We start from the raw sequence: 56,986 nt of genomic DNA, 5'->3' as shown, positions 1-56,986 counted from the left end.
GATGACCGCGTACGCGGCCGAGCGCAGGTCGCGGTTTTCACGCACCGCCAGCGCAATGACCGCCTGCAGGCGCGGATCGACGAAGAAATCGCGCCAGCCCAGGTCGGACGCGGCAGTGCCGATCTGCCCAGGGCCAGTCTGGCCGGTACCGCTGGCGTGATAGGCCGCGCCCTGCGGCCAGGCTGCCGACACCGGCAGCGCCGGGCGCTTGTAGTCCGGAATCATGGTGCATCCGGGCAGGGCCGCCATCAGCAGCAGCGCCGCCCGGCGCGGATGGAGAACTCCCTTCATCGACTTATTTCTCCTGACCGGACGGAAGCGGGGCCCCGGACGGCGGCGCGTGCGGGTCCGTCCGGTCCTTGATCCGGGTCACCCGGAACAGCCGCAGCACCAGAACGAAGAACAGCGGCACGAAATAGATGGCCAGCAGCGTCGCCGACAGCATGCCGCCGACCACGGCGGTGCCGATGGCGACGCGCGCGCCCGACCCGGCCCCGGTCGAGATGGCCAGCGGAAACACGCCGCAGACGAAGGCGATGGACGTCATCAGGATGGGGCGCAGGCGTTCGCGCCCGGCCTTGACCACGGCCTCGAGCAGGTCGTCCCCGGCTTCGAAGAACGCCTTGGCGAATTCCACGATCAGGATGGCGTTCTTGACCGCCAGCCCCACGGTGGTCAGCAGCCCGACCTGGAAATAGACGTCGTTCGCCAGACCCCGCGTCAGGGTCGCCACCAGGGCGCCCAGCACGCCCAGCGGGATGACCAGCAGCACCGCGAAGGGAATCGCCCAGCTTTCGTACAGGGCTGCGAGGCAGAGCAGGATGACCGTCGCGGCCAGGGCATAGAGCGGCCCGGTGGACGAACCGGAGGCCATCTGCTCGAACGACAGGCCGGTCCATTCATAGCCGATGCCCGGCGGCAGCTTGGCCAGCGCTTCCTGAATGGCGGTGACGGCGGCGCCGGTGCTGTAGCCCGGCGCGGGCTGGCCCAGGATTTCGAACGCGTTCAGCCCGTTGTAATCCTCGACCTTCTGCGGGCCGACGATCCATTTGCCGGACGCGAAGGCGTTGAAGGGCACCAGCCCGTTCGTCACGTTACGCAGGTACCATTTATCCAGGTCGCCGGGCAGCATGCGGGCGTCGGGCTCGCCCTGGATGTAGACCTGCTTCACGCGGTCGTCGCGCATGAACTGGTTGACGTAGATCGAGGCCAGCGCGCCCTGGATGGTGATGTTGATCTCGGCATTGGTGATGCCCAGCGCGTTCGCCTTCTCGCGGTCGATATCCAGAAGGTACTGGGGCGCGTCCTCCATGCCGTTGGGGCGCACCGCCACCAGGCGCGGGTCCTTCGCGGCCGCCATCAGGATCTGGTTGCGGGCGGCCAGCAGCTTGTCATGCCCCAGATGCCCGCGATCCTCCAGTTCCAGGTCGAAGCCGGTCGCGTTGCCCAGTTCCAGCACCGCCGGCGGGTTGATGGCGAAGATCTGCGCCTCGGGGTCGCCCCAGAAATGCATCATCACCCGCATGGCCACGGCCGAGGACGTGCGCGCCGCCCCCGGGCGGACGTCCCAGTCCTTCAGCCGGATGAAGAACGCGCCGGCATTCTGGCCCTGCCCCGCGAAGTTGAAGCCGTTCATCGAGAAGACCGAGACGACGTTGTCGCCCTCGGATTTGAGGATGTAGTCGGTGACCTTGCGGTTGATCGCGGCCGTCTGCTCCTTGGTCGAGCCCGGTGGCGTCGTCACCTGGCCGAACACCAGCCCCTGGTCCTCGTCGGGCAGGAAGCCGCCGGGGATGCGGGTGAACAGGAACACCGTCAGGCCGGTGACCGCCACATACAGCACCAGCGACAGCACCGAGCGCTCCAGCATCCAGCGGATGCCGGACTGATAGCCGCGGTTCGTGCGCTCGAACGTGCGGTTGAACCAGCCGGCCGGCCCGTGCGTCTTCTCGTGCGTGCCGGGCTTGAGCATCGTGCCGCACAGCGCCGGCGTCATAATCATGGCGACCAGGACCGACAGCCACATGGCGGACACGATGGTGATCGAGAACTGGCGGTAGATCACGCCGGTGGACCCGCCGAAGGCCGCCATCGGCAGGAAGACCGAGGTCAGCACCAGCACGATGCCGACCAGTGCGCCCGAGATCTCGTCCATCGACACGCGCGCAGCTTCCTTGGGCGACAGCTTCTTTTCCGCCATCACGCGCTCGACGTTTTCCACCACGACGATGGCGTCGTCGACCAGCAGGCCGACGGCCAGCACCATGGCCAGCATGGTCAGGGTGTTGATGGTGAACCCCAGCGCCGCCAGCACTCCGAACGTGCCCAGCAGCACCACCGGCACGGCGATGGTCGGGATCAGCGTCGCGCGGAAGTTCTGCAGGAACACCAGCATCACCAGGAACACCAGGCCGATGGCCTCGAGCAGGGTGATGACGACTTCCTTGATCGACAGCACGATGAAGGGTTCGGTATCCAGCGGATAGACGACCTTCAGCCCCGGCGGGAAGAATTTCGACAGCTGGTCGATCTCGGCGCGCACGGCGGTTTCGGTCGTCAGCTGGTTCGCCCCGGGCGCCAGCTTCAGCGCCATGCCGACCGTGGGCTTGTTATTGTAGTACGAGCTGACGGTGTAGCTTTGCGGCCCCAGTTCGACCCGCGCCACGTCGCGGATGCGTACCTGCGAGCCGCCCTGCTGCACGCGCAGCAGGATGGCGCCGAATTCCTCGGGCGAGGTCAGGCGGGTCGGGCCGATGATGGTGGCGTCCAGGCGCGCGCCGGGCTTGGCGGGCAGGCCGCCGATCTCGCCGGACGAGACCTGGATGTTCTGGGCCACGATCGCCGCCTGCACATCATTGATGGTCAGGCCGTACTTGAACAGCTTGCCGGGGTCCAGCCAGATACGCATCGCGTATTCCGAGCCGAACAGCGTATGGTCGCCCACCCCCGAGACGCGGCTGATCGGGTCGGAGACGTTCGACGCCACGTAATCGGCGATGTCGAAGCCCGACATGGACCCGTCGGTCGAGATGAAGGCCAGGACCAGCATGAAGTTCTTGACCGCCTTGGTGACGGTCAGGCCCTGGGCCGTGACTTCGACCGGCAGGCGCGGCTGGGCGAGCTGCAGCTTGTTCTGCACCTGGACCTGCGCGATGTCGGGGTTGGTTCCCTGCTCGAACGTCAGGTCGATTTCCATCTGCCCGCTGGCATAGGACTGCGCCGAGACGTACTCGAGGTGGTCCAGCCCGTACATCTGCTGCAGGATGGGCCGCACGACGGTGTTGTTGACCGTTTCGGCCGACGCGCCGGGATAGGTGACGCTGATGGCGATCTGCGGCGGCGCGATGGAGGGGTACTGGGCGATCGGCAGGCGGAAGACCGAAACGGCGCCGACCAGCATGATGACCAGGCCGATGACCCATGCGAAGATGGGCCTGTCGATGAAGAAACGCGACATGGACGATTATCCCGCCTTCTGCCCCTGGGGGGCATCCGTTTGTGCGACCTCGCTGGGATTGACGGTGTCGCCGGGGTGAATTTTCTGCAGGCCGCTGACCACGACCTGCTCGCCGGGCTTCAGCCCCGCGGTCACGATCCAGTCGGTACCGACGGCCGGCCCCGTGGTGACGGGGCGGATCGACACCTTCTTGTCCGCGCCGACGACCATGACGACGGGGTCGCCGTGCGGGGTGCGCGTCACCGCCACCTGCGGCACGCGCAGGGCGGTGGGATCGACGCCTTCCTGCAATTCGGCGTGCACGTACATCCCCGGCAGCAGCAGGTGCTCGGGGTTGGGGAACACGGCGCGGACGACGACGGTCGCCGTCGTTTCGTCCACGTTGACCTCGGAGAATTCCAGGCGGCCCTGGGTTTCGTAGCTGCTGCCGTCCTCCAGCGTCAGGCTGACGGTCGCGGCGTCGGCGCCGGCGCGGCTCAGCCGGCCCTGCTTCAGCTCGCGCCGCAGTTCCAGCAGGCGCGTGGCGGGCAGGTTCACGTCGACATAGATCGGGTCGAGCCGGGTGACGACCGACAGGTTGGAGGTCTGGTTGACGGTCGCCAGCGCGCCCACCGTCATCAGCGACCGGCCGATGCGGCCGCTGATGGGCGACAGCACGCGCGTATAGGCCAGATTGACCGCCGCCCCGCTCATGGTGGCGCGGGCCAGGGCGATGTCGGCGTCGGCTTCCCGCGCGGTGGCCAGGGCGTCATCGTAATCCTGCCGGCTGACGGCGTGGGCGCGGGCCAGCGGGCCGTAGCGGTCCAGCCGGGCCTGGGCCGTGACCCGGGCGGCCTGGGCGCGCAGCAGTTGGGCATGCGCCGAATCATAGGTGGCCTGGTACGCGGACGGGTCGATCTGATAGAGCTGCTGGCCCGCGGTGACGTCCGAGCCTTCGACGAACAGCCGCTTCTGGATGACGCCGTTCACCTGGGGGCGGACCTGCGCGATCTCCACCGCCTCGGTCCGGCCCGGCAGGTCGGTGGTCAGCTCGACCGGGCTGGCGCGCAGGGTGATGACGCCCACCGCCTGCGGCGGCGGTGCGGGTGGGGCGGCCTTGCGGTCGCAGCCGGCCAGCGCCAGCGACGCGCCGGCGGCGAGAAGGACGGCACGGGAAGGACGAGGGTGCGTCATTGCGTATATCAACCCTGGAAAAGACGTGGTGCGGCACGAACTGGGGCACGGGAATTCGTGGGCCGGGCGGCCCCTGAACCGGACCCATGCATAAGCGGCATATGGAAACTGCGTGGTTTTCTTGATCGGAAACTATTTCGTTTCTAAAATCCGGTCAATGGCCCCCGAGGGGGTCCCCGCCGACCAGACCTGAATAGGAGAACCGGTAATGCCCGACACCAGGGCCACGATACCGGCCATGCCGCCCCTGCCCGCCGACGACGCCGTCGCGTGCCAGGAGAAGCGATGCCCGGGACGACCGCCCGTGCTGGAGGAAGGCGAACGGCGGGAACTGATCCTGCGGGCGGCCTGCAAGGTACTGCACGATCATGGCTACCATTCCGCGTCGATGGACAAGCTGGCGCACGTGTCCGGCATGTCCAAGAAAACGCTCTACCAGATGTTCCCGTCGAAGCACGATTTGTTTCGGAATCTGATTCGCGAGCGGCTGTTCGACGGAAAATACACCCCGCTCGTCGGCTGCTTCGCCACGCCGGAGGACGAACTGGTGGCGATCCTGATGTCGATCGCCACCAACGTGCTGCAACCCGACCGGATGTGCCTGATCCGCGCCATCGTGGGCGAAATCCGGGATTCGCGCGAGATCCGCAAGATCATGGACAGCATCGAGATCAGCGGCCACAGCAACCAGGTCGAGGCCTGGCTGTCCCGCCAGCAGGCCGCCGGCGGCTATGCGATCGACGATGTGGTGGAACTGGGCCGCGGCCTGTTCGGCATGACCATCGGCAAGATGATCCTGGCGGAACTGTTCCACTGCCGCGAACCGGCCACCCCGGCGGCGATCGAGGCCAATATCCGTCGCTGGGTGCGGTTCTTCCTGCGCGGCCTGTCGGGCGAGGGCGCTTGCGCGGGGCACCGGGCGGCGGCGCTTCCCGCGTGACGTCGGCCCGCCCGGCGTAGGCATCAATTTTTGAATCAATTTCGCGGGCCATCAGGCGGGACGTCGTCCTTGCCCCTACCCAAGGGCCTAGCCCTTTGGAAACCCGCGACTTTATAAAACCAATGGGAGGCAAGGGCCTCGACCTCCGCCGGGTTCGGGCGGGGCCCCACCTTCCAAGCGGGCTTCCGCCCGGCGGGAAAGCGGCTATCATCGAGGCGATGAGTGCAAGACACGTCCGGAAGGTCGCGATCCGGGCCGCCGGGGCGGCCGGCGACCGGGCCCCGGACCGCGAGAACACCGGATCGACCATGGAGACCGCGCGGTGACCGGCCGCCCAGCCCGATTCTGTTCCGGCGCCATCATGCGCCATGTGGTGGTCATGGCCGGGACCGGCGCCATCGGGCTGATGGCCGTCTTCGCGGTCGATCTGCTGAACCTGTTCTATATCTCGCGCCTGAACGACCCGGCGCTGACGGCGGCCATCGGCTTTACCGGGGCGGTCGGCTATGTCCAGATCGCCGTGTCGATCGGCATGTCGATCGGGCTGGGGGCCGTCACCGCCCGGCAGATCGGCTGCGGCCACCACGAGCGGGCGCGGCGGATCGCATCGTCCTTCCTGCTGGTGATGGTCGCCACGACCGCGCTCCTGGGCCTGGGCATGCTGCTGTTCTCGGACCCGATCCTGCATCTGTTCGGCGCGACCGGACGGGCGGCCGAACAGGCCGGGCGCTATATCCGCATCGTCTCGCCGGGCTTGTGGCTGATCGCGGTGGGCATGGGCTGTTCCAGCCTGCTGCGCGCCGTGGGCGATGCGCGGCGGTCGATGAACGTCACGCTGATCGGCGCGCTGGCCTCGGCGGCGCTGGACCCGCTGCTGATTTTCTGGCTGCATCTGGGGCTGGATGGGGCGGCGATCAGCACCATCCTGTCGCGCGGCTTCGTCGCGGCGCTGGGGTTTCACGCCGTCCGCCGGCACGACATGCTGGAATGGCCGGCCGCGCGCTACATCCTGCCCGACGCGCGCTTGGTCGGCGGGGTGGCGACGCCGGCCATCCTGACCAACCTGGCGACGCCGATCGGCGGGCTGTTCGTCACCCATGCCATGGCCACCTTCGGGCTGGCCGCCGTGGCGGGGCAGGCGACGATCGACCGGATCGTGCCGGTGGCCTTCGCCTTCGTCTTCGCGCTGACCGGATCGGTCGGCCCGATCATGTCGCAGAATCTCGGCGCCGGGCAGCTGGACCGCGTGCACCAGACGCTGGTCGCGTCGCTGAAGCTGGTGGCGCTGTGCGTCGCGATCACGTGGCTGATCCTGCTGCCGGCGCAGAATCTGGTGGTCGCGGGCTTTTCGGCACAGGGCACCACGGCGGCGCTGATCCGCCTGTTCTGCACCTGGACCATCGGCGGGTATGTCTTCATCGGCATGCTGTTCGTCGCCAACACGGCGTTCAACAACCTGGGCTTCCCGCTGTACTCCACCCTGTTCAACTGGGGCCGGGCGACCCTGGGCACGATCCCGTTCGTGTGGGTCGGCATGCGCTTCGGGCCGTGCGGCGTGCAGGTCGGCCAGGTGCTGGGCAGCGTCGTGGTCGGCAGCTGGGCGGTGCTGAGCGCCTTTTCGGTCGTGCGCCGGCTGAAGCCCGGACCGGTGATGCCGGGCCTGGCGACCGAACTGCCGGCCCGCACGGCCAAGGGCGCGATGGTGGAACTGGACGAGCTGGACGAGGAGCAGCAGATCGCCGACAATCTGGCGGACTGCCCCGGCGGCCGGACGACGACGCCCGCATAGGCGCGACGCAGGAAGGGACGCGGTGGAAAGCGATATGCAACTCGACCGGCGGCTCGGCCTCTGGTCCGTCGTGCTGTTCGGCCTGGCCTATATGGCGCCGATGATCGTCCTGGGCACCTTCGGCACGCTGGCGACCGCCAGCCGGGGCACGACGGCAATGTCCTACCTGGTCGCGGCGGCGGCGATTTTCCTGACGGCCCTCAGCTATTGCGTCATGTCCCGCGTCCATCCGGTCGCCGGATCGGCCTACAGCTACGCCCGGCGGGCCATCAGCCCCGGCATCGGCTTCCTGGTCGGGTGGGCGGTGCTGCTGGATTACATTTTCCTGCCGATGGTGATCTGGCTGATCGGGGCGGCCTATCTGACTTCGGCCTTTCCCGGCGTTCCGGGCTGGGTCTGGATCGTCGGCTTCATCGTGCTGACAAGTGCGATCAATGTCGCCGGCATCGCCTGCGCGAACCGGGTCAATATCGTCCTGATGCTGGTGCAACTAGCCGTGCTGGCGGCCTTCCTGGGGCTTGCGGCCCGCTATGTCCTGCTGCTGACCGGTCCGGGCGGGCTGCTGTCGGTCACGCCGTTCTTCGCGCCCGGCGTCCCGTTTTCGGCCTCGGTGGCCGGGGCCGCCATCGCCGCCTATTCCTTCCTGGGGTTCGACGCCGTGACGACCCTGACCGAGGAAACGCGCGATGCCCGGCGGACCATGCCGAAGGCGATCCTAATCATCGCACTGGGCAGCGGGCTGATCTTCGTCCTTTCAACCTATCTGACGCAACTGGCCCATCCCGGGGCGGCGTTCGCCTCGACCGACGCGGCGGCCGCCGAAATCGCCCGGGCCATCGGCGGCGACCTGTTCGTGACACTCTTCCTGGCGACACTGGTCGTCGCGCAATTCACCTCGGGCCTCGCCGCGCAGGCCAGCGTCGGCCGCCTGCTGTACGCCATGGGCCGCGACCGGATCCTGCCGCCGGCCGTCTTCGGCAGGCTGCATCCGCGCTGGCTGACGCCGGTGCCGAATCTGCTGCTGGTCGGCGGCATCGGGCTTGCGGCGCTGGCCATGGATGTCGCGACCTCGACCTCCTTCATCAATTTCGGCGCTTTCCTGGGGTTCACCGCCGTCAATCTCTCGGTGATCGCGCTGTATCTGAAAGGCGACAGGCGCATTCGCACGCTGGGGGCGCTGGCGGGTGTCGCCGTTCCGGCGCTGGGGGCGGTGTGCGATGTCGTGCTGCTCTGGCATCTCGACCGCCACGCGCGGATGCTGGGCCTGGCGTGGCTGGCGCTCGGGGTCGTCTATCTCGGCTGTCGCACGGGCGGCTTCCGGCGCGCGCCGCCTGATATGGAGTTCGCGGAATGAGGCACGCCCCGTCGTCATGACCCATCCACTGGACCTGACCGCGCGGGAGATCGCGCGCGGTATTCGCACCTCCGCGTTCAGCGCGGAATCCGTCGTCGCGGAATCGATCCGCCGCGCCCGGATCGTCGAGGGCGCGCTGAATCCCTTCACCCTGATCCGCGCGGCGCAGGCGATGGAGGCCGCACGCCGCGCCGACCAGGCGGTGGCGGACGGCGCGGCCACCGGGCCGCTGCACGGCGTGCCGTTCGTGGCCAAGGACCTGACCCCCACCGCCGGCGACCTGACGACGCTGGGGTCCTGGACGCGGCCGGACTGGGTGCCGGACGAAACCGCGCTGTGCATCCGTCGCCTGCAGGCAGCGGGCGCCATCCTGATCGGCAAGACGACGACGCCGGAATTCGCCTATGCCAGCTTTACCAGCAGCCCGCGCTGGGGCGTCACCCGCAACCCGTGGAACCCCGACCGCACCCCCGGCGGATCGTCGGGCGGGTCGGCGGTCGCCGTGGCGACAGGCGTGGCGCCGTTCGCCGAGGGCACCGACATGGGGGGCTCGGTCCGCATTCCCGCGGCCTTCTGCGGCGTCGTCGGGTTCAAGCCCAGCCTCGGCCGGATTCCGATGACCATCCTGCCCAGCCTGTTCGACAATATCTCCCATTTCGGCCCGCTGGCCCGCACCGTCGATGACGCCGTGACCTTCATGGAGGTGACGGCGGGTGGCAGCGACGAGGATATCTCCTCGCTGCCGATCGGCTTCGACGGCGCGGCGGCGCGGGCCGGCACGTTACGCGGCCGGCGCTTCGCGCTGTCGCTCGATCTGGGCTATTATGCGGTCCAGCCGCAGGTCGCGGCCCTGGTCCGGCAGGCCGCCGACGCCCTGCGCGAGGCGGGCGCGGTGGTCGACGAGGTGGCGATGGACTGGACGCGCGCCGTCAACGACCAGTGGTTCGACCTGTGGTGCGTGTTCATGTCGGCCTATTTCGGTGACGATCTGGCCGCCTGTCGTCCCCGCATGGACCCGGCGGTGGTTGCGATGATGACGCGCGGCCTGGCGATGGACGCCACGACCTACAAGCGGGTCGACCTGCTGCGTAGCGCCATGTGGCGGGACATGGCCCGGCTGTATACGCAGTACGATGCCCTGATCTGCCCCACCTGCGCCATCACCGCGCCCCCGGTGAGCGAAACCGACGACGATTATGTCGCCACCCTGCCCGACGGCCGCTTCGGGGGGCTGGACATGACCTGCCCCTTCAACCTGCTGCCGCAACTGCCTGCCCTGTCGGTGCCCATCGGATGCGCGGCGGACGGGCTGCCGGTCGGGTTGCAGATCGTCGGCCACCGTTTCGCCGACGAGCAGGTGCTGGCCTGGGGCGCCGCACTGGAGACGATACTGCCTGCGCCGCCCTGCCCGGTCGCCGGGGAGACATCGCGAACATGACAGTCTGGCCTTGGGCAGGAAGGGTGCTAGCGTGACCGACGCCGGCGCCGATCGGCCGGACCAGGAAGAAGAAGGAAATCGCAATGTTCAATCAGGGCGTTAAACTGTTCGCCGTTCTTGCGTGCGGGCTGGTGTCGATCCCGTCGCTTGCCTGCGCCGCCGATGTGGCCTCGGGCAACCTGACCGGTGCCGACGGCACGTCGAAAGGAACGGTTCAGGTGACGGCGGCGCCGCAAGGCGTGCTGCTTCGCATCCAGGCCAAGGGCCTGACGCCCGGCTGGCACGGCGTGCATTTCCACGAGAAGGGAAATTGCGCCACGCCCAAATTCACCAGCGCGGGCGGTCATGTCCACGCGGCGACGCCCGTCGTGCATGGCCTGCTGAACCCGAATGCGAATGACGCGGGCGACCTGCCCAATCTCTATGTCGGACCGGACGGCTCGGCGACGGTCGAGCTGTATTCGACGCTGGTCTCCCTCACCTCGAAGGGCAGCCATCCGCCCCTGCTGGACGCCGACGGCGCGGCCCTGGTGATCCACGCCCATCCCGACGATTATCAGACCCAGCCGATCGGCGGCGCGGGCGACCGGGTTGCCTGCGCCGTACTCCATTAGGAAACCCGAAGGACAGATCGGGCTTTGCCCGAACCCACCAAAGGGCCAAGCCCTTTGGAAACCCAGGACGTCATGAAACGAATGGGATGCAAGGGCCGAGGCCCTTGCCGGGTTCGGGCAGCGCCCTGAGGGTATAAGATGAACTCTCAGGCTTTTTGCAGGCCCGGTCGTCCACGTTCCACGGCAAAGCTTGCATAGGTGGAAATCTGGCCGTCGTGCTCCATGACCTTGTCGACCACTTTCAGGTCCGCATGCCAGACATCGCGCCCGACATCGCACAGCACGTAACCGCGCTTGTCCGTGGTCGCCTTGAGCTGCGGATTTTCGCGGCGGACGGACCGGCTGAACGCATCGTCGTCGCCCAGCCCGTCTGATCCGGACGAAATGGAGGTCGCCAGGAACTCGACCGAGACGGGTTTGGGGTGGTCGGGGTCGTACACCAGATCGCCTGCGAAATGACGGTGGGCATCGCCGGTCACGTTCACGACGTTGCCGGGGCAATGCTGTTCGATGAACTGCAGCAGGCGCTTGCGCGCGTAGAGATAACCGGACCACTGGTCCATGCTGTAGATCAGTTCGGAATGCGCCGACTTCCGATGGGCCAGATCCATCATCATGACCTGATGCGCCAGCATGTTCCACTGCGTGTCGGACCGGCCCAGCCCGTCAAACAGCCATTGTTCCTGCGGAGCACCCATCATGGTGCGTTCGGGCGACCAGACATCGGGCCCCTGCGGCGCGTCATGGTCGCCATAGAGCTGGTCGCTGCGGTACTGCCGCGTATCCAGAACGAAAATATTCATCAGGTCGCCGTACCGGAAATCACGATACATCTGCATATGGCTGCCATCCGGCAGGGAACGGATACGCAGCGGCATATGCTCGTAATAGGCCTGCATGGCGGACGTGCGGCGTTGACGAAAAACCTCGGGCGGTGTGCCGTCCTGGTCGGTATCGCCCGCCCAGTTGTTGTCGACCTCATGATCGTCGGAACTGACTAGCCAGGGGACGGCGGCATGGGCGGCCTGCAGGTCCGGATCCAGCTTGTACAGGGCATACCGGCGACGATATTCGTCCAGCGAGTAACATTCCGGGCCGACATGGCGACGGAGCGCCTTGAACGGACGGCCGTTCATCTTGTGAACGCCGTCGCCGCTGTCCTTACCCTCGTAAATATAGTCGCCATAATGGAAGACGAAATCGATCGGCTCGCTCGCGATGGCGCGCCAGGCGGTATAGTAGCCCTGTTCGTAATGCTGGCAGCCGGCCGCGGCGAAACGCAGGCGCCGCACCGACGCGCCCGGCAGCGGAAGCGTGCGGCTGCGCCCGATGGCGCTGTCATAACCGGCAATGCGGAAACGGTACCAGTACGGCCGGTCGGGTTGCAGCCCTTCGACCTCGACATGCACGCAATGCGCCAGTTCCGGATGTGCAATGGCCTGTCCGTTCCGGACGACGCGGGAGAAATGTTCGTCGTCTCCCACCTCCCAATCGACCAGAACCGGGCGCAGCGCCATGCCGCCGCCCTCTTGCAGGGGCGACGGCGCCAGCCGGGTCCACAGCACGAATCCATCGGGCGCCGGATCGCCCGACGCGATGCCCAACTGAAAAGGGGAGACATCGAAATGAGGTTTCTCATCGAGATTTCGCGGCGTTGCCGCCTGAAGATGTTTCAGCCGCGTGGACAGCAGCAGGCCCGCGCCCATTCCCGACAGCAGAGCTCTGCGCCTTAGAAACACCATCAAGAATTCCTCCCCAGAAGGCCGGTCGGCAGCCCGCCATGCATATCCATCAAGACAAACGAAATCCCGCCAGGCCCACACCGCCCCCTTTCTTTTCATAAAATTGTCACGGAACGGTCCCGGTAAATTCCGTAATGGACGGGCATCATTTTCCAGACATCGTTCTGAACCGGGAATGTAAGGCCCTTGGCGGAAGATTGGTTGCCTTGTCAGACGGAATGGCTTCGCCTCTATCGGCGGGTTCGCGCCCTCACGCGCCGGGACGACGCCGAGGATCACCTGCAAGCCGCTCTTCTGAACTATTTCGAGCGGCCCCAGGGCACCGTTGCGAGTCCGGAAGCCTATATCACCCGAAGCGCGCTCAATCTCTCCCTCAATGCCCGCAAACGCGAGCAGAACGGCTGCGTTGCGCCGGCGGACCGCAATGAGATGCTTGTGGAGGTACGGGACCCGGCCCCGTCGCAGGAAGAAGCCTATGCCGCGACCCAGCTCATGGCGCGCTTTCAGGAAGGCTGCGCGCAGCTGCCGGAAAAGACGCGGCAGGCCTTCCTGCTGAACCGCGTCGAGAAAATGAAATATCGCGACATCGCCGCCACGCTGGACATCAGCGAAAGCAGCGTTGAAAAACATATCGCCAAGGCGCTGGTCTTTCTTTCATCCTGGGTCAATCATTGAAATATCGCCCGAACACCTCCAACGTTCAGGAACGTGCCGCCGAGTGGATCGCGCGCCTGCATGCCGACGACTGCACGGACGGCGACAGGGACCGTTTTCTGCGCTGGCTTCACAGCGACCAGCGTCACGCAACCGTCTTCGAACATCTGACCGACCTGTGGGACATGGGCGGCGGGGTCGTCCTGCCGCACGCCGCCGTCGCACGCCCCAAAGAACGCGCGCACCGCTTCACCCGGCGGCATGCGCTGGCCTGCCTGGGCGCCGGTGGGCTGCTTCTGACGCCCCTGTCACGGTACGCGCATGCGAAGCGCGTTCTGGAAACCGGCGCCGGAGGGCTACGCAGCGTCACCCTTGCCGGGCGGACGCGATGCCAGCTCGACACCAATACCCGCCTCGTGCTGTCGGATGGCCGGCCTGCGGCCCTGGAGAAAGGACAGATTGTCCTGTCCACGGAAATCGCCGCCCATGTCTCCGCGCGAAACGTCGATCTGCGTCTTCGCGTCCATACGACGGCGGATATCCGCGTCGATCCGGGCTGCACGGACGTGACGGTCATTCGGGGCAGGGTCTTTCTGCACGACCCACGCCTTCCCCGGGACGGAACCTGGATCAACGCCGGCCAGCGCCTGCGGATCTTCCGCAACGGAAAGATGGACGTGGACAATCCCGACCTGGATGAACTCCTGTCCTGGCGAAGCGGGCGCCTGATCTTTCGCAACCGTTGCCTGCGCGACGTCATCGCGGAAATCAACCGCTACGCGTCGCGGCAAATCGTCCTGGCCGCGCCGGCCCTGGCGGAGCGGCGGCTGAGCGGCGTCTATTACGTGGCACAGGGCGACAGCTTCCTTCAGATGCTGCCCCGCCTTCTGCCCGTCAGGCTGGTGTCCCGGACGGAGGGTTTCGAAATCGTTCCAATGTGACGTTTTCATGAAACTCCGGTTCCGCGACGGAGGATTCCCGGTTTTCATCTGTCTTCCTGCCAAGACCACCCCGCACGCGACAGCAGGACACACGATTCATGACAGCCTACCGCCGGCCCATCCTTCGATCCGTTCTTCTTCTGACGGCAGGGGCCTCCATCCTTACGCCGCCGGCCCTGGGCGCGACGTCCGGCACCACCGCCGTGCATATTGCCCGGCAGCCGCTCGGTCAGGCGCTGGAGGCACTGGGACGCCAGACGGGGCAGAGCATCGTCTTCCCGCCCGAACTGGTCGCCCATCTTCAGGCCCCGGCGATCAACGGCACCATGACGCCCGACGAAGCCGCCCACCGGCTGCTGTCCGGCAGCGGCATGACGGTGGAGCCCATGCCGGGCGGCGGCCTGGTCGTGCACAAGGCCAGCGCCGCCCCTTTCAGGCGCACCGCGCGCAAAGTGCGCGCAAGCCGGGCCGATAGCATCGAGCAGATCGTCGCCACCGGCCATCACACCCGATCGGTCATGAGCATCAGCGGCGACCAGATGCAGGAGATGATGCCCGGCCAGAACCCCATGCAGGCGCTCGACCTGCTGCCCGGCGTGACCTTCACGAACGTCGATCCGTGGGGCAACAACGAACAGAATTCCAGCATTTTCGTGCATGGATTTTCCAATACCCAGCTGGGCTACACGCTGGACGGCGTTCCGCTGGGAGCGGGTGCGTACGGCAACTACAACGGTCTTTCCCCGCAGCGTGCGGCCATCAGCGAAGATATCGGGCGTACCTCGCTGTCATCGGGCGCCGGTGCGCTGGGAACGGCCTCGACCAGCAACCTGGGCGGGACGATCGAATTCACCACGCGCGATCCCAAGCAGAAGGCGGGGGCCACGATCCGTCAGACTTTTGGCGAGTACTCCACCTTCCGGACCTTCGCCCGTGTCGATACCGGCCGTTTCGGCAACGGAAATGCGGCCTATTTCGCGTTCGCCCGGCAGGATGCCCGCCCGTGGAACCTCGGCCCGGCCAATCGCCAGGGCGGTTATCAGGTCAATGGCAAGTTCGTCCACAAGGATGAAAACACGGCCGTCACCGCATATTTCGACTGGCAGAACAAGGCCGAGCCGAACACGCAGGGCCTGACCGCCCCCACCGATCTTTATGCCCGCGGCGCCTTCTATCCCGACCTCGATGCGGCGATGGCGAACTATCCCTCCGAGTCCTCGAAGGCGAAAGCGCCGGGCGCGCCGAACAACCTGTATTACTTTTCCGCCGCCCAGCGGACCGACTACCTGACTTACGTGAATATTTCCCACAAGTTCGCGCCGAACCTGACGTGGGACAACCAGCTGTATTTTCACTACGATGACGGCGCGGGGGTGGTCGCCACCTCGGTCCGCACGAATGCCATCCTGACCATTCTGGGCTCGTACCTCGATCCGACGGGCACGAAATACATCAAGAACGGCCAGTTCACCTACAGCGTCGCCGGTATCGACCCGAAGGTCTGGGACGCGACCGGCGGAACCGGCTATGCCGTCCGCACCACGGAATATGACGATTACCGTGGCGGCCTGATGAGCACCCTGCATTATCATATCGGCCACCATAATATCGAAATCGGCGGCTGGTATGAACGCAACAACAACAGCCAGGGCCGCTACTGGTACCCTCTGACCACCACGAATACGCTGACGCCGTACGAAACGCCGAAAAACCCGCTGTTCACGCAATGGAACAACGTGTTCTTCACCAATACGTTCGTCACCCACCTTCAGGATACCTGGCGGGTCACGCCCCATCTGATACTGACGGCGGGGTTCAAGTCGGAACTGGTCTATACCAACGGCACGCTGCCGGTCGCGGCATTACCGCAATCCCTTGCGGCCGCGGTGACGGGCGCCAAGACGCTGGTGGATACAAGCACCCATACTGTTCCGGGTGGCACGATCCCGTCCGTCGAGCCGTTCCTTCCCGCGTTCGGCGCGTTGTGGAGCTTCACGCCGCATGAACAGCTCTTCGCCAACATCCAGGAGAATATGAACTCCTTTGCCCAGACCGGGTACGGTTCGACCTCTCCGTGGGCCGTCACCACCCAGGATGCGTTCGAGGAATTCAGGCGGACAGGCAAGCCCGAGACGTCCTGGACCTACGAGACCGGCATCCGCACCAGCCATCCGCTGCGGGCCGGCCCGCTGACGGGCATCAGCGGACAGCTCGAATATTACCATGTGGATTTCTACAACCGTCTGGGCGCCATCAAGCCGCCGAACCAGGGCATTTCCGGCGTGGGCGGCACCGTCGCCAACCTGGGCAACGTCTCGACGGACGGCATGGACCTGTCCTTCACGCTCCGCTTCGGTCCGCATTTCTCCGTCTACGATACGGTCTCGTATATCAGCAGCATCTACGGCAACGACTTCATGGACGGCGCCACGCTGTATGCGACCAAGGGCAAGAAGGTGCCCGCCATTCCGGTCTGGTCCGACAAGTTTGTCGTCAGCTATAATCAGGGTGGTTTCAATGCCCAGTTGAATGGCAGCTACATGGGTGTGCGCCCCGGCACGCTGACCAACAGCGTCATGGTGCCGCCGCGCCTGCTGCTGGGCTTCAGCTCCGGCTACACGTTCCAGCATATTCCGCACATGGACAGCCTGAAGCTGCAATTCAACATCAGCAACCTGACGAATGCCCGCTCGTGGTCGTCCCTCACCCCCGGTGATGCCGACACCTATGTGGGATACCCCACCCCGCCGCGCATGTTCTTCGGAACGATCGGCGCGTCTTTCTGACGAACAGGCGCCCGGCCCCCTGGTGTGACACCCCGAGGTCGGGCGCCGCGCGCAAGATCAATGATGAACGTCGCCTGCCGTGTTATGCTGTGCCCTGCACAGCGGAGGCAGGCCCCATGTCCAGACTGACCGAGGAAGAACGCGCGGCGTTGCCGGACACGGATTTCGCGTTACCGGGGCGGCGTTACCCGATCCCGGACGCGGCGCACGCGCGCGATGCCCTGGCGCGGGCCAGCGCGATGCTGAACGAGGGGCATCTGAGCCCCGATGAGTATGAGACCGTCGTCCGCCGCGCCCGGGCGCGGCTGGGCGAAGAATAGGCCGGGCCTTCCCGCCAGAACCAGCTCGTTGATCCATGATCGGGTCCAGGGCCTCAGGCCCTGGTGGGTTCGGGCAAGGCCCGGCCTGCCTTGCGGGGCCCCGACGGAGAGGCGTTGGGGCTTTCGGGCAGCCGGAAGCGGTTGATGAGGGCCGCCAGTCTTTCCGTCTCGCCTGCCAGTTGGCGGGAGGCGGCGCGGGAGTGGTCGGCGGCGGCGGCGTTCTTCTGGGTCGTCTGGTCCATGGAACTGACTGCGGTATTGATTTCCGACAGGCGAGCGGATTGCTCCTGCGCCGCCACCAGGATGTGATTCAGGCTGTCGCTGATCCGGGCGATAAAGTCCGAAATATCCTCGAGCGTCTTTCCGGTATCGCTGACACATTTCGAACCCGTCCGGATCTCGGAACCGGTCTTGCGGACCAGGGTGCCGATGTCCTTCGCCGCCTCGGCGCAGCGCAGGGACAGGGCCCGCACCTCGCTGGCGACGACCGCGAAGCCCCGGCCGGCCTCGCCGGCCCTGGCGGCCTCGACAGCCGCGTTGAGCGCCAGGATATTGGTCTGGAACGCGATGCCGTCGATGGCTTCGACGATGGTGACGATCTGCCTGGAACTTTCCTCGATCCGCTGCATCGCCTGATGGGTCTGTTGCATGATTGCAGAAGAGGCGGTGGCGGAGCCGCGTGCCTGCAGGCCGATTTTCTGCGCGTCTCCGATCTGCGCGGCCGAACTGGCCACGCTTTGCGTCGTCTCATTGACCGCGGCGGCCGTTTGCTCCAGCGCGGCCGCCTGCTGTTCGGTGCGCCGGGCCAGGCTTTCCGCCCCGGAAGCGACGTCCGACGTTCCCGTGCGGATGACCCGGCCCGACCCGGCGATTTCCGATAGCGCATCGGCGAGCTGACGGACGGACTGGTTGAAATTCCGCCGCAGGGGCTCGAATTCCAAGGGCAGGCTGTCGCTCAGTTCAACGGACAGGTCGCCCTTCGCCAGCTTGCCCAGGCCCGCGTCCATCGTGCGGATGACCCGGTCGACGTTTCTGATCTTTGCTTCTTCCTCCTGCCTGGCCTTCTGTTCGAGCCGTTCGTGCCGGCGGCGGGTTTCCGCCGCTTCCGCCTCGGCATGCCGGGCCTTCAGCAGCGCGGCGCGGAAGCCTTCCAGGCCTTGGGCGACCATGCCGATCTCATCCCGCCGGTTCGTCCCCGAAATCCTGTCGTCATACCTGCCATGGCTGAGATCGGACACGGCGGCGAGCAGGTTCCGGAACGGCTTCCTAATCAGCTTCCCCGAGATGAGGTAGATGAGCAGCACCGACAGCATCATGAGGACGAAGCCCGACGTCACGAGCGCGACGACATTGTCGCGCACCGGGGTATTGAGGGCGGAGACCGGCACATCGACGACCAGGGTCCAGACATTGTCGAAGCCCGGTATCACGAAGGGGATCAGGATGCGCTCCTGCGTGCCGCCCTGGAAACCCCGGATGATCTGGACCTTGCGGGTGGAAACCGCCCGGGCAAGTTCGCCTGCCCCTTCCCCCTTGTAGGGCTGCATCAGCAGCGTCTCGTCCGGATTCGCGATCCAGAGCATATCCTCGGAGATCAGCGCGATGTTCCTGCTGCCGAATATGTGCGCGTTGCCCAGCAGGGTGACGATCCAGTCGAGCGGCGTGTCGATGCCGGTCACGCCGATCTTTTTGCCGTCGAAGACCACGGGATAGGCGAACGAGACCATTTCCACATGGTTGCTCTCCGCCACATAGGGGGCCGTCAGTATGCCGTTCCCCCTGGCCATCGGCAAAGTATACCAGGGATGGTCGTACTGTTCCTTGATGGCGTGATATTCGATGGATTTATCGGCCCTGCGGGTAAAATAGGGAAAGAATATCCCGTTCGCATTGCTGCCGATTGCGTGGGCGTCCCTGCGGCCGTCGAAACCCGAGGGCGTTTCCTCCATCCACATGCCAAAGCTGTCGGTGAAGCGCGTCTCGCTTTCATTGAGCAGGCTGAGGACTTCCGCCCGGTTGCCGGTCCCGGCCTTGTGGGAAGCCTCGAGCGAGCCGGCTGTGCTGCGGACTATCGCATTCTGTTGGGACATTCGCGTCACGATCTGGTCGACCAGGATCCGGCTCTGCGCGACGGCTTCCGAGAATACGCTTTTTTCGACCTGGGACTTCATCATCCATGCCGAAATCGTCACGGCCATCGCCTGGATGACGATGAAGGCGAGACCGCATATCAGGACAATTCGCGTGGGCAGGCTGTTCCAGGGACGATTCGAATGACCAAGCATCAGGAACTCTATCCTTATACTCTCATACAGCCTTCCAACGGGCAAATGTCATCGTTATTAACTCATATCGTTTCCAATGAAAAACAATTTACCGCGCGAAAAACCGCCGGAATGCTGCGGGAAGGTCGGGCGCTGCCCGAACCCGGCAAGGGCCTCGGCCCTTGCATCCCATTCGTTGCATGAAGTCCTGGGCTTCCAAAGAGCTTGGCCCTTTGGTGGGTCAAGGGCAACGCCCCATAGGCGCGAAGGTCGCATGTCGCAAGAATCTCAGGGCGCTGCCCTGAAACCCGCCAAAGGCCACAGGCCTTTGGAAACCAATCCGTTATCCATGATCGGGGTCCAGGGCCTCAGGCCCTGGTGGGTCGGGCAGAACCCGGAAATCAGCCGGCCTTGTCCAGCGCGGCCTCAAGCTGCGGCAGGACCTCGAACAGGTCGCCGACCAGCCCGTAATCGGCGACCTGGAAGATCGGGGCCTCGGGGTCCTTGTTGATCGCGACGATGACCTTGCTGTCCTTCATGCCGGCCAGATGCTGGATCGCACCGGAGATGCCGACGGCGATGTACAGCTCGGGCGCCACGATCTTGCCGGTCTGCCCGACCTGGTAGTCGTTGGGCACGAAACCCGCATCGACGGCCGCGCGCGACGCGCCGATGGCCGCCCCCAGCCGGTCGGCCAGCGGTTCGAGTCGCTTGAAATTCTCCTCGTTCTGCATGCCGCGCCCACCCGAGACGATGACGCGCGCGGAATCCAGTTCCGGCCGCTCGGATTTCGAGCGTTCGATGGACACGAATTCCGACACCGCCGGGGCTTCGGGCGCCGTCACATCGCGCACCGCGGCGCTGCCGCCCTCGGCCGGGGCCGGGTCGAAATTCGAGGCGCGGACCGTCAGCACCTTCTTCGCATCCGACGATCTGACCGTCGCCAGCGCGCTGCCGGCATAGATCGGGCGGACGAAGGTCTCGGCATCGACGACCGACACCACGTCGGGGATCGGCTGCACGTCCAGCAGGGCCGCCGCACGCGGCAGCACATTCTTGGCGGTGGCGCCCGACGCCGCGACGATATGGCTGTACTCCCCGGCCAGCGACGCGACCAGGGCGGCCAGCGGTTCGGCCAGGTCGTGGGCGCTGCCGGCGTCGGTCGCGCGCAGCACCTGCGCGATACCGGGGATCCGCGCGGCGGCGGCGGCAACGGCGGCGTCACCGGTGACCAGGGCGTGCACGTCGCCCAGGGCCAGGGCCGCCGTGACGGCGGAACGGGAGGCCTGCCTGATCGCGCCGGCCTCGTGGTCCAGCAGAACGAGTACGGTCATGGTCAGATCACCTTCGCTTCGTTACGCAGACGCGCCACCAGGTCGGCGGCGGACTCGACCTTGACGCCCGCCTTGCGCGCCGGCGGCTCGGCCACCGACACGATGGTCAGGCGCGGCGTCACATCCACCCCCAGATCGCCGGGGGCCACCGTTTCCATCGGCTTCTTGCGCGCCTTCATGATGTTGGGCAGCGAGGCATAGCGCGGCTCGTTCAGGCGCAGGTCGGCCGTCACGATCGCCGGCAGGGCCAGCGACACGGTTTCCAGCCCGCCGTCGATTTCGCGCGTCACCACGGCGCGGCCGTCGGCGATTTCGACCTTGCTGGCGAAGGTGCCCTGCGCCCAGCCCAGCAGGCCGGCCAGCATCTGGCCGGTCGCGTTCATGTCGTCGTCGATCGCCTGCTTGCCCAGGATCACCAGGTCCGGGCTTTCCTTCGCCACCAGCGCCTTCAGGACCTTGGCGACGCCCAGCGGTTCCACCGCCACGTCGGTCAGGACCAGGATGGCGCGGTCCGCCCCCATCGCCAGCGCGGTACGCAGCGTGTCCTGCGCCTGCTGCACGCCGATCGATACCGCCACGATCTCGGTCGCGATGCCCTTTTCCTTCAGGCGCACCGCTTCCTCGACCGCGATCTCGTCGAAGGGGTTCATCGACATCTTCACGCCGGCCGTCTCGACACCCGTGCCGTCCGCCTTCACGCGGGGCTTGATGTTGAAATCGATCACGCGTTTTACCGGGACAAGAACCTTCATTTGATGTCTTTGCCTGTTGCCTTCAGAGGGAGGGGATGTCCGTTCAGGACGCCCCCATACCGCATTTCACCGGAAAATCACATCCCGCCCGGATAGTTCGGGCCGCCCGCGCCCTCGGGCGTGACCCAGTCGATGTTCTGGGCCGGGTCCTTGATGTCGCAGGTCTTGCAGTGCACGCAGTTCTGCGCGTTGATCTGCAGGCGCGGCGCGGTGTCGGTATCGACGGCCTCGTACACCGCCGCGGGACAGTAGCGGCTTTCGGGCGAGCGGAACACGTCCCAGTTGACCGTCTTCCACAGGTCGGGGTTACGCACCTTCAGGTGGACCGGCTGGTCTTCCTCGTGGTTCGTGGCGGACAGGAAGACCGAGGACAGGCGGTCGAAGGTGATCTGGCCGTCCGGCTTGGGATAGGCGATCGGCGTCGAGACGGTGGCGGATTCCAGGACCTCGTTATCCGCGTGGCGGTGGTGCAGGGTCCACGGCGCGCGCCCGCGCAGCAGCATGGCGTCGATCCCGGAATAGAGCGCGCCGCCCTTCATGCCGAACCGCGCGAAGGCCGGGCGGATATTGCGGACCTCGCGCAGTTCCTGCCACAGCCACGACTGCCGCACGCGCCTGGTATAGGACGCGGGTTCGGCCTTGCCGGCCGCCATCGCCTCGGCCACCGCCTCGGCCGCCAGCATGCCGGATTTCATGGCGGTGTGGGTGCCCTTGATCTTGGGCACGTTCAGGAAGCCCGCCGCGTCGCCGACCAGTGCGCCGCCGGGGAAGGTCAGGCGCGGTACCGATTGCAGCCCGCCCTCGGACAGGGCGCGGGCGCCATAGGCGATGCGCCGGCCGCCCTCGAAGAACCCGCGGAAGGACGGATGCAGCTTCAGGCGCTGCATCTCGTCGAACGGCGACAGCCAGGTGTTGGGGTAGTCCAGGCCGACGACGAAGCCGTAGGACACCAGATTCTCGCCGAAATGGTACATCCACGCGCCGCCATAGGTCCGGTCGTCCAGCGGCCAGCCGAAGCTGTGCTGCACCAGGCCGGGGCGGTGCCGGTCCTTCGGGATTTCCCACAATTCCTTGATGCCCAGGCCGTAGGTCTGCGGGTCCACGCCCTTGCGGAGGTTGTACATCGCCATCGCCCGCTTGGTCAGCGAACCGCGGCAGCCTTCGGCGAACAGGGTGTAGCGGGCGCGCAGCTCCATGCCGGGCGCATAGTTCGCGCCGGGCTGGCCGTCACGGCCGATGCCCATGTCGCCGGTGGCCACACCCACCACGCGGCCGTCTTCCTCCAGGATTTCGGCGCCGGCGAAGCCGGGATAGATCTCGACGCCCAGTTCCTCGGCCTGGGCGGCCAGCCAGCGGCAGACATCGCCCAGGCTGACGATGTAGTTGCCGTGATTACGCATGTGCGGCATCACGCGGTCCAGCATCGGCACCGCGTAGCCCCGGCTTTCGGTGAGGTAGAGCATCGCCTCCTCGCTCACCGGGGTGTTCAGCGGCGCGCCGCGTTCCCGCCAGTCGGGCAGCAGTTCCGCCAGCGCCCTGGGTTCGATCACCGCGCCCGACAGGATATGGGCGCCGATCTCGCTCCCTTTCTCGATCAGGCACACCGTCGCGTCGGGCGCCAGTTGCCGCAGCCGGATGGCCGCCGCCAGGCCGGCCGGACCGCCGCCGACAATGACCACATCGAATTCCATCGTCTCGCGCGCGTGTTCGGTCATACCTCTCTCGGTCCTGCTGCGCCATGATCGGGGGGAGCCACGGCCTGGGTGGAAAATCCTGGATGCATTCCTAGAACCGAACCGGGCCGAAAAGCAAAAAAATGACCGTGGCGTGCCCGGCCGCCGGCCGGGAATCAGCCCGTCGGGCCGAAGGCCAGTTCATGGGTGGCGCACCATTCCGGGCCGACGAAATTGACGATCAGCGACCGGCGCAGGCCCCGGATGGGGCGGCGCACAAACCCGTGCCAGCTATCGGAAGCCGGCACGAACAGCAGGCCGGAATTGAATGCCCCGGACGCCCGGGCGACGGCGCGCCCATCGCCGGTCATCAGGTCGGTCCCCCAGTCGGCGGCATCGGCATCGGTCGACAGCGACACCAGAAGCGTCAGCTTCTTGGCCCCGATATCGGTATGGGGTTCCAGCCAGAACCCGTCCGTGTCCAGGCACAGTTCCAGCCGCAGCGCCGTCCCCGCCAGCCGCGCGCCGCACAGGCCCGCCAGCGCCTGCCGCGTCGCGGGGGCGTCGAACATGTCGGCCAGGACGGCCAGGCCAGGGACCCGCGCGCGTTGGGACGGGGTGACGAAGACCCGATCGGCATTCCGGGCCTCACGCCGGCCGCCGGTGTCGCCGCCCTGGGCCGCGCGGCCGGGGTCCCAGTCCAGCAGGGCCGCCACGCAGGCGGGCGGCAGCAGGTCGGCCAGCGTCCAGTGCGCGAACGGCCAGTCCCCGCCGCGCGCCGCAGCCAGCGACGCGGCGAGGCAGGCCCGCGCCGCCCCGGCCGGACTCACATCGCTCTGTTCAGATGGCGGCGGCATGCCGTGTCACGTCGGCGGGCGCGCGGTAGGCGTCGAACAGGGCGGCGACCGTACGCAGGAACGGCCGTCCGGCTTCGGTGACGCGGATCACCGGGCCGTCCAGCGTCACGAACCCGTCCGCCGCCAACTGTCCCAGCGCGGGCGCGGCGTCCGCGAAGCAATCGTCCGGCGCGGCGTGGCGACGGGCGATATCGGCCAGGTCGGCGCGCAGGTCGCACATCAGCGCCTCGATCACGTCGGCCCGCAGCCGGTCCTGGGCGGTGCGGCGCACGCCGCGCACGACCGGCAGGATGCGCTCGGGGTCGGCCAGCAGCCGGGCATAGGCGGCGGTGGTCGTCGCATTCTGGGTCAGGCCCGGCCCGAAGGCGGAAATCGCCGAGGCGCCGACGCCGACCAGCACCGACGCCGGATCGACGGTATAGCCCTGGAAATTGCGGCGCAGCGTTCCGGCCTCGGCGGCCAGGGCCATGCGGTCGGCCGGCCGCGCGTAATGGTCCAGCCCGATGGCCCGATAGCCCGCGCGGCGCAGCACCGCGTCGATCCGCGCGCGCTGGGCCAGGCGGTCGGCCGGGCCGGGCAGGGCGGGGGCGGGCAGCAGGGCCTGCCGCTTCTGCTTCCAGGGCACGTGGGCGTAGCCGAACACCGCCAGCCGGTCGGGGCGCAGGGCCGCGACCGAGGCGGCGGTGTCGCCGACACCCTGCTCGGTCTGGTGCGGCAGGCCGTAGATCAGGTCGATATTGACGGACCGGATACCGGCGTCGCGCACCCGCCGGATGCAGTCCGCGGTCTGTGCGTGGCTCTGGATCCGGCCGCAGGCGCGCTGCACCTCGGGGTCGAGGTCCTGCACGCCAAGGCTGACGCGATTGAAGCCCAGCGCCCCCAGCAGGGGCGGATAGTCGTCGGGCAGGTAGCGGGGGTCGAGTTCGATGGCGATTTCGGCGCTGTCCTCGACGCTGAACAGGCGGCGGATGGTCTGCATGACCTGCCGCAGGGTGCCGGGCGGCAATGTGGTGGGCGTGCCGCCGCCCCATTGCACATGCGACACCGGGCGCCCGGGGCCGAGCCGTTCGGCCACGCGCGACAGCTCGTCGATCAACAGCGCGCCGTAGGCAGCCCGCCCGTCGGGGTTACGCATCACGGCGGTGTTGCACCCGCAGAACAGGCACAGCGCATCGCAGAACGGCACATGCAGATACAGCGACAGCGCCGCCCCCGTCGGGACGGCGCGCAGCCAGGCATCGGCGTCCGCCGGGCCGATATCCCCGGTGAACTGCGCCGCCGTCGGGTAGCTGGTATAGCGCGGCAGGTTCCCCCCGTACCGGGACAGGAGGTCGGGAGAAACCACCGCGGTCACGGGATCAGAACCGGTATTCGATACCGGCGCCGACGACCGTCGGGTCGAGCGAATCATGCGCCCGGATGAACGGATGACCGGCGCCATCGACGCCGCCGCGATCGTTCGCCCAGGCATGCATACGCATGAACATCTGCTTGACGTCGAAGTTGAAGAACCAGTTGCCGACCAGCTGGTAGTCGAAGCCGGCATTGACCGACGGGCCGCCGGTGAAGCCGACATTCAGCTTCTGCACCAGGCCGCCGGCCGGAGAGACGTTGTGGAACCAGGCCATCGTGCCGCCAACGCCCACATAGGGGTTGAAGCGCTTGTGCGGACGGAAATGCCAGGCGAACGTCACGGTCGGCGGCAGGACCCAGGCGCTGCCGACATCGACATGGGCGGAGCCGCCCACGTCCTCGGCCGCGACCTCGTGCCGCGTGCTGGCGGCGATCAGGTCAACCGACAGGTTGTCGGTGAAGAAATATTCGAACGTCAGTTCCGGCATCACCTGGCGGGTGGTCTTGATCCGGCCCGGCACCGCCGCCCCGGCGACCCACAGCTTGCTGTCGCGGTCTTCGGGCATCACGCCCAGCGCCGACAGGCGGATCAGGAAGTCGCCCTTGCCCAGGCCGATCTTGGTGCTGGCGCAGGTTTCGAACAGCCCGCAGTGCCCGCCATGCGCGGACGGCGGCGCGACAACCGGGGCGACGACCGGCGCGTTCACGTAGGCCGACGGGGTGGCGGTCTGCGCGTATCCCGTGATGGGCGCCAGCATCGCCATGCCGGCCGCCAACTGGAAGGCAAGGCTACGGGTCAGTTTCATTCGTTTCAGGCCTCTTGATCTTTATAGCGATGAACACATCGTGTGGTCAGGCAAAGATCACGGGCACCCGCATGCCGCCTTGACATGAATCAAGATGCTCCGGCGGGTGGATCCGCCACCAGCCGCACCGTGACGGCGCCCGCTTCCCGGTGGCCCCGCGCCGCCAGGCCGGCCCGCAATGCCGGCGCGGCGCCCGGAATCATCGTCCGGACCGCGCCGCAGCGGGCCTGCCGCGCAAGGGCGTCCAGCGCCGGCAGGAAGGCGTCCAGCACCGCCCCGTCATCGCCGAAGGTCAGGACGATGAAATGCTCGGCCGTCAGAACCCGGCCGAAACGCATATCTGCGTCGCAATGAAAGGATATCAGGCCGCAGGGAAAGCCACCGGCGCCGTGGCGCGCCACCAGCATCCCCTGCCGCAGGCGGGGGCCGGGCCGTGCGGCGCGCCGCGCGGTACGCATCCACAGGCTACGGTCCATTGCCGGAAAGGCCGACCGGACGAGGGGATAGAGCAGGGCAATGTCGTCGGGCCGCAGCAGGTCGACGACAATGCGGGAGGCATATTTGTCCAACGGCGGCCCGGCCTTCTTCCTGTCATTGCCGGGGGACGCTCGCGATCACGGCCCTTTCGGGCATTGATTCAGATCAACTCTGGTCGCATCCTGCGCCGATGTCGTGTCCCGCCGGGGAGCCCTGCCCCCCGGCGGACCACTGGCCCGTCCACCCCGGACGGGTTTGAACCGGGAGGAGCCCGGAGCACAATGCCTGACCAGACCACCTGCCAGTTCGAGGCCCGGCCCCGCCGTATCGCCCTGGCTGGCGCGCATCGCAGCCCGGAATACTGCCTGACCTGCGGCGTCCGCGCCCGTAGCGTGTGCAGCGTCGTGGACGATGCCGATATCGCCCGGCTGGCGGAAACGGCGGTCGAGACGCTGGTGCTGCCGGGCCGCTGCTTCATCGAGGAAGGCGGGCCGGCGACCGATTTCTTCAATATCACCTCGGGGACCGTCAAGCTGTTCAAGGCGCTGCCGGACGGGCGGCGGCAGATCACCGGCTTTGCCGGGACGGGCCATTTCCTGGGGCTGGCGGTATCCGACCATTACGCCTTCGGGGCCGAAGCGCTGGACACCGTAAGGCTGTGCCGGTTTTCGCGCGCGCGGATGCGGCATCTGCTGGACGATTTCCCCCGGATGGAGCGCCGCCTGCTGGAGGAAGCATCGAACGAGCTGGTCGCGGCCCAGAACCAGATGCTGCTGCTGGGCCGCAAGACCGCGCGCGAACGGGTGGCGAGCTTCCTGCTGGACCGCATGCAGGACGCCCTGGACCCCACCGGGGTCGTCCCCCTGCCGATGACCCGCGCGGACATCGCCGATTACCTGGGCCTGACGATCGAGACCGTCAGCCGGACACTGAGCTGGCTGCGCCGCGAGGGCATGATCGCCATCGGCAAGGGCCACGCCATCCACATCGCCGCGATGCCGCGGCTGGAAGCCCTGGCCAGCGGCGACGCCTGAGAGCCTGTTGAAGATCCGCCCCGGGGCCTGTCACGTCAGTCCGCGTGCCATTTCGAGCGTCCGGGCATTATCGCGGACTGGACCGTGCGCGGGCGCGTGGGGCCACCGACGATATGGCCGATCGGCGTCAGCACGTCGACATGGTCGCAGATGATCTTGAAGACCGCCAGCAGCGGGACCGACAGGAACGCCCCCCACACGCCCCACAGCCAGTCCCAGAACATCAGCGAGCCCATGACCAGCACCGGGTTCAGGGTGAAGCGGCGGGCCAGCACCATGGGGGTGATCGTCTCGCCTTCCATCAGGTGGATGCACAGATAGACCGCCGGCGGCAGCAGCGCCTGCAGGATCGAGGGAAAGACGAACAGGCTGACCACGAAATAGACCACGATGCCGGTCATCGGCCCGATGATGGGGATATAGTTCAGCAGGAACGCGACCACCCCCCACAGCAGCGGGTTGGGCAGGCCGAACACCCAGCATTGCACCATGTTCGCCAGCCCCACCAGCACGTTGATGATCGTGATCGTGGTCAGGTACAACGAGACGTTGCGTTCGATCTGATAGGCGATCTGCACCGCGCGGCGCTTGTCGGCGAATGTCGGCATGATCTCGACGAAGCGGCGCAGCAGGCTGTCGCCCTGCGCCAGCAGGAAGAACAGCATCAGCATCATCGTGAACAGCTGCCCGACGAAGGCGCGGGTGCCCAGCAGGACGCTGGAACCGAACGTGCCCAGCCCCCCGCCGGGCGTCGATGACGGCGCCAGCAGCACGACCTGCGCGCCGCCGCCATGGCTGCGCTGGCCGCCGACGACCGACAGGAAGTTCGCGATACGGTCGTTGGCCGCCTGGATCATCTGGATCGGGCCGCGCAGCACCACCAGGTGGGCCTGCAGCGCCGCCATCGTCTGCGGGGCGCGGGCGATCCAGCCGGCCGCGGGGACGGAAATCGCCGTCCCGATGGCGCCCACGACCCCGAACACGCACAGGATCAGCAGCAGCGCCGCCAATGTCTTGGGCAGGCGCAGGCGGAAATGCAGCATCCGCATCGGCGCCGACAGCAGCAGGTTCACCACCAGCGCCAGCACGATGGGCAGGATGATCGCCGCCGCGAAATACAGGGTGTAGAAGACCGCCAGGATCGTCAGGACCAGCAGGCACACCGTCTGCACGCTCATGCGGCTGCGCCGCACGACCTCGATCGCGCGCTGCTGCTGATGCGCTTCAAAGGTGGCGGCGTCGTCGATATCGGGTACAGGCGGCATGGCCCTGTCTCATGGCTTGGCGCTCCGCCGGACCGGCCGGCGCCTTGGCTTGGGGGTAGTCTTCCGCCACCGCGCGCGCAAGGCACAAGTGACGGCGCATCGGTGCCCCGCACCGCGCGCAACGACAGGCCATATCACAGGAACGTGAGGCCGTACGCGCCCACGCAAGGTTGATTTGCACGCATCAGGCCTTGAATCTGCCGGCGATCGGGTCTCACATCCCGCAAGGAAGGGGGATCGTCCCCTGCACCGCCCCTGTGGGCAACCGGACGACGGAGGATATCATGGCCTGGACTGCACCCAAGATCACCGAAATTCCGCTGGGCGCGGAAATCAACACCTACGTTTGCGGCGAAAAGAAATAAGCCGTGCACGCCGCCCGTCTCGCGCGGGCGGCGATTTTCTTCTAGACCTGTCGGTCATGATCGACATCATTGTTCTCGGCGCGGCGGCGGGCGGCGGCTTCCCGCAATGGAATTCCAACGCCAACGGCTGCAGGCGCGCCAGGGCCGGAGATCCGGCGGCGCCGGCCCGCACCCAGGCCTCCATCGCCATCAGCGGCGACGGCCGGCACTGGTTCGTCGTCAACGCCTCGCCCGACTTGCGTACGCAGATCGGCCAGACCGAGGCGCTGCATCCGCGGGACGGCCTGCGCTCCACCCCCATCGCCGGGGTGATCCTGACCGGCGGCGAGGTCGATACCGTCACCGGCCTGCTGACCCTGCGCGAACGCCAGCCCTTTACCCTGCTGGCGACGCGGCCGGTGCTGGACCTGCTGGACGCCAACCCGATCTTCGAGGCCCTGGACCGGGCAGTCGTCGCCCGCGTCGCCCTGCCGCTGGACGTCCCCTGGGCGCTGACGCTGCCTGACGGCGCGCCGGCCGGCCTGACGATCACCGCGTTTCCGGTGCCCGGCAAGGTGCCGCTCTACACCGAGAGCGGGCCGGACCCGGCGGCGATCGTCGAGAATGGCGAGACGATCGGACTGGCGATTTCCGACGGGACGCGGCAGGCGTTCTTCATCCCCGGATGCGCGCGCATGACCGACGCCCTGCGCGCGCGCCTGCGCGGCGCCGAGCTGGTGTTCTTCGACGGCACGCTGTGGCGGGATGACGAGATGATCCGCGCCGGTGTCGGCCAGAAGACCGGCCAGCGGATGGGCCACATGTCCGTCGCCGACGACGGTGGCGCCATTGCCGCGTTCGCCGATCTGGACGTCCGGCGCAAGGTGCTGATCCACATCAACAATTCAAACCCCGTCCTGCTGGCGGACAGCCCCGAGCACCGGGCGGCCCGCGACGCCGGATGGGACGTCGCTTATGACGGCATGAGACTCACGACATAAGGATCGCGGCATGACCAGCCAGCCTGTTTCCCCCGACGCGCTGGAGGCCGCCCTGCGCGCCATCGGCGCCGAGCGGTACCACAACCTGCATCCGTTCCATCGGGCGCTGCATGGCGGGACGCTGACCCGGCCGCAGGTACAGGCCTGGGCGCTGAACCGCTATTACTACCAGTGCCGGATTCCGGCGAAGGACGCGACGCTGCTGGCGCGCCTGCCGACGGCGGAGCTGCGGCGGGAATGGCGGCGGCGGCTGGTCGACCATGACGGCGACGCGCCCGGCACCGGCGGCGTGGCCCGCTGGCTGAAGCTGACCGACGGGCTGGGGCTGGACCGGGCCTATGTCGAGTCCCTGGACGGGCTGCTTCCGGCGACGCGCTTCGCCGTCGATGCCTATGTCGATTTTGTGCGCGACCGGTCGATCCTGGAAGCCATTGCGTCCTCGCTGACCGAGCTGTTTTCCCCCACCATCATCAGCGAGCGCGTGGCGGGGATGCTGCAGCATTATGATTTCGTGACGCCCGAGACGCTGGCCTATTTCCAGCCCCGGCTGACGCAGGCGCCGCGCGATTCCGACTTCGCCCTCGCCTATGTCCGCGAGCACGCCCGCACCGCCGAGCAGCAGGCGGCCGTGCTGAACGCCCTGAAATTCAAGTGCGGCGTGCTGTGGGCGATGCTGGACGCGCTGGATTACGCCTATGTCGTGCCGGGAAACATCCCGCCCGGCGCCTTCCGCCCCGATCCGTCATGACCGACCGGCCCGCCATGGCAGCCGCCCCCACGGGGCCGGACATGGCCGAGGACGCGATCGTACGCTTCATGCGCGGCGTCCGCCTGCAGCATGACCGGGTGCGCGACCAATGGGTGATCCAGGCGCCGGAGCGCGCCTTCGTGCCCGACCCGATCGCCACCGCGATCCTGCGCCTGGTGGACGGGCAGCGGTCGGTGGGGGCCATCGTCGACCTGCTGGCCGCCCGGTTCGACGCCCCGCGCGCGACTATCGCCCACGATGTGCTGGCGATGGTCGCGGACCTGGCCGCGCGGCAGGTACTGACACGATGAGCACACCCGCCCCCTTGCCCCCGATGAGCCTGCTGGCGGAGCTGACGCATCGCTGCCCGCTGCAATGCCCGTACTGTTCCAACCCCCTGGCGCTGGATGGGCGGGAGGCCGAGCTTGCGACCGCCGACTGGATCGGCATCCTGGACCAGGCCGCCGAGATGGGGGTGTTGCAGGTTCATTTTTCCGGCGGCGAGCCGATGGCCCGGCCCGACCTGCCGGAACTGGTGCGGCACGCGGTCGCACGGGGGCTGTACACCAACCTCATCACCTCGGGCGTGCTGCTGAACGCGGCGACGTTCCGCCCGCTGGCCGAGGCCGGGCTGGACCATGTGCAACTGTCGTTCCAGGACGTCGATGCCGGCCCGGCCGAGCAGGTCGGCGGCATGAAGGGCGCGCAGGAAAAGAAGCTGGAGGCCGCGCGGATCGTCGTGGCGGACGGCATGCCGCTGACGCTGAATTTCGTCATCCATCGCGACAATGTCGAGCGCATCCCGCGCATGCTGGAACTGGCGCGTGCATTGGGCGCCCGCCGGGTGGAGATCGCCCATACCCAGTATTACGGCTGGGGGCTGGTCAATCGCGCCGCCCTGATGCCCAGCCGCGCCCAGCTGGACGAAGCCACGCAGGCGGTCGAGGACGCGCGCGCGCGCCTGGGGTCCAGCATGACCATTGATTATGTCACGCCGGATTACTACGCGGACCGGCCCAAGCCCTGCATGGGCGGATGGGGACAGCGGTTCGTCAATATATCGCCCGCCGGGCGGGTCCTGCCCTGCCATGCGGCCGAGACCCTCACGGGCGTGCCCTTCCCCGACATCCGCACCGCCACCCTGGCCGAGATCTGGCAAAACGCGCCGCTGTTCCGGCAGTTCCGCGGCACGGACTGGATGCCCGAACCCTGCCGGGGCTGCGAATTCCGCGAACAGGATTGGGGCGGCTGCCGGTGCCAGGCGCTGGCGCTGCTGGGCGATGCGGGGGCGACGGACCCGGTCTGCACCCGCTCGCCCCACCATGACCGGATCACGGCGATCCTGGACAGCCTGCCCGCCGACCCGCCGCCCTTTATCTATCGCCGGTTTGGCAACGCGCCCGGCGGCGAGCGATAATCGCGCAACGAAGGCAAGACGTTATAAAACGAATGGGATGCAAGGGCCGAGGCCCTTGCCGGGTTCGGGCGGAGCCCGACCTTCCCCAGCGGCCTGGGCCCGCGCGTCATCCTGTTGAAATTGACGTATAACCAGGGCTCTGCCCTGGACCCGGCAGGGCCTGAGGCCCTGCACCCCAAACATTTGATATCGAACGGGTTTCCAGAGGGCGACTACCCTTGGCGGGGACATCCCATGCGTCAGCGCCGCGTAAACACCCAGTACAGCGGCTGCCGCCCGGCGCGCAGGGCCTTGGCTTCGTAGCGGGTCGGGGGCCAGCCCTCGGGCCGTTCGGTGGCCGGGGGGGCGGTGTCGAACAGATCCTGCGCGCCCATGACCTCTTCCACCCAGGCCTGGTAGGTCGGGTCGTCGCTGGCGACGCGCCAGGTGGCGCCCGGCTTCAGCACGCGGGCGACCAGCTGGATCGTCGCGGGATGGACGAAGCGGCGCTTGGCGTGCCGGGCCTTGGGCCACGGGTCGGGGAACATCAGGAACATCCGGTCGATCGACTGTTCCGGCAGGGCGCGCAGCAGGGCACGCGCGTCCTCGTCCCACAGGCGCAGCAGGTCGGGGACCGGGGCCGTGCCTTCCTGCCCGTCCGGCACCAGCCGGGACAGCAGCGAGCACATGCCGTTCTCGAACACTTCGGAGGCGATATAGCCGACGTCGGGATGGGCCGCATGCTGGGCCAGCGAATGCTCGCCGCCGCCGAACCCGACCTCCAGCCACAGTTCCGAGGGCGAGCGGCCGAACCCACGCGCCGGATCGGCCAGCACGGAGGGGTCCAGCCGCAGACGCGGCAGCGTCAGGTCCAGCAGGCGCTGCTGGCGGGGACGCAGCGGGTGGCCCCGGTGCCGGCCGTACAGCCGGTCGGGCGACGCCTTGACGTCGGGGGCCGCCGGAGTCGCGGCGTCGTCCTGCCGTGCCGTCATGCTGCGCCTGGTGCGGCGATCAGCGGTTGAACGCGCCGCGCAGCGCGTCCACCAGGTCGGTCTGTTCCCAGGTGAAATTGTCGCGGGCGGCGTCCGGCGTCCGGCCGAAATGCCCATAGGCGGACGTTTCGGTATAGATCGGGCGGTTCAGGCGCAGGTGCTGGCGGATGCCGCGCGGCGTCAGGTTCATGACCTCGCGCAGGACGCTGCCCAGCTTCGCCTCGTCCACGTCCTTGCCGGTGCCGTCCAGATCGACATAGACCGACAGCGGATGCGACACGCCGATGGCGTAGGAGATCTGCAGGGTGCAGCGATCGGCCAGGCCGGCCGCCACGACGTTCTTGGCCAGGTAGCGGCAGGCATAGGCCGCCGAGCGATCGACCTTGGTCGGGTCCTTGCCCGAGAACGCGCCGCCGCCATGCGGAGCCGCGCCGCCGTAGGTGTCGACGATGATCTTGCGCCCCGTCAGGCCGCAATCGCCATCCGGTCCGCCGATGACGAACACGCCGGTCGGATTGGCGTAGAATTCGTCGTCCGGGCACATCCAGCCCTCGGGCAGGACGTCGCGCACGATCTCGCGCAGGGCGTCGCGGATCTCCGGCTGGCTGGCGCCCTCGTCATGCTGGGTGGAGATGACGACCGAGGTCGCGCCGACCGGGCGGCCATCGACATAGCGCAGCGTGACCTGGCTCTTGGCGTCGGGCTGCAGGTTGGCGACGCGGGCGTCGCCGGCCTTCCGCAGGTCGCGGATGCGGTGCAGGATGCCATGGGCGTAATAGAGCGGCGCCGGCATCAGCGTCTCGGTCTCGCGCGTGGCGAAGCCGAACATGATGCCCTGGTCGCCCGCACCCTCGTCCTTGTTCCCGGCGCTGTCGACGCCGACGGCGATGTCGGCGGACTGCGCGTGGAGGTAGCATTCGACGTTGGCGTTCTTCCACGAGAAGCCGGCCTGGTCGTATCCGATGTCGCGGATCGCGGCGCGCGCGCCCTCGATCAGGCTTTCGGTGGTGACCGAGGACGGTCCGCGCACCTCGCCGGCCAGGACCACCCGGTTCGTCGTCACCAGCGTTTCGCAGGCGACGCGGGATTCGCCATCAGCGGCCAGATAGGCGTCCAGAACGGTATCGCTGATCCGATCGGCAACCTTGTCGGGATGGCCTTCCGACACCGATTCCGATGTGAACAGAAAATCGCCTTTGTTACGCATGATGGTCCTGTCTACCTCGAAACGGTGAAAGATATGACGCCGCCGGGCATGCGGGGTCCAGGCGGGTCCGTTTGGCCGAATACCTACAGATCGTCAAGTGTTTTCACCGGATATCACGGTCCGATCCGGGGAATAGGGGCACCCGCCCGTCACGCCAGGCCGAGCACGTCTTCCATATTGTACAGACCGGGCGGGCGGTCGCGGACCCACCAGGCCGCGCGGACGGCCCCGGTTGCGAACACGCGTCGGTCGAACGCGCGATGGGTCAGGGCGATCTGTTCGGTGGCCGAGGTGAACAGCAGCGTATGTTCGCCCACGATCTGGCCGCCGCGCAGCACGGCGAAGCCGATGGCGTCCGCCCCGCGCGGGCCGGTATGGCCGGTCCGGCCGCTTTCGGTATGGGCGGCCAGGTCGATGCCGCGCCCGTCGGCCACGGCCTGCCCGATGGCCAGGGCCGTGCCGGACGGGGCATCGACCTTCTGGCGATGATGCATTTCCAGGATTTCGGCGTCGTAGCTGCCCGAGGGCAGGGCCGCCGCCATCTGGCGCGCCAGGCGCGTGACCAGCGTGACGCCGGGGGAATAATTCGCCGCCTGCACGACGGGGATGCGGCGCGCCGCGTCGCGCACCGCGTCCTGGTCGGCCGGCGACAGGCCGGTGGTGCCCAGCACCCAGGCCACCCCGGCCTGCGCCAGGATCGCGGCATGGTCGCGGATGGTGGTGGCATGGGTGAAATCAATCGCCACGTCGCAGCGCGGGGCCAGTTCGGCCAGGGTCGCGACCAGGCCGGGCGCCGCGGGGCCGGCGTCGCGCGTCGTGCCGCCAGCCAGCACGGCGCCGCTGGCCGCGACTTCCTCGCGCAGCAGGCGCCCGACCCGCCCGTTGATCCCGGCAATGCCGATCCGGACCGTCTGTGTCGTCATGTGCTTGTCCCGGACTCATGTCCCCGAAAAACGGTAGGCGGCGCGACCGGGGGATCGCGCCGCCTGGATATCCACGGTGCGAGTGGGGGGATCACCATGGACGACGTTTTCTACCGCTATCCCGAGCCCCTTTCAACAGCAGGAGCACGTCGGGCCTTGCCCGAACCCGATTCAGAGCTTGCCTTCGAAGAAGTCGCGGACCTTGCTGAAGAAGCCCGCGTTTTCGGGGTTGGCGCGGTCGTGGTCGCCGGCCTCGCCTTCGAATTCCTCCAGCAGTTCCCGCTGGCGCCTGGTCAGATGGCGCGGGGTCTCGACCGAGACCTGGATATACATGTCGCCGCGCGCCGACGACCGCAGCACCGAGAAGCCCTTGCCGCGCAGGCGGAAATTCTCGCCCGTCTGGGTGCCGGCAGGGATCTTCACCTTGGCGCGGGACCCGTCGACGACCGGCACCTCGATCTCGGTGCCCAGGGCGGCCTGCGCCATGCGAAGCGGCACGCGGCAATAGATGTTGGCGCCATCGCGCTGGAAAATCGGATGGGGTTCGACCGCGACATGGACGTACAGGTCGCCCGGGGTCGCGCCCTTGCCTCCGGCCTCGCCCTCGCCGGACAGGCGGATGCGCGTGCCGTCCTCGACCCCCGCCGGGATCGCGATCTCGAGCGTGCGATCCTTTTCCACCGTGCCGGCGCCATGGCAGACGGTACACGGGTTGCGGACCATCTTGCCGGTGCCATGGCAGGTCGGGCAGGCGCGTTCGACCAGGAAAAACCCCTGCTGGGCGCGGACCTTGCCGGCGCCGTGGCAGGTCGGGCAGGACACCGCCCCCTGGTCGCGGTCGGCCGAGCCGGTGCCGTCGCAGGACTCGCAGGTCACGCGGGTGGGCACGGTGATGGGCTTCTTCACCCCGGTGAAGGCCTCGACGAAGGAAATCGTCACCTGCACCTGGATGTCGCCGCCGGACCGGCGGCCGCCGCGACGCCCGCCCATCATGTCACCGAACATCTGTTCGAAGATGTCGCCCAGCCCGCCGCCGAAATCGAACCCGCCGCCACCGCCGGGGCCGCCGCCCTCGAACGCCGCGTGACCGAAGCGGTCGTAGGCCGCGCGCTTCTGCTCGTCCTTCAGGACGTCATACGCCTCGTTGATCTCCTTGAAGCGCGATTCCGCGGACTCGTCCCCCGGATTGCGATCGGGGTGGTACTGCATGGCCAGCCTGCGATACGCCTTTTTCAGCTCGTCGCCATTTGCATCGCGGGAGACTTCGAGAACGGCGTAGTAATCAAGCTTGGTGGCCATCATGGTCCTCACTGGCGGGGCCGTGCCGGAATGTCCGCACCGTCATGGGCAACGGACGCCCATCGGTTCGGCCCTGTCATACATGGAAAAAGCGCCCGCCTTCACAGAAGCGCGGGCGCCTTCGGTCGCTGGGGCGGCGCGGGGTGTGGTCCGCGCCGCCGGTCGTCGGGGTGTCTGTGCGACGGTCAGGCGGACTTCTTGTCGTCCACGTCCTCGAAATCGGCGTCCACGACCTTTTCGCCGTTCGGGCCGGTCGCGCCGGCGGCGCCGGCACCCGGGGCCGCCTCGGCCTGGCCGGCCTTGTAGACGGCCTCGCCGATCTTCATCGCCGCCTGGGACAGCGTGTCGGACGCGGTCTTCAGGGCGGCGGCGTCGCTGCCCTCAAGCGCCTTACGCACCGCGGCGATCGCGGCCTCGGCTTCGGCCTTGTCGCCGGCCGGGACCTTGTCGCCGGCCTCGGCCAGCGACTTCTCGACCTGATGCGCCAGGCTTTCGGCCTGGTTGCGGGCCTCGACCAGTTCCTTCTTGGCCTTGTCGGCCGACGCGTTGGCCTCGGCGTCCTTGACCATCTTCTCGATGTCGGCATCGGACAGGCCGCCCGACGCCTGGATCTTGATCTGCTGTTCCTTGTTGGTCGCCTTGTCCTTGGCGGACACCGACACGATGCCGTTGGCGTCGATGTCGAACGTCACCTCGATCTGGGGCACGCCGCGCGGGGCGGGGGCGATGCCGGTCAGGTCGAAATTACCCAGCAGCTTGTTGTCCGCCGCCATCTCGCGCTCGCCCTGGAACACCTTGATGGTCACGGCGCCCTGGTTGTCCTCGGCGGTCGAGAAGGTCTGGCTCTTCTTGGTCGGGATCGTCGTGTTGCGGTCGATCAGGCGGGTGAACACGCCACCCAGCGTCTCGATGCCCAGCGACAGCGGCGTCACGTCAAGCAGCAGCACGTCCTTGACGTCGCCCTTCAGCACCGCGCCCTGCACGGCCGCGCCGATGGCCACGACCTCGTCGGGGTTGACGTTGCGCGCGGGCTCCTTGCCGAAGAACTGCTTCACCGCCTCGATGACCTTGGGCATGCGGGTCATGCCGCCGACCAGGATCACCTCGTCGATCTCGGCGGCCGACACCGCCGCGTCCTTCAGGGCCGCGCGGCACGGCTCCATCGTGCGCTGGATCAGGTCGTCGACCAGGCTTTCCAGCTTGGCGCGGCTCAGCTTCAGCACCAGATGCTTGGGGCCCGAGGCGTCGGCGGTGATGAACGGCAGGTTGATCTCGGTCTCCTTGGAGGAGGAGAGTTCGATCTTCGCCTTTTCCGCCGCTTCCTTCAGGCGCTGCAGCGCCAGCTTGTCGGCGCGCAGGTCGATGCCCTGCTCGCGCTTGAACTCGTCGGCCAGGTAGCTGATGATCCGCGCGTCGAAATCCTCGCCGCCCAGGAACGTGTCGCCGTTCGTGGACTTCACCTCGATCACGCCGTCCGAGATTTCCAGGACCGACACGTCGAACGTGCCGCCGCCCAGGTCATAGACCGCGATGGTGCCGCCGTTCTTCTTCTGCAGGCCGTAGGCCAGCGCCGCCGCCGTCGGCTCGTTGATGATACGCAGCACTTCCAGGCCGGCGATGCGGCCGGCGTCCTTGGTCGCCTGGCGCTGTGCGTCGTTGAAGTACGCCGGGACGGTGATAACCGCCTGCGACACCGTCTCGCCCAGATAGGCCTCGGCGGTCTCCTTCATCTTGCCCAGCACGAAGGCGGCGATCTGCGACGGGGCGTATTTCTTGCCCTGCGCCTCGACCCACGCATCGCCATTGTCGCCGGCGACAATGGAATAGGGGACCAGGCCTTTGTCCTTGGTCACGGTGGGGTCGTCATAGCGGCGACCGATCAGGCGCTTGACGGCATACAGCGTGTTGGTGGGGTTGGTGACGGCCTGGCGCTTGGCGGACTGGCCGACCAGCATCTCGCCATTGTCGGCGAAGGCGACCATCGACGGCGTCGTGCGCGCGCCTTCGCTGTTCTCGATGACGCGGGTCTCGTCGCCTTCGCGGATGGCGACGCACGAATTGGTCGTGCCCAGGTCGATACCGATAACCTTGCTCATGAATGCTCTCCTCTCAGCGGCCCGACCCGGCCCGAAGCACCGGGTGGGACCCTAGATCCTGTTGTTCTGGCGGGTTGGACGGACTGTTTCACCACATCCGCGACCGTGCCGCCGAACCTGTCCTGCATGTATTCAGCCCCGTCCTTCGTTTCAAGGGGCGTTTCATGGGACAGGCGCCGGCCTGGCGCTTTCGCGGCCGGGGCGCCTCAGCCGCCGGTGTTGTCGGTCCCCGTCTTGTCCGGCGTCGGCGATCCCTTCGACACCACGACCATCGCGGGCTTCAGCAGGCGGCCGTGCAGGGTCCAGGCCGGCGTCCAGGCCTGGATCACGGTGCCATGGGGATGTTCGTCGCTGTGCTGTTCGGCCATCGCCTGGTGGTGGTTGGCGTCGAACGGCGTGCCGGCCGGGTCGGCGGCGGTGATGCCGTGGCGTTCCAGGATGCCGATGAACGAGCGCTCGGTGCTCTCGATCCCTTCGCGCATGCGCGCGATCAGCCGGTCCTCGCCTTCGGTCACGTGGGGCAGGCTGGCCAGCGCGCGCTTCAGGTTCTCGGCGGCCTCGACGACGTCGCGCGCGAATTTCTGGGTCGCGTACTGGCGCGCATCCTCGATCTCGCGCTTCGTGCGGGTCCGCAGGTTCTGCATCTCCGCCTCGGAGCGCATCCATTTCTCGCGCATGTCCTCCAGCGCGCTTTCCAGCTCCTGGATGCGGCTTTCGCCGCCTGCGCTGCCGGGGGCCTGGGCGGCGTCCTGGTCCGTTGCGGTACCGGACGGCTGGCCCGGCGGGAAGACGCCGGCCTCTCCGTTCGGAGAGTCGACGACGGGGGTGGGGTCTGTATCGTGGCTCATGCCTGATGAAGTAGGTGAGCCCGCGCCGATGGACAAGGCGTCGCGGGCGCGCGCGGCATGATGAATTTGCGGGGTTCGTCCGCCCTGCGGACAGGCGCCCCCCGGCCCGTGCGCCCGAACATGGACGGATGGTCAGGATCGCCGCCCATGACAGGGGGGCCTGGCTGGCGCTATGCTGTGGGCCACCCCGGGGCCGGCCAGCCCGCCCGGGCAGGAGCGGGAAGGCCGCAGACCGGCCGGCATGGAGCGAGAACACGGGAATGGAGCCGACGAAACACACCATCGCGCTGGTCGATGACGACCGGAATATCCTGACGTCGGTCCAGATGACGCTGGAGGCCGAGGGCTTCACCGTGCGGACCTACACCGACGGCGAAAGCGCGCTGCACGGGATCATGAGCCGCCCGGTGGACCTCGCCGTCCTCGACATCAAGATGCCGCGCATGGACGGGATGGAGCTGCTGCAGCGCCTGCGTAGCCGCTCGCAGCTTCCGGTGATCTTCCTGTCGTCGAAGGACGAGGAGGTCGATCAGCTGATGGGCCTGCGCCTGGGGGCCGACGATTACATCACCAAGCCGTTTTCCCAGCGCCTGCTGCTGGAGCGCATCCGCGCCCTGCTGCGCCGGAACGAGGCCAGCCGTGTCGAGGCCGCCGGCGGCCCGGCGACAGGCGGGACCATGGTGCGCGGCGACCTGTCGCTGGACGAGACCCGGCACCAGTGCCTGTGGCGCGGCAAGGACATCCAGTTGACGGTGACGGAATTCCTGCTGGTCAAGGCGCTGGCGGCGCGGCCGGGGCTGGTCAAGTCGCGCGACCAGCTGATCGACGCGGCGTATGGCGAGAACATCTATGTCGATGACCGCACCATCGACAGCCATATCAAGCGCGTCCGCAAGAAATTCCGCCAGGTGGACGACGAATTCAACCAGATCGAGACCCTGTACGGCATCGGGTACCGCTACAAGGAGGAATAAGGGTGCGTATCGGCAACAGGACCTTCGCCCTGCCCGATCCGTTCACCCGGTTCCGCGACATCGTGGTCCCGCGTGCCGCGGCCCTGAACCGCGACGCGGCGGCGGCCTACATGGAATACCGCACGCGGCTGGTCTCGCCGCTGATGCGCCGGATCCTGCTGGTCAACGCGCTGCCGCTGATGCTGCTGGCGCTGACGCTGCTGTATCTCAACCAGTTCCAGAACAGCCTGCTGGAGGCCGAGGTCACGGCGCTGCGCGAACAGGCGCGGATCTATGCCGGCGCGCTGGGGCAGAGCGCGGTCGCCTTCGGGCGCGGGGCGCAGCCGGTGCTGGACGCGCCGCTGGCCCGCCCGCTGCTGCTGCGCCTGACCGAACCCAGCCCCAGCGCCCATGCCCGCCTGTTCGCGCCCGACGGGCAGGTCGTGGCCGACAGCCGCGTCGAGGAGGCGGCGGTCCAGCAGGGCGGGGCGCGCGGGCGTGTCGATGCCCAGCCATTGCCCTCGCCGCTGGCCGGCGACGATGACACCGACCGCAGCCGGGCGGCCGACGAGGCCCCGGCGCGCGCCGGGTTCGCCGAACGGTTCTATGACGCGCTGCTGTCGCTGCTGCCCACCCTGTCGGGCGCGCGGATCGTGACCCTGGACACGCCCGACACCGACCCCAGCGTCCAGCCGGTGACCGGCCCGGGCGGCTCCTCGGCGCCGGAAATGCCGCCCTATATCCGCCGCACCGCGCATCGCCACCTGATCGTCACCGTCGCCGAGCCGGTGATGCATGACGGCCAGACCATCGGCATCATCCAGTTGACGCGCCAGGCACGGGATGTCGATCGCTCGGTCTTCGCGGTGCGGTCGTCGATCCTGTCGCTGTTCCTGATGGCGCTGGCGGTCACCGTGCTGCTGTCGTGGTACCTGTCGCTGACCATCGCGCGGCCGCTGCTGCGGCTGGCGGCATCGGCCCATGTGATGCGCGAGACGTCGGGGCGGACCGATACCGTACCCGTCCGCCTGCTGGCCCGCCGGGACGAGATCGGCGAGGTCGCGCGCGCCCTGCGCGACAGCGCCCGCGCGCTGTGGGCGCGCATGGACGCGATCGAACGCTTCGCCGCCGACGTCAGCCATGAAATCAAGAATCCGCTCTCGTCGATCCGCTCGGCCATCGAGACGCTGGGCCGGATCGAGGACCTCAACCGCCAGCGGCGGCTGCTGTCGATCATCACCGACGACGTCCGGCGGCTGGACCGGCTGATTACCGACATCTCCGACGCCAGCCGCGTCGATGCCGAACTGTCGCGCGCGCGGACCGAACCGGTCGCCGTCGTGCCCATCCTGGCCGTGCTGGCCGAAATCCACCAGGCGACACGCACGCCGGGCCAGCCGATCCTGAGCGTGACCAGCACCGGCGAGACGCCCGACCGGCCGCTGGCGGTGCTGGCGGTGGAAGACCGGCTGGTGCAGGTGCTGCGTAACCTGATCGGCAACGCCATCTCGTTCTCGCCGCCCGATGGGCGGATCGTGCTGGCGGCCGCCCCGGCCTCCGGCGGAATGGTGGAGGTCGCCGTGACGGACGAGGGGCCGGGCATCCCGGCGGCCAAGCTGGACGGCATTTTCGACCGTTTCTATTCCGAACGCCCGACCAGCGAGAATTTCGGCCAGCATTCCGGGCTGGGCCTGTCCATCAGCCGCCAGATCGTCGAGGCCCTGAAGGGCACCATCCGGGCGGAAAACCGCATTGACGCCGCCGGCGCGGTCATCGGCGCACGCTTCGTCGTCACCCTGCCGCGCGTAGGATAGGACCGCGCGGGATTTCCAAGGGGTTAAGCCCCTTGAAGGCCCCTACGACAGGGCAACACCCGTCAGCCGTTCCGACACCTCCCACAACCGCCGTGCCGCCGGCAGGTTGCGGGCCTGCGGCGGCACGCGGGCGTCGGCCACCCGGCCGCGCCGTTCTCCGCGTCCCGACGGGCCGTAATAGCCGCCATCCGATGCCTCGGCCCCGGCGGCGGCGAACAGGATCGGGCGGGCGCCGGCTTCGGCCGACTGTCCCAGCAGGCGGAAGGCCGCATGGGTCAGGCGGCGCATCAGCCGTTCGGCCACGCCCTGCGGCGCGTCCGAACGGCTGACCGCGATATCGGTCAGCGACCAGCCGGGATGGGCGGCGATGGAATGGAGCGCCCAGCCCGCCGATTGCGCCCGCCGGTCCAGTTCCAGGGCGAAGATCAGGTTGGCCAGCTTGCTCTGCTGGTATGCCCCGAAGGGGGTATAGCGATGGCGCGATTGCAGGTCGTCGAACACGATCCGCCCCCGCCAGGCCGCCAGGCTGGCGACGCTGACGACGCGGCCGCCGCCCGGCGCCCGGACCAGCAGCGGCCGCAGCCGCGCGGTCAGGGCGAAATGGCCCAGATAGTTGGTCCCGAACTGAAGCTCGAACCCGTCGGCCGTTTCCTGCCGGTTCGGCGCGCCCATCAGCCCCGCATTGTTCACCAGGATATCCAGCGACGCCGCCTGGTCCGCCAGGTCCCGCGCGAAGGCGGCGACCGACGCCAGGCTGGCGAGGTCCAGCGGCATGAACCGTGCCCGCGCGTCCGCCACCCGGCCCTGCAGGCGGGCCAGCGCGGCCGCGCCCCGGTCGGGGTTGCGGCCGGCCAGGATCACCATCGCCCCCCGCGCGGCCAGCCCGCACGCGGTTTCGTACCCCAGGCCGCCGGTCGCACCCGTGACCACGGCGACCCGTCCGGTCAGGTCGGGGGCGCGGTCGATCGTCCATTTCGCGGGTACGTTCATGCCGGCCTTTCCCCTCTCCGTTCGCGTTCGGCCGCCGCCATGGCCTCCTGGGTCAGGCGCAGCTCATTCTTCTTGAGAAAGAAAAACCCGCCGCCGATGACCGCGACCGCGACGAGCCCCAGCGCGATCCCCACAGGCCCCGAGACTTGCAGCACCTCGTGCCCCAGATAATAGGTGCAGAACGCATAGCCCCCCGCCCAGCCGATGCCGCCCAGGGCGTTGAACAGCAGGAACGTGTGCCACGGCATCCGGTTCGCCCCCGCCAGCAGGGCGACGAAGACCCGCAGCACGGCGATGAAGCGGCCGAAGAACACCACCTTGCCGCCATGGCGGCTGAACAGATAGCGTCCCAGCATCAGGCGCTGCGGCGTCAGGCAAACCTTCGCCCCATGCCGTTGCAGCAGGCGGTAGCCGAAGATCCGCCCGATCAGATAGCCGAAATTGTCCCCCATGATCGCACCGACCACAGCCGCCACCGCGACCCAGCCGATATCCAGCCGATGCGTGGCCGCGCAATACAGGGCGGACGAAATAATCAGCGTTTCGGCCGGCAGCGGCAGGCCCATGCTTTCCAGCATGACGACCACGCCGATCACGCCGTATCCGTACTGTATGAAAAGGGATTCGAACTGATGAAGCAGGGGACCGGACCTGTCCTGTTGCGAAGAACAGGCTGAGGAACCGTCTGGCCGGCGCGGTGTCAAGTCAATACGACGAACGGAACAGGCAAACAGGAGCATACACATGGCAGATCCGACCGTCGCGAATAGTCCGTCCGTCTCCGAGCGGCCCTACGGCACCTGGCCGTCCGCCGTCACCACGGCGCTGGTCGCGGGCAAGACGGTGGGATTGTCGGCGGTGCAGACCGACGGCGACGCGATCTTCTGGCTGGAAACCCGCCCGTCGGATGCCGGGCGGACCGTCCTGGTCCGCTGGAGGGCGCAGGAGGGCGCGGTCGATATCACCCCCGCGCCGCTGGATGTCGGCACCCGGGTGCATGAATACGGGGGCGGGGCCTATGCCGCCTCGGGCGGCCGCGTCGCCTTCAGCAACCGCACGGACGGCAGCGTCTGGATCGTCGAGGCCGACGCGCCGGCGCGGGCGATCAGCACGCTCGGCGGCCTGCGCTTCGCCGATTTCGCCTTCGACCCCGCGGGCGACCGGCTGTTCTGCGTGCGCGAGGACCATCGCGCGGGCGGCGAGCCGGTCTCGACCCTGGTGGCGCTGCCGCTGGCGGGCGGCGATCCCGCGACCCAGGAAGGGCAGGTCCTGGTGTCCGGGCCGGATTTCGTCAGTTCGCCCCGACCGTCGCCGGACGGGCGCTCTCTGGCATGGATCGAATGGGACCACCCGTCCATGCCATGGGAGGCGACACGCCTGCGCCTGGCCCGCCTGGCGCGGGACGTGGACGGCGGATGCGCGCTGGACGATGTCCGGACGCTGGCGGGCGACGGCGATCCGGAATCGGTCATCGAACCGGCCTGGGCCGACGCGCGGGTGCTGTATGCGGCGTCGGACCGCAGCGGCTGGTGGAACCTGCTGCGCTTCACCCTGCCGGACGGCGCGGCCGCGCCCGTCGCCCCGATGGAAGCCGAAATCGGCCTGCCGCACTGGGTGTTCGGGCAAAGCAGCTACCGTCCGCTGCCCGATGGGTCGATCCTGGCCATCGCCATCGACCATGGCGAGGGGCGGACGATCCATATCGCGCGCGGCACGGACCGGCCGGCGACGGTTCACACCATCAATCTGGGCTATCCGGCGCAGTGCCCGGCCCCGCTGCCGGACGGATCGCTGGCGTGGATCGACACCCCGCCGGATGGGCCGCCGGCAATCGTGCGCTGTCGCGACGGCGCGCCGCCGGAGGTCCTGCGCGCGGCCACAACCCTGCCGCTGACGCCCGGCGACATCGCGCGGGCCGAGACGATCCGTTTCCCGCTGCCCGACGGGCCGGGCGGGGCGCAGCACGGCCACGCCTTTTTCTACCCGCCGGCCAGCAGCCGCTTTCGCGGCCCGGCGGACGAGAAGCCGCCCTTGATCGTGATGGCCCACGGCGGCCCGACCGGCCGGGCGAGCGAGGCCTTTTCCTTCAAGGTGCAATGGTGGACCAGCCGGGGCTTCGCCGTGGTAGACGTCAATTACGGCGGATCGACCGGCTTCGGGCGTGCCTATCGCCGGCGGCTGGACGGGAAATGGGGCGAAATCGACGTGGCGGACTGCATCGCCGCCTGCCGCCATCTGATCGAGACCGGCCGCGTCGATCCGCACCGCATCGCCATTCGCGGCAGCAGCGCCGGGGGGCTGACGGTGCTGCTGGCATTGGCGCGCTCCAGCCTGTTCGCCGCCGGAGCCAGCCTGTACGGCGTCACCGACCTGCGTGCCCTGGCGCAGGAGACCCATAAATTCGAATCCCGCTACCTGGACAGCCTGGTCGGCCCCTATCCGGCGGCCGAGGCCATCTACCTGGCCCGGTCCCCCCTGACGCAGGCCAGCGGAATCCGCGCCCCGGTGCTGTTCCTGCACGGGCTGGACGACGCCGTGGTCCCGCCCGGCCAGGCCCGCGCCATGGCCCAGGCCCTGGCGGACAACAGCATCCCCCACGCCCATTACGAATTCCCCGGCGAAAGCCACGGCTTCCGCCGGGAGGAAACGATCCGCCGCGCCCTGGAACTGGAACTGGATTTCTATGGCCAGGTCTTCGGCTTCACGGTCCCGGACGTCGGCGAACGGGTGGTCATGCGGGCCTGACGTGCCGCAGGAAAGCCGGGCGCTGCCCGAACCCGGCAAGGGCCTCGGCCCTTGCATCCCATTCGTTTTATGAAGTCCTGGGTTTCCAAAGGGCTTGGCCCTTTGGTGGGTCCAGGGCAACGCCCTTGCCTTCGGATGCGCGGAAGACTGGTCCTTGCTATGGTACACCCATGAAACGCCACACCAGTCGCACAAGAGCGGATACCCGACGAAGCGGTGTCTCCGCGCAACAGGACCGGAAACTTATCTTTCTGATCGCAGGAGTGACCGTTGCCCTGCTGGCGGCGGCGGCAGCCTTCCGCACGCTGCTGACGTCGCAGAACCATGACACGGTTGGTGGTCCTTATGCGCTGACCGATGGGTACGAACGTGCCGTCACGCAGGATGATTTCCGGGGGCGATACACCCTGATCTATTTCGGCTACACTCATTGCGTCGATGTCTGTCCCTTGACGCTGGGAACCATGTCCGCGGCACTGGACGAACTCGGCCCCAAAGGCCGTGCCGTGACGCCCATGTTCATTTCCGTGGACCCGGAGCGCGATACGCCACCAGTCGTACAGGATTATGTGTCACGGTTCTCGCCCCGCATCGTGGGGCTGACCGGAACGGACAGGCAGCTCCGACCGGTGATGGACGCGTTCCACGTCTCGGCCGGACGCCATGCGGGCAACGGCTCGGGCTATCTCATCGGCCACAGTTCCCTGCTTTATCTGATGGACGGCCGGAACCATCTTGTGGGGATGATTCCGGTCGATTCCAGTTCTCATCAGATGGCGGCCGATCTCTCACGCATGCTGCCTGGGTCCTGAGCCGCTCACCCGCGTTCCCCCAAGCGCGCAAGGCGGGTTGCCAGAACCAGCAGAAGCAGCGAGACGCCAAGTTCGGGCAGAAGCACGCCCAGGACGCACAGGACGCCGATTGCCGCGACACCAGCCCGTTGCGATTCCAGCGGTGGAGGCGCGCCGAACCGACCGGCAGGCCGGCGTATCAGCCACAGGACGATCGCCGCGCCGCTCATCAGCATGAGGCCAAGGGCGACCAGCAGATTGAGCGCCTGATTGGCCCAACCGAACAGATGCCCCTCATGCGCCGCCACACCATAGCCCACGACGCGATCGACCCACCCCTTCCGGGCGAAAGTCTCGCGCGAGATCAGCCGTCCGTCCGCTCCGACCTTCACGCTTGCGCGCAAGGGACGATCCTGCGTATCGGACCGGACGGTCCACGGTGCGTCGGGGGACGCGGGCGGCGTTATAAGGACCGGGGGCGGCAGGGCAAGCGCCTCGGCGGCCTGAACCACCGCATCCAGCGCGGCAGGGCTCCCTTGGGCCGGCTCTGCCGGAATGGCGGCAGGCATGTCCATTCCGGGCATGTCCATACCGGCCATATCCATCGTCTTGCCCGGCATGGGCATCGGGCGACCGGCAATGGTGTCACGTGCTGGAACATCCCCGATTTCCCAGTCCTGCACCGAGGTCAACCGGCCGACTGCGTGTTCGACGGACTGGAGCGCATGCCCCCAGACAAACGACCAGGGCAGCCCCGAGACCAGGAACAGGGTAAGGAACAGGGACACCCAGACGCCCGTGACGGCGTGGAGATCCCGCCAGCGTGCATGACCGCCGGGGCTGAGGCGCGGATACAGGAGACCACCCCAATGACGCCGGTCGCGGGGCCACCACAGCCACAGGCCCGTCACCACCAGAACGATCGTCCAGGAGGCGACCATCTCCGTGATGACCGAACCGGCATTGCCAAGCAGGAGCTGTCCATGCAGGCGGAAGACCAGCCGCTCGAACCTCTTTTCTTCCGGGACGGTTTTCAGGATCGTGTGACGGTTCCGATCGACATAGACCCGAATGGCCTCCCCGTCATGATCCACAATCACGCGTGCCGCGCTCTGGGGTGAGCGCGGAAGCTCATACGCAAGAAAGCTGCTTCCGGGCACGGCGGCCAGGGCGGCACGGACGTCCTGCCGGGGAGAAGGCGCGGAGACCGCCATACGATGGTCGAAACGCCAGTCGATCAGCGCGTCGACCTGCGGCTTGAACAGATAGATGCTTCCTGTCAGCGACAGGAACGCAATGAAGGGCAGACAGAACAGGCCCGCGAAGAAATGCCAGCGCCAGACCGTGCGACGATCGGGCCCCAGGCCCGCGAGAAGACGTTTCATGGTCATGTGCCTCAGAGCCGGATCCGCACACCACCGAAATACGCCCGTGGCGATCCGGCGTAGATGGAGCCTGTGCTGTTCATGAGTGTGCTGCCGCCGGCCTGCCGCCCGTTGGCGAGCAGCGTATCGCTGATGTTCGTGGCGCCCGCGACGTAGGTCTCGTTGGCGACGTTCTGCACTTCGAAGTACCAGTGCAGACGATGTGTCCATCCGAAACGCTTCGGTGGATCATAGTGGATTTCGAGATTGAGCAGCGCATAGCCGGGCGCTTTCAGGCGGTTGGCATTGTCCAGCCAGTACGCGTCGCGCCAGGTGACTTCGGCATAGCCACCCAGACCTTCCAGCGGACCATCGGGCTGGGTGTAGAGAAAACGGGCGTTGAGGAAATTGGGAATGACGCCGGGAATACGGTTTCCCTTCCGGCTGAAGCTGCGTGACATCGTGCTGTTGGAAAGAACTTCGGCGTAGTTCGTGTAAACCTGATTATCGTAGGTATAGCCAAGGGTCATTCTGCCGCCCGGCAGCGTCTTGGGAAGCGGTTTCCAGTCCGCCCCCAGCACGATGCCGCGATGCTGCGAGGCGGGAGCGTTGAAGGTGTACGATCCGACCGTGTTCACGCCGGCGGACTGGCTGACCAGTTCGTCGTTATAGAACTCGTAAAATCCCGTCGCCTGGATATGGATGTCGGCGGTGGGACGCCAGTCGGCGCCGACATCGACGCCCACGCTGGTCTGGCTTTTCAGTTGCGTGTTGTTTCCGTATGTCCCTTGTGGTGTTATGAAAAGATTGGAAGACGAGGGCGTTCCGTAAGCCGTTCCGACACGGGTATGCAGCGTCCATGCCTGTGTGGGTGTGTAGATGAGCGCGCCCTCCGGGGCGAGGTTGAAGAAAAAACGGTTGGCGGTGATATCGCGTCGGGTCGCGCCTGCTTCGGAATAGCCGTAGAGCGTTTCCGCGGCGCCAAGGTCCGAATAGGTGCCTCCCAGCCCCACGACCGCATGCCAACGCGGGGCAAAGTGCCAGTCTTCCTGGAACCGGGCACCCAGATTCCATTGATGACCATAGGATTCCGAACTTTTCGCACCGCGTGTCGCGCCTCCGGACGGCATGACATTGTAGGTCTGATAACCGAAGTCGAGATAGTCGAAGTTCACCCCGCCGAATGTTTCCAGAGAGGTTCCGCCGATCCGCGCCTGGTGCGTCATATCGCTGCTGACGTTGTAGGAATTATAGGGGCCGACAAACGCCGTGGGGGATGTCGGCTGGTCGACGTGGCGCTGGTCGTAAGTGAACTGGTTGCGCCAGGTGAGGTGAGTGTTGAAGTCATGCTCCCAGCGCAGGCCGACCACCGTGCGGCGATCGAAGCGCCCCAGTCCGGCGGCTTGCGGGCTCATGGCCTCTTTTGCGCCATAGCGGCCGTTCACCAGAAGGTTGACGAAAGCGCACCCCGGCGCTGCATGCGATGCATCCTGGCAACCCTGCTGGAAGGGGTTGGCGCGGAACTGGCTGAGCGACAGGCGCACGGGCAGAAAGGCATCCGTGATATTATTGACGACCTTCAGGATCAGGCGGTCCGATGGCGTGACATTGACGCGCAGGCGCATGTTCTCGGTCGAGGTATTGTAGCTGCTGTTTGCGATGAAGCCCTGACCTCGGACATCGCTGCCGAAGACCATCAGATCGTAGGTTCGATTCCCGAGCCCCAGTGTGACGTAATTGTTGAACATCCCGAAGCTGCCGAAATCCGAGCCAAGTTCCAGGCCGTGGATATCGGCGCCCTTGCGGGTTCGGAAATTGATCGCGCCGTTGATGGCGTAGTTGCCGTAGACGGTGGAGGCCGGCCCTTCGAAGACATCCACCCCCTCGTAGGCGTGAGGGTCGATGAGATCCGCACGGGCCGTGCCATCCGACTGTGTCATCGGGAAGCCGTCCTCAAGGATCTGGAGGTTCTTGAGCCCGTAGGACTGACGATCACCGGAGCCTCGCACCGACACCACCGTATCGCGCGGACCATTGCCCTGTGTGAAACTGACGCCGGGGATGGTCACCACCATGTCGGCAACGGTCTGGCCGACCTGGTTCCCGAAGCTGCTGCGATCGGCGCTGTAAGTTGTCTGACCGGCGGGACGAATGGTCGCGGGGGCGCGGTTGGCGCCGGTGACGATGATGTTCTCTGTCGCGGGCAGTCTTTGCGACGTGGTGGCGGGGGTGCCGTCTTGCGGCGGCGCCGCGTGCGCGACGGTGCCGAGAAGCGCCGTCGCGCCGAGAGACCAGCGGGCGGCGCGGGATATATGGAACATTGATTGAAACCTGGACAAACAGCACAGAAAGCCCGCGCGCTTTACGCGCGGGCGGCTCGGTGGCGGTCAGGTCAGGCAGGTGGCCCCTGGGGACAAAGCGATGAACGCTCGCGGAATGGAGGGCCGCGCGCGAGCGGAAAGACCCAGCTCCGAGGGACGCCGTTCATGCACAGTGATGCGAAAAGGAATGCCGTGACCGCGAGGGGCAGGAGTTCCAGCGCATCTGTCAGAAGAAAGGAACCATCCTGATCGTCGAGGGAATGATGATGCTTCCCATCCGGATGAGACAGCGGAGCAGGCGCGTCGCAGAGAATGGAGAATTTTGCCAGCTGTTTGACGGGGTCGTCAAAGACGGCGGACGGCGCGACCATGCTGCCGAAAGAGAGGCGTGCCAAAAGCGCAAGCAGCACCAGTGGCCATATGGCCACCAGGTGAATCCCGCTGCGAGAGGACATGCTCATATGTAGCTGCTAGCGCAGCTTTTACCGCATGACCAGACGCAGCCATGTCCGCATGGGACATTCCGCCTTTTCCATGACGGGGCTCAAAGGGCCGAGGCCCTGTGCGGGTTCGGACAGCGCCCGGCCCGTCATGCCCGCGCGAACACGGCGGCGATCCCTTGTCCACCTCCGATGCACAGGCTGACCAGCCCGTTCCGCGCGCCTGTGCGGGCCAGTTCGTGGACCAGGCGCACGGTGGCGATGGCGCCGCTGGCGCCGATGGGGTGGCCCAGCGAGATGCCGCTGCCGTTCGGGTTGACCCGCGCGGGGTCCAGGTCCAGGACGCGGCTGACGGCGCAGGCCTGGGCGGCGAAGGCCTCGTTGATTTCCAGGATGTCGAGGTCCGCGACGCCCAGCCCGGCGCGGCCCAGCGCGGTGCGGGTGGCGGGCACGGGGCCCATGCCCATCTGCGACGGTTCCACCCCTGCGTGCCCGTAGGAAATAAGCCGTGCCAGCGGCGTCAGGCCCAGCCGGCGCACCGCGTCTTCGGACGCCAGCACCACCATGGCCGCGCCGTCATTGATCCCGGACGCGTTGCCCGCCGTGACCGTTCCGCCGTCCTTGAGGAAGGCAGGGCGCAGCCCGTCGAAATCGGCCCGGGCGGCGTCGTGACGCACATGTTCGTCGCGCTCGAACAGCGTGGTGCGGCCGCCGGCGCGGATTTCGATCGGGACGATCTGGCCGTCGAAATAGCCGGCGCGGATCGCCGCCGAGGCCCGGCGATGGCTTTCAAACGCCAGGTCGTCCTGCATGGCGCGGGTGATGCCGTGGCTGCGTGCGACATTTTCGGCCGTGATTCCCATATGGACATCGTCGAACGGGTCGGTCAGCGCGCCCACCAGCAGGTCCAGCAGGGTCTGGTTGCCCAGCCGCCGGCCGAAACGGGCGTCGGTCGCCAGATGAGGGGCGCGGCTCATGACTTCGACCCCGCCCGCCACGGCGATGTCGGCGTCGCCGAGGCGGATGGCCTGTGCCGCCGACAGGATGGCTTGCAGGCCCGAACCACAGATGCGGTTGACGTTCATCGCCGCCGTGCCCACCGGCAGGCCCGCCCGCACCGCCGCGTGGCGCGAGAGGTACAGGTCGGTCGGTTCGGTGGGGATGACCTGCCCCAGCACCACCTGCCCCACCGCATCCACCGGCACTCCGGCCCGCGCCACGGCGGCGGCGATCAGCCGCGCCGCCAGTGCCGAAGGGGCGGTGCCGCGCAGGGCGCCGCCGAAACCGCCGATCGCGCTGCGTACGGCCGAAACGACGAAGATGCTGGTCATGACAGAGGGATCCGGACGGTCTGTTGGTCTTGCCTGCGGCATGATGGCATGTTTCACGCCGACGCTCCACCGCCGGGCAGGAAAGAAGGCAAGGGCCCAGGCCCATAGGCGCGAAGGTAGCATTTCGCAAGAAATCTCAGGGCGCTGCCCTGAAACCCGCCAAAGGCCACAGGCCTTTGGAAACCAATCCGTTATCCATGATCGGGGTCCAGGGCCTCAGGCCCTGGTGGGTTCGGGCAACGCCCGACCTCCCTTGCCCAGAGCCAAGGAAGAAGCGTTACTTTTCGCCTATGGGGCCCAGGCCCTTTGCCGGGGGATCAGGCCTCGACGATCGCGGTGCGGCCGCGGGTGGGGCGGAAGCGTCCCTCGTGCAGGGCGGTTTCGATGTCTTCCAGGGACGCCCCCCGTGTCTCGGGCACCAGGAAGAAGATGAACGCGACCGACACCAGATTGACACCGGCATAGAACCACATCGTCCCGCCCAGCGAGATCAGGTTCACCAGGGTCAGCGCCGTGCTGGTCACCAGCAGGTCGCTGCCCCACAGGGTCGCGGCGTGCAGGCTGGTCGCGGTGCCGCGCATCGACAGCGGGAACATCTCGGCCCCCAGCAGCCAGCCCACCACCTGGATGCCGCCGGAATTGAACATCATGAACATCAGCAGGAATACGATAATCATCCAGCTGCCGACGCTGCCCTTGTCGGGATGGATGGCGAACATCAGCCCCAGCCCCAGCAGGCTGACGACCGACCCCGGCCCCATAAGCAGCATCAGGCGCCGCCGGCCGACGTGATCGACGATCGCCGAACCCAGCATCGTCATGACCAGGTAGACCACCGACACCCCCAGGCTGGCCAGCAGGGCCGACGAATGACCGAAGCCCGCGTCCGACAGGAAGGTCGGCGCGTAATAGATCATCATCTCCAGCCCGCCGCACTGGGTGAAGAAGGCGACGCCCAGCGCCGCGACCAGGGCCGGACGCACCCAGGGCTGCCGCAGGCCGCGCCAGCCGCGATCGGCATCGTCGACATTTTCGGCCGCCTCGCGGATCTTCCTGATTTCCTTGCGGATTTCCTTGCGCGAGGTCCGCACGCGCTTCAGTTGCGCGACCGCCGACTCCAGCCCCTCGTTTTCCGCCGTCCAGCGGGGGCTTTTGGGCAGGAAGAACATCGACACGAACACGAAGGCCGCCGGCAGCGCCGCCACGGCGATCATCGGCCGCCAGCCCCAGGCATCGCGCGCGGCGAAGCCGATGATGTTGGCCAGGAAGATGCCGATGCCGATCGCGACGTTGAACAGCGTGACCAGCTTGCCGCGCCGCGCCGCCGGCGCCAGTTCCGAGATATACATCGGAACCACCTGCGTCGATCCGCCGACGCCCAGCCCCAGATAGACGCGCGCCACGATCAGCATTCCGACATCCGGGGCGGCGGCGCAGGCCAGCGCGCCGGTGACGAACACGGCGGTGACGATCATCACCGAGGCGCGGCGGCCAAAGCGTTCCGACAGCCAGCCCGTGCCGATGGCGCCCACCACCGCACCCGCCAGGATCGCGGACGCGACCAGTTCCTGATACAGGCTGCCGAGATGGAAATCCTGCGTAATCAGCAGCAACGCACCCGAGATGATGCCGGTGTCGTAGCCGTAGAGGCCGCCACAGATGGCGGCCACGGCGGCTGCGAGCCAGAGGGTCCGTCCCGCGTTGTCCGACACCTCGAAGTCGGCCAGGGCGGGAAAGGCGGTCGATTGCGGCGAGAAATTCTGCATCCTGTTCTCCTTGTTCGGAAAAAAGCTTCACACGCCTGCCGCGTTGCGGGGCCTGGCGGGATCGCCTTCATGTCCCCGATCACGCCGGGCATGTCGTGCAACGTGCTCCCGTCGTGCCGGGTTGCAATCGGCTGCCATATCTTCTCCACCGTTTCGACCAGCATCGTGCAGGCGACGGCCCGGAAAAAAACAGGGACCGGAAAGATCCAGCCCCAGACGGGGAAAATAGGATTCGGTCCGTTGAGACAACGGCTCGAAATCCGCAATTCGCAGAGGCGGGCAGTGAGACTGTTCCGCCGCGCGATGCCTGCTCTGCGTTCCATCATACCAGTCGAAGAACAAAAATTCAAACCCAATGGCCGATCGTTCGAGAAAACGCCATGTCCCGGCCGCCAACGCACGGTCATGCGCCTCGGAAAGTGATGACAGGCCAATGAATTTCCCGATGACGCCGTTCACTTCATTCCCTTAACGATCGGGAAAATCGTCGAAGATCTTCTGCAGGTCATCAACATTCGCCAATGGAATCAGGCACTCCGCCAGGCGCTGGACGACTGGGTTTCCAAAGGGCGCTGCCCTTTGGCGGGTTTCAGGGCAGCGCCCTGAGGCAGGCCGCCGAGCCGGATCAGGGCGCGGGGAAGATCGGCAGGTCCAGCGTATCGGGACGCGGGACGAAGCAGGCCTCGATATCGGTGGGGGTCGCCGTCGCGGCATCGGCCCAGCGCGGCGCGTTGTCCTTGTCCAGGATCTTGGCGCGCACGCCCTCGGCGAAATCGGGATGGCGGATCAGGCTGGCGATCAGGCGGTATTCCTGTTCCAGCACCGTATTCAGGTCCGGCAGCCGGCGGGCGGCGTGATACGCCCGGAAGGTGACGCGCAGCGCAAAGGGCGAGGCCTGGCGCAGGGCGTGCAGGTCCTCCGCCGCCCAGGGTTCGGGGCAGGCGGCCAGGCGGCCCATGATGGCCTCGACGCCGGGGGCGTCATAGACGGCGTTCACGCTGTCGGGGCGCGGCAGGTCCGGCCGGTCGACCGGGCGGGCCATGTCGACGACCTGCCCCGCCGGCTGGCGGGCCAGGCGCTCGGCCAGTTCGGGCAGGGCGGCGGACGGCAGCATCCGGTCGGCGAAGCCCGCCGCCACGGCCTCGGCGCCGTGCATGCGCCCGCCCGTCAGCGCCATACGCAGGCCGTACAGGCCCGGCGCGCGCGACAGGATGAACGACCCGCCGGCGTCCGGGGTCAGGCCGATGGCGGTCTCGGGCATCGCGACGATGGTGCGTTCGGTCACGATGCGGTACCGGACATGGCCGCCCAGCCCGATGCCGCCGCCCATCGCGATGCCGTCCATGAAGGACACCACCGGCTTGGGAAAATGCGCCAGCACCGACACCAGGCGGTAGCCGTCGCGGAAGATCGCGGCGGCGGCGTCCGGCCCGTCGGCCGCCAGCGCCGCGCGGATGGCCCGCAGGTCGCCGCCGGCGCAGAAGGCGCGGGGGCTGGCGCTGTCGATCAGGATGGTCTCGATCCCGGGGTCGTCGCGCCAGGCGTCCAGACAGGCGGCGATGCGGTAGAACAGCGGACGGTCGAGCGCATTGAGCGCCTTCGGCCGGTTGAGCGTCAGCCGCCCGAGGCGGCCCTGCCGCCCGATCAGCAGCGTGTCGGCATCCATCTTGGTGGTTTCCTCCTGTTTTCCCCTGGGCGATAATATGACAGAAAGACGCACAAGGCGGGTCGTCGGCCGACAGGGTCGGACACCGGCAGGAAAGGTGCAAGAATGACGGTTGATTCCCAGACCTACCGGGATGCGATGGCGCGGCTGGGTGCGGCGGTCAACGTCGTCACCACGGGCACGCGCGACGATCCGGTCGGCTTTACCGCCTCCGCCGTCTGTTCGGTCACCGACGCGCCGCCCACCCTGCTGGTGTGCATGAACCGGGATTCGCGCGCCCGTCCGGCCTTCCATGCCGGCGGCCCGCTGTGCATCAATGTGCTCTCGGCCGGGCAGCGCGACATTTCCGGCGCGTTCGCCGGCAAGCTGGACATGTACGAACGTTTCACCTTCGGCCACTGGACGACGATGACAACCGGCGCCCCGGTGCTGGAAGAAGCCGTGACCTCGTTCGATTGCCGGATCGACCGCATCGTCGAGGTCGGGACCCACAGCGTCATCTTCGGCCTGGTCGAGTCCATCCGCATCGGCGGCGCGCTGGGCGGGCTGGTCTATTTCAACCGGGCCTATCACGCCCTGCCGCACGGCGGGGAGGACACGCAGGAGGGCACCTGATGACCGCATCCCGACGCCGTTCCGCCGACATGCCGCCCGTGATCGACGGGCGCGCGCTGGTCGCGCTGCATATGGGGCTGGCGCTGTTCATCGGGTTGATGGCGTGGTGGACCTGGTCGCTGCCGGCCTGAACCCGGGCGTTGCCCGAACCCGTCAGAGCGCAGAAAACGCGCGTCGGATCGCCGCCAGCGCGCATTTCCAGACAGGCTTGTCTTATGCATTCCGTGTCGCTGCGTGCGACAAAGGACTGATTTTTCCGGGGTGGCCACCCCGGAAAAATCAGGAAGGGGACGGGTCGGTGACAGGCAGACCG

At 67.4% G+C, this 56,986-nt stretch carries 50 protein-coding genes (1 of these 50 cut by a window edge); 22 read left to right on the top strand and 28 right to left on the bottom strand.

Annotated elements, in window-relative coordinates; all coding sequences use genetic code 11:
- The 3 genes in view from HLH21_RS01795 to HLH21_RS01785 are tightly spaced (at most 6 nt apart) and all read right to left on the bottom strand, a layout consistent with a single transcriptional unit that may run on beyond the window.
- Nucleotides 1-291 carry the beginning of an efflux transporter outer membrane subunit gene (locus HLH21_RS01795; protein WP_182940522.1) on the bottom strand. The gene continues 1,227 nt to the left of window position 1, outside the view, so 291 of the gene's 1,518 nt are visible here — the first part of the coding sequence; the start codon lies at nt 289-291; its stop codon lies beyond the left edge, outside the window.
- A gap of 4 nt (nt 292-295) precedes the next feature.
- Entirely contained in the window at nt 296-3,457 is a 3,162-nt protein-coding gene (locus tag HLH21_RS01790; RefSeq protein WP_182940521.1) for an efflux RND transporter permease subunit, read from the bottom strand.
- Between the two features lie 6 nt (nt 3,458-3,463).
- Nucleotides 3,464-4,630 carry an efflux RND transporter periplasmic adaptor subunit gene (locus HLH21_RS01785; RefSeq protein ID WP_182940520.1) on the bottom strand — a complete coding sequence of 389 codons (1,167 nt, stop codon included), beginning with the start codon at nt 4,628-4,630 and terminating at the stop codon, nt 3,464-3,466.
- Between the two features lie 208 nt (nt 4,631-4,838).
- Between HLH21_RS01785 and HLH21_RS01780 the strand changes: the two genes are divergently transcribed.
- The 5 genes from HLH21_RS01780 to sodC all read left to right on the top strand — a co-directional run bounded on the left by HLH21_RS01780 (nt 4,839) and on the right by sodC (nt 10,765).
- Nucleotides 4,839-5,570, top strand: a complete 732-nt coding sequence (locus tag HLH21_RS01780; protein ID WP_246379031.1) for a TetR/AcrR family transcriptional regulator — start codon at nt 4,839-4,841, stop codon at nt 5,568-5,570.
- 361 nt (nt 5,571-5,931) lie between these two features.
- A complete protein-coding gene (locus HLH21_RS01775; RefSeq protein ID WP_182940783.1) occupies nt 5,932-7,359 on the top strand; it encodes an MATE family efflux transporter in 1,428 nt (475 codons plus the stop codon).
- A 22-nt stretch (nt 7,360-7,381) separates the two neighbouring features.
- Nucleotides 7,382-8,713: an APC family permease gene (locus HLH21_RS01770; protein ID WP_220789626.1), complete on the top strand. Its 1,332-nt coding sequence runs from the start codon at nt 7,382-7,384 to the stop codon at nt 8,711-8,713.
- Nucleotides 8,714-8,729: 16 nt separating this feature from the next.
- A complete protein-coding gene (locus tag HLH21_RS01765) occupies nt 8,730-10,151 on the top strand; it encodes an amidase (RefSeq protein ID WP_182940519.1) in 1,422 nt (473 codons plus the stop codon).
- Between the two features lie 83 nt (nt 10,152-10,234).
- Nucleotides 10,235-10,765, top strand: a complete 531-nt coding sequence (gene sodC / locus HLH21_RS01760) for a superoxide dismutase[Cu-Zn] (protein WP_182940518.1) — start codon at nt 10,235-10,237, stop codon at nt 10,763-10,765.
- A gap of 146 nt (nt 10,766-10,911) precedes the next feature.
- Here the strand turns inward: sodC and HLH21_RS01755 are convergent, their stop codons facing one another.
- Nucleotides 10,912-12,507 (bottom strand): alkaline phosphatase D family protein, encoded by a 1,596-nt coding sequence (locus HLH21_RS01755; RefSeq protein WP_182940517.1) that lies wholly within the window; start codon nt 12,505-12,507, stop codon nt 10,912-10,914.
- 186 nt (nt 12,508-12,693) lie between these two features.
- Between HLH21_RS01755 and HLH21_RS01750 the strand changes: the two genes are divergently transcribed.
- The 4 genes from HLH21_RS01750 (at nt 12,694) to HLH21_RS01735 (ending at nt 17,208) form a co-directional block, all read left to right on the top strand.
- Complete coding sequence (locus HLH21_RS01750) at nt 12,694-13,182, top strand: RNA polymerase sigma factor (RefSeq protein ID WP_246379029.1); 489 nt, start codon at nt 12,694-12,696, stop codon at nt 13,180-13,182.
- Nucleotides 13,179-14,102, top strand: a complete 924-nt coding sequence (locus HLH21_RS01745; protein ID WP_182940516.1) for a FecR family protein — start codon at nt 13,179-13,181, stop codon at nt 14,100-14,102. The genes HLH21_RS01750 and HLH21_RS01745 overlap by 4 nt, the downstream gene beginning before the upstream one ends.
- Before the next feature lie 98 nt (nt 14,103-14,200).
- Nucleotides 14,201-16,888, top strand: a complete 2,688-nt coding sequence (locus tag HLH21_RS01740; protein ID WP_182940515.1) for a TonB-dependent receptor plug domain-containing protein — start codon at nt 14,201-14,203, stop codon at nt 16,886-16,888.
- 116 nt (nt 16,889-17,004) lie between these two features.
- Entirely contained in the window at nt 17,005-17,208 is a 204-nt protein-coding gene (locus HLH21_RS01735) for a hypothetical protein (protein ID WP_182940514.1), read from the top strand.
- A gap of 53 nt (nt 17,209-17,261) precedes the next feature.
- Here HLH21_RS01735 and HLH21_RS01730 read toward each other — a convergent pair whose 3' ends face one another.
- A complete protein-coding gene (locus HLH21_RS01730; RefSeq protein ID WP_182940513.1) occupies nt 17,262-19,493 on the bottom strand; it encodes a methyl-accepting chemotaxis protein in 2,232 nt (743 codons plus the stop codon).
- Between HLH21_RS01730 and HLH21_RS01725 the strand changes: the two genes are divergently transcribed.
- On the top strand, nt 19,482-19,676 hold the full coding sequence (locus HLH21_RS01725; protein WP_182940512.1) for a hypothetical protein: 195 nt from the start codon (nt 19,482-19,484) through the stop codon (nt 19,674-19,676). The genes HLH21_RS01730 and HLH21_RS01725 overlap by 12 nt on opposite strands.
- Before the next feature lie 197 nt (nt 19,677-19,873).
- On the opposite strand, the gene HLH21_RS01720 is transcribed toward HLH21_RS01725, so the two are convergent.
- The 7 genes from HLH21_RS01720 to HLH21_RS01690 form a co-directional block, all read right to left on the bottom strand.
- Complete coding sequence (locus HLH21_RS01720) at nt 19,874-20,806, bottom strand: electron transfer flavoprotein subunit alpha/FixB family protein (protein WP_182940511.1); 933 nt, start codon at nt 20,804-20,806, stop codon at nt 19,874-19,876.
- A gap of 2 nt (nt 20,807-20,808) precedes the next feature.
- On the bottom strand, nt 20,809-21,558 hold the full coding sequence (locus HLH21_RS01715; protein ID WP_182940510.1) for an electron transfer flavoprotein subunit beta/FixA family protein: 750 nt from the start codon (nt 21,556-21,558) through the stop codon (nt 20,809-20,811).
- 77 nt (nt 21,559-21,635) lie between these two features.
- Complete coding sequence (locus HLH21_RS01710; RefSeq protein WP_182940509.1) at nt 21,636-23,273, bottom strand: electron transfer flavoprotein-ubiquinone oxidoreductase; 1,638 nt, start codon at nt 23,271-23,273, stop codon at nt 21,636-21,638.
- Nucleotides 23,274-23,407: 134 nt separating this feature from the next.
- Nucleotides 23,408-24,088, bottom strand: a complete 681-nt coding sequence (locus tag HLH21_RS01705; RefSeq protein WP_182940508.1) for a 2OG-Fe(II) oxygenase — start codon at nt 24,086-24,088, stop codon at nt 23,408-23,410.
- On the bottom strand, nt 24,072-25,433 hold the full coding sequence (gene hemN / locus HLH21_RS01700) for an oxygen-independent coproporphyrinogen III oxidase (protein WP_264811661.1): 1,362 nt from the start codon (nt 25,431-25,433) through the stop codon (nt 24,072-24,074). Before hemN ends, HLH21_RS01705 begins: the two co-directional genes overlap by 17 nt.
- 13 nt (nt 25,434-25,446) lie before the next feature.
- Nucleotides 25,447-26,247, bottom strand: a complete 801-nt coding sequence (locus HLH21_RS01695) for an OmpW/AlkL family protein (protein ID WP_182940506.1) — start codon at nt 26,245-26,247, stop codon at nt 25,447-25,449.
- A gap of 89 nt (nt 26,248-26,336) precedes the next feature.
- Complete coding sequence (locus HLH21_RS01690) at nt 26,337-26,816, bottom strand: hypothetical protein (RefSeq protein ID WP_182940505.1); 480 nt, start codon at nt 26,814-26,816, stop codon at nt 26,337-26,339.
- 189 nt (nt 26,817-27,005) lie between these two features.
- Here HLH21_RS01690 and HLH21_RS01685 point away from each other — a divergent pair, with 189 nt between their 5' ends.
- Entirely contained in the window at nt 27,006-27,758 is a 753-nt protein-coding gene (locus HLH21_RS01685) for a Crp/Fnr family transcriptional regulator (RefSeq protein WP_182940504.1), read from the top strand.
- Between the two features lie 35 nt (nt 27,759-27,793).
- Here HLH21_RS01685 and HLH21_RS01680 read toward each other — a convergent pair whose 3' ends face one another.
- Nucleotides 27,794-29,023, bottom strand: a complete 1,230-nt coding sequence (locus HLH21_RS01680; protein WP_182940503.1) for an AI-2E family transporter — start codon at nt 29,021-29,023, stop codon at nt 27,794-27,796.
- Nucleotides 29,024-29,307: 284 nt separating this feature from the next.
- Between HLH21_RS01680 and pqqA the strand changes: the two genes are divergently transcribed.
- From pqqA to pqqE, 5 genes are read left to right on the top strand one after another with little or no spacing between them, the layout of a single operon-like run.
- The gene (gene pqqA, locus HLH21_RS01675; RefSeq protein ID WP_182940777.1) at nt 29,308-29,388 is read left to right on the top strand and encodes a pyrroloquinoline quinone precursor peptide PqqA; all 81 of its coding nucleotides are present in this window, start codon (nt 29,308-29,310) and stop codon (nt 29,386-29,388) included.
- A gap of 56 nt (nt 29,389-29,444) precedes the next feature.
- A complete protein-coding gene (pqqB, locus tag HLH21_RS01670) occupies nt 29,445-30,368 on the top strand; it encodes a pyrroloquinoline quinone biosynthesis protein PqqB (protein WP_182940502.1) in 924 nt (307 codons plus the stop codon).
- A gap of 10 nt (nt 30,369-30,378) precedes the next feature.
- Nucleotides 30,379-31,116: a pyrroloquinoline-quinone synthase PqqC gene (pqqC, locus tag HLH21_RS01665; protein ID WP_182940501.1), complete on the top strand. Its 738-nt coding sequence runs from the start codon at nt 30,379-30,381 to the stop codon at nt 31,114-31,116.
- Complete coding sequence (pqqD, locus tag HLH21_RS01660) at nt 31,113-31,427, top strand: pyrroloquinoline quinone biosynthesis peptide chaperone PqqD (protein ID WP_246379027.1); 315 nt, start codon at nt 31,113-31,115, stop codon at nt 31,425-31,427. Before pqqC ends, pqqD begins: the two co-directional genes overlap by 4 nt.
- A gap of 23 nt (nt 31,428-31,450) precedes the next feature.
- Nucleotides 31,451-32,533, top strand: coding sequence for a pyrroloquinoline quinone biosynthesis protein PqqE (pqqE, locus tag HLH21_RS01655; RefSeq protein ID WP_220789634.1), 1,083 nt, complete (start codon nt 31,451-31,453; stop codon nt 32,531-32,533).
- Nucleotides 32,534-32,772: 239 nt separating this feature from the next.
- Here the strand turns inward: pqqE and trmB are convergent, their stop codons facing one another.
- From trmB to HLH21_RS01625, 6 genes are all read right to left on the bottom strand, one after another.
- The gene (trmB, locus tag HLH21_RS01650) at nt 32,773-33,504 is read right to left on the bottom strand and encodes a tRNA (guanine(46)-N(7))-methyltransferase TrmB (RefSeq protein WP_182940499.1); all 732 of its coding nucleotides are present in this window, start codon (nt 33,502-33,504) and stop codon (nt 32,773-32,775) included.
- 19 nt (nt 33,505-33,523) lie between these two features.
- A complete protein-coding gene (metK, locus tag HLH21_RS01645) occupies nt 33,524-34,711 on the bottom strand; it encodes a methionine adenosyltransferase (RefSeq protein WP_182940498.1) in 1,188 nt (395 codons plus the stop codon).
- A 149-nt stretch (nt 34,712-34,860) separates the two neighbouring features.
- Nucleotides 34,861-35,634, bottom strand: a complete 774-nt coding sequence (dapB, locus tag HLH21_RS01640) for a 4-hydroxy-tetrahydrodipicolinate reductase (RefSeq protein ID WP_182940497.1) — start codon at nt 35,632-35,634, stop codon at nt 34,861-34,863.
- A gap of 171 nt (nt 35,635-35,805) precedes the next feature.
- A complete protein-coding gene (gene dnaJ / locus HLH21_RS01635) occupies nt 35,806-36,933 on the bottom strand; it encodes a molecular chaperone DnaJ (RefSeq protein ID WP_182940496.1) in 1,128 nt (375 codons plus the stop codon).
- 185 nt (nt 36,934-37,118) lie between these two features.
- On the bottom strand, nt 37,119-39,029 hold the full coding sequence (gene dnaK, locus HLH21_RS01630) for a molecular chaperone DnaK (protein ID WP_182940495.1): 1,911 nt from the start codon (nt 39,027-39,029) through the stop codon (nt 37,119-37,121).
- A 206-nt stretch (nt 39,030-39,235) separates the two neighbouring features.
- On the bottom strand, nt 39,236-39,877 hold the full coding sequence (locus HLH21_RS01625; protein WP_182940494.1) for a nucleotide exchange factor GrpE: 642 nt from the start codon (nt 39,875-39,877) through the stop codon (nt 39,236-39,238).
- Nucleotides 39,878-40,137: 260 nt separating this feature from the next.
- Between HLH21_RS01625 and HLH21_RS01620 the strand changes: the two genes are divergently transcribed.
- Both HLH21_RS01620 and HLH21_RS01615 read left to right on the top strand, forming a co-directional pair.
- The gene (locus HLH21_RS01620) at nt 40,138-40,851 is read left to right on the top strand and encodes a response regulator transcription factor (protein ID WP_182940493.1); all 714 of its coding nucleotides are present in this window, start codon (nt 40,138-40,140) and stop codon (nt 40,849-40,851) included.
- A gap of 110 nt (nt 40,852-40,961) precedes the next feature.
- The gene (locus HLH21_RS01615) at nt 40,962-42,644 is read left to right on the top strand and encodes an ATP-binding protein (RefSeq protein ID WP_182940773.1); all 1,683 of its coding nucleotides are present in this window, start codon (nt 40,962-40,964) and stop codon (nt 42,642-42,644) included.
- A gap of 42 nt (nt 42,645-42,686) precedes the next feature.
- Here the strand turns inward: HLH21_RS01615 and HLH21_RS01610 are convergent, their stop codons facing one another.
- Together HLH21_RS01610 and HLH21_RS01605 are read right to left on the bottom strand one after the other, a co-directional pair.
- On the bottom strand, nt 42,687-43,634 hold the full coding sequence (locus HLH21_RS01610) for an SDR family oxidoreductase (RefSeq protein WP_182940492.1): 948 nt from the start codon (nt 43,632-43,634) through the stop codon (nt 42,687-42,689).
- Entirely contained in the window at nt 43,631-44,212 is a 582-nt protein-coding gene (locus tag HLH21_RS01605; RefSeq protein ID WP_246379070.1) for a DedA family protein, read from the bottom strand. Before HLH21_RS01605 ends, HLH21_RS01610 begins: the two co-directional genes overlap by 4 nt.
- Before the next feature lie 166 nt (nt 44,213-44,378).
- Here HLH21_RS01605 and HLH21_RS01600 point away from each other — a divergent pair, with 166 nt between their 5' ends.
- Together HLH21_RS01600 and HLH21_RS01595 are read left to right on the top strand one after the other, a co-directional pair.
- A complete protein-coding gene (locus HLH21_RS01600) occupies nt 44,379-46,379 on the top strand; it encodes a S9 family peptidase (RefSeq protein WP_182940491.1) in 2,001 nt (666 codons plus the stop codon).
- Between the two features lie 170 nt (nt 46,380-46,549).
- A complete protein-coding gene (locus HLH21_RS01595; RefSeq protein ID WP_182940490.1) occupies nt 46,550-47,191 on the top strand; it encodes an SCO family protein in 642 nt (213 codons plus the stop codon).
- 5 nt (nt 47,192-47,196) lie between these two features.
- On the opposite strand, the gene HLH21_RS01590 is transcribed toward HLH21_RS01595, so the two are convergent.
- The 7 genes from HLH21_RS01590 to HLH21_RS01560 all read right to left on the bottom strand — a co-directional run bounded on the left by HLH21_RS01590 (nt 47,197) and on the right by HLH21_RS01560 (nt 56,058).
- Nucleotides 47,197-48,555: a PepSY-associated TM helix domain-containing protein gene (locus HLH21_RS01590; protein ID WP_182940489.1), complete on the bottom strand. Its 1,359-nt coding sequence runs from the start codon at nt 48,553-48,555 to the stop codon at nt 47,197-47,199.
- Nucleotides 48,556-48,566: 11 nt separating this feature from the next.
- A complete protein-coding gene (locus HLH21_RS01585; protein ID WP_182940488.1) occupies nt 48,567-50,855 on the bottom strand; it encodes a TonB-dependent receptor family protein in 2,289 nt (762 codons plus the stop codon).
- Between the two features lie 71 nt (nt 50,856-50,926).
- Entirely contained in the window at nt 50,927-51,316 is a 390-nt protein-coding gene (locus tag HLH21_RS01580) for a hypothetical protein (protein ID WP_182940487.1), read from the bottom strand.
- A gap of 128 nt (nt 51,317-51,444) precedes the next feature.
- On the bottom strand, nt 51,445-52,626 hold the full coding sequence (bktB, locus tag HLH21_RS01575; protein WP_182940486.1) for a beta-ketothiolase BktB: 1,182 nt from the start codon (nt 52,624-52,626) through the stop codon (nt 51,445-51,447).
- A 317-nt stretch (nt 52,627-52,943) separates the two neighbouring features.
- A complete protein-coding gene (locus HLH21_RS01570; RefSeq protein WP_182940485.1) occupies nt 52,944-54,392 on the bottom strand; it encodes a sugar porter family MFS transporter in 1,449 nt (482 codons plus the stop codon).
- A gap of 27 nt (nt 54,393-54,419) precedes the next feature.
- On the bottom strand, nt 54,420-54,851 hold the full coding sequence (locus HLH21_RS01565) for a hypothetical protein (protein WP_182940484.1): 432 nt from the start codon (nt 54,849-54,851) through the stop codon (nt 54,420-54,422).
- Nucleotides 54,852-55,017: 166 nt separating this feature from the next.
- Nucleotides 55,018-56,058, bottom strand: a complete 1,041-nt coding sequence (locus tag HLH21_RS01560; protein ID WP_182940483.1) for an enoyl-CoA hydratase/isomerase family protein — start codon at nt 56,056-56,058, stop codon at nt 55,018-55,020.
- Nucleotides 56,059-56,163: 105 nt separating this feature from the next.
- On the opposite strand from HLH21_RS01560, the gene HLH21_RS01555 reads away from it, so the two are divergent.
- Complete coding sequence (locus tag HLH21_RS01555) at nt 56,164-56,673, top strand: flavin reductase (RefSeq protein WP_182940482.1); 510 nt, start codon at nt 56,164-56,166, stop codon at nt 56,671-56,673.
- Complete coding sequence (locus HLH21_RS17115; protein WP_264811537.1) at nt 56,673-56,804, top strand: hypothetical protein; 132 nt, start codon at nt 56,673-56,675, stop codon at nt 56,802-56,804. Before HLH21_RS01555 ends, HLH21_RS17115 begins: the two co-directional genes overlap by 1 nt.
- Nucleotides 56,805-56,986: the final 182 nt, after the last annotated feature.

This window comes from Gluconacetobacter johannae (assembly GCF_014174305.1).
GTDB classification, from domain to species: domain Bacteria; phylum Pseudomonadota; class Alphaproteobacteria; order Acetobacterales; family Acetobacteraceae; genus Gluconacetobacter; species Gluconacetobacter johannae.
This window is presented reverse-complemented; position numbering and strand designations above follow the sequence as displayed.

What these genes read in the sequence shown, in the direction of transcription:
- HLH21_RS01790 (WP_182940521.1), bottom strand. Translation starts at nt 3,457, where the DNA reads ATGTCGCGTTTCTTCATCGACAGGCCCATCTTCGCATGGGTCATCGGC.
- HLH21_RS01785 (WP_182940520.1), bottom strand. Translation starts at nt 4,630, where the DNA reads ATGACGCACCCTCGTCCTTCCCGTGCCGTCCTTCTCGCCGCCGGCGCG.
- HLH21_RS01780 (WP_246379031.1), top strand. Translation starts at nt 4,839, where the DNA reads ATGCCCGACACCAGGGCCACGATACCGGCCATGCCGCCCCTGCCCGCC.
- HLH21_RS01775 (WP_182940783.1), top strand. Translation starts at nt 5,932, where the DNA reads ATGCGCCATGTGGTGGTCATGGCCGGGACCGGCGCCATCGGGCTGATG.
- HLH21_RS01765 (WP_182940519.1), top strand. Translation starts at nt 8,730, where the DNA reads ATGACCCATCCACTGGACCTGACCGCGCGGGAGATCGCGCGCGGTATT.
- sodC (WP_182940518.1), top strand. Translation starts at nt 10,235, where the DNA reads ATGTTCAATCAGGGCGTTAAACTGTTCGCCGTTCTTGCGTGCGGGCTG.
- HLH21_RS01755 (WP_182940517.1), bottom strand. Translation starts at nt 12,507, where the DNA reads ATGGTGTTTCTAAGGCGCAGAGCTCTGCTGTCGGGAATGGGCGCGGGC.
- HLH21_RS01740 (WP_182940515.1), top strand. Translation starts at nt 14,201, where the DNA reads ATGACAGCCTACCGCCGGCCCATCCTTCGATCCGTTCTTCTTCTGACG.
- HLH21_RS01735 (WP_182940514.1), top strand. Translation starts at nt 17,005, where the DNA reads ATGTCCAGACTGACCGAGGAAGAACGCGCGGCGTTGCCGGACACGGAT.
- HLH21_RS01725 (WP_182940512.1), top strand. Translation starts at nt 19,482, where the DNA reads ATGACCAAGCATCAGGAACTCTATCCTTATACTCTCATACAGCCTTCC.
- HLH21_RS01730 (WP_182940513.1), bottom strand. Translation starts at nt 19,493, where the DNA reads ATGCTTGGTCATTCGAATCGTCCCTGGAACAGCCTGCCCACGCGAATT.
- HLH21_RS01720 (WP_182940511.1), bottom strand. Translation starts at nt 20,806, where the DNA reads ATGACCGTACTCGTTCTGCTGGACCACGAGGCCGGCGCGATCAGGCAG.
- HLH21_RS01715 (WP_182940510.1), bottom strand. Translation starts at nt 21,558, where the DNA reads ATGAAGGTTCTTGTCCCGGTAAAACGCGTGATCGATTTCAACATCAAG.
- HLH21_RS01710 (WP_182940509.1), bottom strand. Translation starts at nt 23,273, where the DNA reads ATGACCGAACACGCGCGCGAGACGATGGAATTCGATGTGGTCATTGTC.
- HLH21_RS01705 (WP_182940508.1), bottom strand. Translation starts at nt 24,088, where the DNA reads ATGCCGCCGCCATCTGAACAGAGCGATGTGAGTCCGGCCGGGGCGGCG.
- HLH21_RS01695 (WP_182940506.1), bottom strand. Translation starts at nt 26,247, where the DNA reads ATGAAACTGACCCGTAGCCTTGCCTTCCAGTTGGCGGCCGGCATGGCG.
- HLH21_RS01685 (WP_182940504.1), top strand. Translation starts at nt 27,006, where the DNA reads ATGCCTGACCAGACCACCTGCCAGTTCGAGGCCCGGCCCCGCCGTATC.
- HLH21_RS01680 (WP_182940503.1), bottom strand. Translation starts at nt 29,023, where the DNA reads ATGCCGCCTGTACCCGATATCGACGACGCCGCCACCTTTGAAGCGCAT.
- pqqA (WP_182940777.1), top strand. Translation starts at nt 29,308, where the DNA reads ATGGCCTGGACTGCACCCAAGATCACCGAAATTCCGCTGGGCGCGGAA.
- pqqB (WP_182940502.1), top strand. Translation starts at nt 29,445, where the DNA reads ATGATCGACATCATTGTTCTCGGCGCGGCGGCGGGCGGCGGCTTCCCG.
- pqqC (WP_182940501.1), top strand. Translation starts at nt 30,379, where the DNA reads ATGACCAGCCAGCCTGTTTCCCCCGACGCGCTGGAGGCCGCCCTGCGC.
- pqqD (WP_246379027.1), top strand. Translation starts at nt 31,113, where the DNA reads ATGACCGACCGGCCCGCCATGGCAGCCGCCCCCACGGGGCCGGACATG.
- pqqE (WP_220789634.1), top strand. Translation starts at nt 31,451, where the DNA reads ATGAGCCTGCTGGCGGAGCTGACGCATCGCTGCCCGCTGCAATGCCCG.
- trmB (WP_182940499.1), bottom strand. Translation starts at nt 33,504, where the DNA reads ATGACGGCACGGCAGGACGACGCCGCGACTCCGGCGGCCCCCGACGTC.
- metK (WP_182940498.1), bottom strand. Translation starts at nt 34,711, where the DNA reads ATGCGTAACAAAGGCGATTTTCTGTTCACATCGGAATCGGTGTCGGAA.
- dapB (WP_182940497.1), bottom strand. Translation starts at nt 35,634, where the DNA reads ATGACGACACAGACGGTCCGGATCGGCATTGCCGGGATCAACGGGCGG.
- dnaJ (WP_182940496.1), bottom strand. Translation starts at nt 36,933, where the DNA reads ATGGCCACCAAGCTTGATTACTACGCCGTTCTCGAAGTCTCCCGCGAT.
- dnaK (WP_182940495.1), bottom strand. Translation starts at nt 39,029, where the DNA reads ATGAGCAAGGTTATCGGTATCGACCTGGGCACGACCAATTCGTGCGTC.
- HLH21_RS01625 (WP_182940494.1), bottom strand. Translation starts at nt 39,877, where the DNA reads ATGAGCCACGATACAGACCCCACCCCCGTCGTCGACTCTCCGAACGGA.
- HLH21_RS01620 (WP_182940493.1), top strand. Translation starts at nt 40,138, where the DNA reads ATGGAGCCGACGAAACACACCATCGCGCTGGTCGATGACGACCGGAAT.
- HLH21_RS01615 (WP_182940773.1), top strand. Translation starts at nt 40,962, where the DNA reads ATGGAATACCGCACGCGGCTGGTCTCGCCGCTGATGCGCCGGATCCTG.
- HLH21_RS01610 (WP_182940492.1), bottom strand. Translation starts at nt 43,634, where the DNA reads ATGAACGTACCCGCGAAATGGACGATCGACCGCGCCCCCGACCTGACC.
- HLH21_RS01605 (WP_246379070.1), bottom strand. Translation starts at nt 44,212, where the DNA reads ATGCTGGAAAGCATGGGCCTGCCGCTGCCGGCCGAAACGCTGATTATT.
- HLH21_RS01600 (WP_182940491.1), top strand. Translation starts at nt 44,379, where the DNA reads ATGGCAGATCCGACCGTCGCGAATAGTCCGTCCGTCTCCGAGCGGCCC.
- HLH21_RS01595 (WP_182940490.1), top strand. Translation starts at nt 46,550, where the DNA reads ATGAAACGCCACACCAGTCGCACAAGAGCGGATACCCGACGAAGCGGT.
- HLH21_RS01590 (WP_182940489.1), bottom strand. Translation starts at nt 48,555, where the DNA reads ATGAAACGTCTTCTCGCGGGCCTGGGGCCCGATCGTCGCACGGTCTGG.
- HLH21_RS01585 (WP_182940488.1), bottom strand. Translation starts at nt 50,855, where the DNA reads ATGTTCCATATATCCCGCGCCGCCCGCTGGTCTCTCGGCGCGACGGCG.
- HLH21_RS01580 (WP_182940487.1), bottom strand. Translation starts at nt 51,316, where the DNA reads ATGAGCATGTCCTCTCGCAGCGGGATTCACCTGGTGGCCATATGGCCA.
- bktB (WP_182940486.1), bottom strand. Translation starts at nt 52,626, where the DNA reads ATGACCAGCATCTTCGTCGTTTCGGCCGTACGCAGCGCGATCGGCGGT.
- HLH21_RS01570 (WP_182940485.1), bottom strand. Translation starts at nt 54,392, where the DNA reads ATGCAGAATTTCTCGCCGCAATCGACCGCCTTTCCCGCCCTGGCCGAC.
- HLH21_RS01560 (WP_182940483.1), bottom strand. Translation starts at nt 56,058, where the DNA reads ATGGATGCCGACACGCTGCTGATCGGGCGGCAGGGCCGCCTCGGGCGG.
- HLH21_RS01555 (WP_182940482.1), top strand. Translation starts at nt 56,164, where the DNA reads ATGACGGTTGATTCCCAGACCTACCGGGATGCGATGGCGCGGCTGGGT.
- HLH21_RS17115 (WP_264811537.1), top strand. Translation starts at nt 56,673, where the DNA reads ATGACCGCATCCCGACGCCGTTCCGCCGACATGCCGCCCGTGATCGAC.